Genomic DNA, 40,595 nt, shown 5'->3' with positions numbered 1-40,595 from the left:
ATCAGATCGGCGAAGAAGCGCTCGACCTGATTGATCCAGGAAGCGCCGGTGGGCGTGAAGTGGACCTGCCAGCGCGGGCGCTTGGCCAGCCAGTCGCGGACCGGCTTGGTCTTGTGGGTGGCGTAGTTGTCCATCACGAGGTGGACATCGAGGCCAGGAGGCAAGGCGGCCTCGACCTGATCGAGAAACCGGCGGAACTCGCTCGATCGATGCTTCGGGTAGCAGCGCCCGATAACGGCGCCGGTGGCGATGTCGAGGGCGGCGAACAGCGATGTCGTGCCGTGCCTGGTGTAGTCGTGGGTGCGGCGCTCGGCCTGGCCGGGCCGCATCGGCAGCAGCGGCTGGGTGCGGTCGAGCGCCTGGATCTGCGACTTCTCGTCCACACAGAGCACCAAGGCGCGGTCGGGCGGGCTCATGTAGAGACCGACGATGTCGCGTACCTTCTCGACGAAGAGCGGGTCCGACGAGAGCTTGAAGGTCTCGCTCCGGTGCGGCTGCAAGCCGAAGGCGCGCCAAATTCGATGAATGGTGGAGGGCGCGTAGCCGACCGCCTTCGCCATCGAGCGCAGCGACCAGTGGGTCGCGCCGGGCGGCGCTGTCTCCAGGGTCAGGCGGATCGTCTCGGCGATGTCGTCGTCGCCGATCTTGCGCGGCGTGCCGGGCCGCGGCTCGTCGAGCAGCCCATCGAGGCGGTGAGCAGCGAAGCGGCGCCGCCATTTCGAGACCGTGTTCGCGTCCGCTCCGACCTCGGCGCAGATCGCCTTGTTCTCCAGCCCGGCAGCGGCGGCCAGCACGGTGCGCGCCCGCCGCGCCATCGCCTGTCCGGTACGATGCGCACGGGCCAGCGACTGCAACTCCCGCCGCTCCGGCGCCGTCAGTTCGATCGCTACTGCCGCCTTGCCCATCGCCAGCCCCCACGACCAACATCAGAATCGTAGGGACTTCGCGATCAGGACAATAGATTCTCAAAGGAGGAAATCACGTGGCAGCGAAAGACGTTAGATTTGGCGCCAACGCCCGTGAGCGGATGATCCGAGGCATCGACATTCTGGCCGACGCGGTGAAGGTCACGCTAGGCCCGAAGGGCCGGAACGTGGTGCTCGACAAAAGCTACGGTGCGCCCCGAATCACCAAGGACGGCGTGACTGTCGCCAAGGAGATCGAGCTGGCCGACAAGTTCGAGAACATGGGCGCGCAGATGGTGCGCGAAGTGGCCTCGAAGACGAGCGATGTCGCCGGTGACGGCACCACTACTGCAACCGTGCTCGCCCAAGCCATCGTCCGGGAAGGCGCAAAGTCGGTAGCCGCTGGCATGAACCCGATGGATCTAAAGCGGGGCATAGATCGCGCGGTTGCAGCCGTTGTCGGCGAGCTGCAGAAGAACACGCGAAGGATCAACGCCTCTGCTGAAGTTGCCCAGGTCGGCTCTGTCTCGGCGAATGGTGACCACGAGATCGGCGAGATGATCGCCAAGGCGATGGAGAAGGTCGGCAACGAGGGCGTCATCACGGTCGAAGAGGCCAAGAGCGTCACGACCGAGCTCGACGTCGTCGAGGGCATGCAGTTCGATCGCGGCTACGTCTCCCCGTATTTCATCACGAACGCGGAGAAGATGACCGCGGAGATGGAAAACCCCTACATTCTCATCTTCGAGAAGAAGCTGTCGGGCCTGCAGCCCATACTTCCCCTTCTCGAAGCGGTGGTGCAGTCGGGCCGTCCGCTGGTGATCGTGGCCGAGGACGTCGAGGGCGAGGCGCTCGCGACCCTGGTCGTGAACAAGCTCCGCGGCGGCCTGAAGGTCGCGGCCGTGAAGGCGCCGGGCTTCGGCGATCGTCGCAAGGCGATGCTGGAAGATATTGCAGTTCTCACCGCAGGCGAGGTCATCAGCGAGGATCTTGGCATCAAGCTGGAGAGCGTCACTCTGGCCCAGCTCGGCCGCGCCAAGACGGTGCGGATTGAGAAGGAGAACACCACGATCATCGACGGCGCGGGCGATAAGGACGCCATCCAGGGTCGGATCGGACAGATCAAAGCGCAGATCGAGGAGACCACCTCGGACTACGACCGCGAGAAGCTGCAGGAGCGGCTGGCGAAGCTCGCCCGTGGCGTGGCGGTGATCCGCGTCGGCGGCTCCACCGAGGTCGAGGTGAAGGAGCGCAAGGATCGCGTTGATGACGCGCTGCATGCAACCCGTGCCGCAGTCGCCAAGGCATTGTTCCGGGTGGTGGGATCGCTCTGGCATGAGCCTCCAAGAGAATCGGTGACCTTAAGTGCGACAACCACGATCAGCAGGTCGGCATCGAGATCGTTCGCCGCGCACTCCAGGCTCCACTTCGGCAGATCGCCGAGAATGCCGGTCAGGATGGCGCAGTGGTTGCCGGGGAGGTCCTGCGCAATGACACCTACGAGTATGGGTATGACGCGCAAACGGGCGAGTACAAGGATCTCGTGGCAGCTGGCGTCATCGACCCGACCAAGGTCGTGCGCACCGCGCTGCAGGGTGCCGCCTCAGTCGCGGCGCTGCTGATAACGACTGAGGCAATGGTGGCCGAGCGTCCGAAGAAGCAGGCTCCAGTCAGCGGTCCTCCCGGCGGCGGCATGGGTGGGATGGGCGGCATGGGCGGCATGGATTTTTGAAGTCCGCCGCCCGGTGCTCGCTGCCCTGCGCGTGGCTGCGGTGCATTCCGCGTCTCCGGCGACGCGCCTCTACGCAGCCCCGAGACGTCACTCGCTCCGCCTCTTGACGGACATGACCGTTCGCCCGCGCGTCACCCGCTCGGCTACGCCGTCATCAACGGCGTTCGAGGGGCCATGGCATCATGCTCGAAAGCGGGCATGATCAGCACGGCGTCCCTCGCGCGTCCCCTACATCGGCTTGAGGTCCATTGCGCGGGTGTAGCCATCGAGCCGCGGCAGGTGACGGCGGTTGGCGCGATGCGCCCAGAGGTGCATCTGGTGGTGCAGCGGGATCAGCGCGACGTCGTCGCGGAAAGCAATTTCGGTCGCCCGCACCAGCAGCGCCTCCCGCCTGCCGTCATCGAGCTCGGTCAGGGCCTCGTCGAGAAGCGCGTCGAAGGTGGCCGAAGAGTAGCGTCCGCGATTGAACTGGCCGCGCCCCCGCACCTCGTCCACCGAGCCGAGCAGAGTGAGGAGCGGAGAGGTCGGCTCGCCTGTCTCGACGTTCCAGAGCCCGGTCCAAACGCTGAACTCCCGGTTCCGCCCGCGCGAGACATGGACGATGTGTGGCATCGCATCGACGCCGGTCCGTACGCCGATCCTCGTCAGCATCTGCGCCACCGCCTGGCAGATCTGCTCGTCGTTCACGAAGCGATTGTTCTGGCAGTGGACGGTCAGCTGAAACCCCTGGGGGTAGCCGGCCTCGGCCAGCAGGGCACGGGCGCGCTCGGGCTCGTAGGGCGTGGGCGAAAGCGACGCCGCGTAGCCATAGGTGCCTGGCGGCATGAACTGGCTGGCCAGCCTCGCCTGGCCACCCATCACGCGTTCCACGATGGCCTCTCGGTTGATGCCGAGACTGAGCGCCTGCCGTACGCGAAGATCCGTCAGCGGATTTCGGGCCAGGGGCTGGCCGTCGGCGCCGCGGATGCCCGGCGGCACGCGTTCCGTCATGTCGAGGTGGAAGCCGGCAACGGCGGGCGCGACCAGCGTCGAGACACGCAGCCGAGTATCCGCGCCGAGCCGGGGCAGGTCTTGCGGCGGCGCCGCGTCGATGAGATCGACGTCACCTGCGAGCAGCGCGGCGACGCGGCCGGCGGGCTGGGCGATGTTGCGGAGCGCGGCGCGCTGCCAGGGCTCGGCCGTGCCCCAATACGCGTCATTGCGAGTGAGCCGGATCACCTCGCCGCGCGACCACGAGACCAGGCGGTAGGGCCCGGTGCTGATAGCCGCTCGGCCGTCGTCACGGCTGGTCGCGCGGCAGAAACCACGGGCACTTGGCTCAGATAGACGGGCATCAGCGGGAAGGGAGTCTCGGTCCGCAGCAGCACGGTGCGCGGATCGGGCGTTTCCACCGCCGTGATCTGGCGGAGATAGACGGCGAAGGAGGATGGGCTGCCCGGGACGGCCGCAGCGCGTCTGAGCGTGAAGGCGACATCCTCTGCGGTCAGCGGCGCGCCGTCATGGAATCGCACACCTTCGCGGAGCGTCAAGCGCCAGGTCGTCGGCGTCTCCGCGGACCACTCAGTCGCAAGTGCGGCTGTCGGGCGTTCGCTGGCATCGAGGGCAACCAGCGGCTCGTAGAGATGCGCTGCGAAGCCCTTGTTGCCGCCGAAGTTGTGCCAATGCGGGTCGAGGCTGTTCGGAAAAAGCTCGAGGCCTATGCGTGCTTCCTGCGCCCCAGCCGGCGCAGCGAGCAGGGCAAGGGCGCAGGCAAGCGACGCAAGGCGCATGGCAGCAGGATCCAGTTGCGACGCCGGCAGCATGCAGGCGGAGGTGCCCCGGCGCAATCTCGACGCGGATCGATCCCGACTTCGCCAGAGCCCTTGTCAATCGCGGCAGTCTTGGGTGGACTTTAGACGTCAGTCGTCTTCGGACTCTTCGTCGCACTCCTCGTCCTCGTCGGCCTCGACCCAGACCCAGCCGTTGATCCAGTAGCCGCCGCCGTCTTCCTCATCGACCGGGGAGATGAACGGCCCCTCGATGTCGACATTGTCCCGGTGCTGCTCGTGCGCCGCCTCCATCTGCCCCTCAGTCGCTAGGTTGGAGGGATCGTTGAGCGCGTCGAGTTTCGCCGACAACGCCGCAACGTTCTCCGCCGAGGCATCCCTGACGACAACAAGGGCAGCCAGGATGGCCTCGCGCAGCGGTGTGCAGGTCATCATGACCCTTGCGTTCGTGCCATCCGTAGAATACTCGATCGGCTTGAAGGAAAGACGGAAGTCCTCCGCCGGGTCGACCTCGCTCACTCGTCGTCCTCCTCGTCGATCTCCGCATCCCAATCGATGTCATCATCCTCGCCCGATCCACCAACGCGCTCGGCGTCATCGTAGAACCCCACCGCATGCGGCGTGCCGGTCAGCGCGGGGATGCGGAAGATGTGGCGCGGCGTCATCCGCTTCATGTTGCGGTCCAAGCGGCTCCGGTCATTCGGAGCCTTCGTATCGGTAGTGCTCAAATATTCATTCCCAAAAGAAAAAGAGGCTGCCGGTCTCGAACTCAGACGACCTCTCTTGAGCACTCACCCGTCTCCTATCGGAGGTCGCCGGCGAGTTCACCTGAATTGGTCGATCGTCTGTTCAAGCGACGTCCTGATCCGCCGCATACGATAGGCCTAGAGTTGGTTGCAAGATCTTTGAGCGTTCGTCGATTTCTTGCTGAGCGGCACCAGCCCAATCCACGTCGCGAGCTCTCGCCCGGCTCGGAGCGTCGAGGCATCCGCGAGCGACAGCCCCGCCTTCTGCCTGGCAAACGAGACCGTGCAGAAGGGCAGGATGGACCGGACCGTCTTCCTCGCCCTCCGGGGATGGCCGGATCGAGTGCGTCCGTAGCTGATCAGGTAGGTCGACTGCATCCACAGCGCGGCGATTATAGGCATTCGGATACGAAACGGTGTGAGCGTTAAATCTGCAGGGGTCGCTTGCAGCGTGGATGCTGGCGCAAGCGACGCCGAACGACGTACACGAGCTTTCCACCACACCACATCAGGGTTGACGATATGGATGAAACCGACTTCGCGATGCTGGATGCCACGCATCGCTCCGCACCTTGGCGCAGCGCGCGACCGTGCACGGTGAGCAGTTCGACCGGCACGGCACGAGAGCCGACCGGAGCAGTCTGACATGGCCACCTATCACCACAAGATCGCAGCGCTCCTGCCGCTCCCGCGAAAGGCCGCCGACTTCATCCAGCAGATCGAGACCGCGCTTTGGCAAGTACTGTCGGACGAGCCCGACGTCACCTTCCCGAATGGCGTCACTGCCGAGGAGCGTGAACTGCTGGAGGGCACATCCCCGATGAGCTGTGAGATTGAATGGCACGCGGGTGATAAGTGGACACCCGCTGGCGTCTGGCTTGCCGGAGACGAAGGCGACGCGATGAGCCTTGCCCAGATCGCACAGGTCGCGATCAGGCATTTCGATCCCTCGCTCCTGTGGGGCTTCGAGTGGAGCTGCGACTGTTCGCGGCCGCGCCTCGATGCCTACGGCGGCGGCGCTGCTGTCGTTGGCGCCGACCGCATCTTGGCGTTTTACACCTCGGATTGGTTGGCGCTGTTCAGCGATGTGACGAGGGTGCGATGACGCGAGCGGAGTTCACTGCAGCCGCTTCCGCCATTTACGCCGAGGCGGTTCGGCTTGCCGCAATGCCGTACCCTGATGATGACGAGCACGACGGATCCGGATCTGCGTGCGAAGCGTATTGGGAACTGGCCGACGAGATCGAGGAGCTCGGCTTGAGTCTAGGCCTCTCGAATTTCGAGGTAGGCGCTCTGATCGACGCTGCCGAATGTGGATCCGGATACGGAACCATCATAATTCTCGCTTCAGAGCGCTTTCACACAACAGGATCGGCATAGCGGAGCCACTGCGGCGCATGCCGGCTAAAGCTCTATGTCACTGGTTACCTCTGGCGGAAGCCTAGCGACCGAGGCCGCCGATAGGGTCTGTCGGCCGTGCAGCGGATGCTCAGCAGTCGCAACATGGAGCGCACTGCTGATAGCGGCGGCATGGGCTCAAGGGTCTTACAACGACGACGTCGGAGGGCGGCGTCGGCGCGCCGCCCGTCAGGTCCCGCGAGGAACCACTCATTGTAGAGCCAACCGCTTATCGTCCGAAATCGCCAAGAAAGCTTGTCGAAAGGCCTTGTGCCTGCCCGCGCGTTGCGCCATGTTAATGACAGCATTTATTGGCGGAAGAGAGTTGGGTGGACATAGAGGAGCTAGCTCGTGAGGCGGATGAGACGCCGCGGCAAATCCGCTATCTCATCTCCCTCGGCGTCGTGCCGCCACCGGAGGGTGGCCGGCGCTTCGCCTCCTACGGGCCGACCCACCTCGCCGCCGTACGGCGCTATCAGGCGCTGCGGGCCCAGGGCTACGCGCCGGCCCAGATCACCGCGATTCTCGACGTCGCGCGCGCTGCGGCGGAGCGCGTCACCGTCGCCTTCCCCCTCGCCCCAGGCGTGATGCTGCTGGTCAATCCGACCGCGCTCGGGCCTGTGCCGCCGAATCCCGACGACGTCGGGCGCCTCGCCACATCCGACCTCACGCAGTTCCTCGCCGAGCGTGCCTCCAGGGAGACCGACGATGTCCCGTAGTGTTGCCATGCAATCCGCCGATCCGCTTGGGCGCTATCGGCATCTGGCAACCGACGGCGCGGGACGGCCGATCCCACTCGCAGCGACGCGCTTCTCGGTCCGCATCCTCGGTGGCCTGGCCTTCGTCACGGCCGAGCGCAGCTTCCGCAACGCCGAAGCCTCAAGCATCGAGGCGACAATGACCTTTCCGGTGCCGCTGCACGCCGCCCTGATCGGGCTGACAGCGGACATCGAGGGACGCAAGCTGACCGGTCGTGCGCGGAGCCGAATGGCGGCACGGGACCACTACGAAGCCGGCATTGCAAAGGGCAGGGCGGCCGTGCTGCACGAGGAGGTGCTGCGTGGCGTGCACATGATCTCGGTCGGCCAGATACGTCCGGGTGGCGAGGCGGCCGTGGCAGGCCTGTTCGTCGTGCCGCTGGCCGCGGCGTCGGGCGGCAACGCAAGCCTGCGTATCCCGACCACGGTGAGCGACATCTACGGCCGCAGCCCGCTGCCGGATAGCGACGACCTCGTGCACGGGCCTGTGCTGCACGAGGCGGAACTGGAGGTGTCCTGCCTCGATGGTGGCGCATCGGCAACGCTGCTCGGCGGACGGCTGGAGGGTGGGCGCGCCAGGGTACGGCTGGACGCTCCAATCGAAATCCTGATGACCGGTGCCGCGCTCGGCATCCCCTTGGTCGGCATGGCCGCCGACGGGCGTCCCGTCGAGCTGACGGTCGGGCCAGCGCCAATAGGCGATGACGAGCTGAACGCGACCTGGCTGCTCGATATCTCGGGCTCGATGGTATCGCCCGCGTTGCGCGAAGACGGCGCCCCAGGCCCGAGCAAGTATGAGGTTGCGCTGTGCGCCCTGGCCGACATCTCCAACAGGATCTCCGGGGCAGATCGCATCGCGCTCTGGGAATTCAGCGACACGTCACGCCGGATTGGCGAGGCAACGGGTCCGGCAGGGGTGCGCGAGCTCATACGCCACGTCTCCCCGCTGCAGGGCGGCACAGAGATCGGCGGCGCGATCGCCGCCTGCACGCGTGACCGCGCCACTAGCGACGTGCTGATCGTGACGGACGGCCAGACCTATGCACTGGACGTGCAGGTCGCGGCGCGTCTCGGCGCGCGGTTCACGGTGGTGCTGGTCGGCGAGGACGCGCTGGCCGCGAATGTCGGCCATCTCGCCGCTCTCACCGGCGGCCAGGTGTTCATCTCCTCGGGCCCGGACCTGCCAGGCGTGATTGAGATGGCTGTCGCCTCGATGCGGGCACCGCGCCGCGCTGCCGCCTACACGGAATCGGGGCGCCCCACCGAAGCCGCCGCAGCTTGTGCGGGTGGAATGCTGGTGGAGGCCCGCTGGTCGCCCCGTGTCGCGGAAGGCCTAGTGGCTGAGCCGACAGATCAGGCCCGAGCCGTCGGAGCCTATGCGGCGTGGCTGGCGCTGCCGAGCATGGCGGAAGCGGACGCTGCAGCGCTTGCTGAGGCCGAAGGGATCGTCAGCCATCTGACCTCCCTGGTGCTGGTGGACGACGCAGGCGAGGCGCAGGACGCCATCCCCGCCCAGCGCAAGGTCCTGCTGACGACGCCGCGCGTGGCGTGCGCGCCAATCGCGCGCGCGGTGGATTGTGCACCGGTTCTGCCAAGCCAAAGGGTGGCCAGTCCGGCGGTTGGGCCGGCGAGTGCTGGATCCATGAACAACCTCTTCCGGAGGGCGAGCGGCCTCATGCGCCGGGAGTTGTCCGAAAGCGCGCCACCGCGATCGCCACCGGCAGCAGCACGGATTGCGGCGGCGGAGGAAATGGGTATGGACATACCCACCTTCCTCCGCCGGCAGTCGAACGACCGCGCCAGCGCGTTCCGCGCGCCACCGCCCACCGCGCCGGCGCGGCGCTCGAGCAGCACGCCGTCAATCGTCGACCTCTCCGTCGCACGAGGGCGCATCGGCTGGGGTGCCGAGCCGGAGCGGCTGCGTGCCGGCGATCTCAGCGGCTTGCCGGCTGGCCTCGTCGCCGCCCTCCTCCGCGCGGCGGAGGTGGACAGCGTGAAGTCGGTCGCCGGCGCCCTGGGTGTGCCGCCCGTTGTCATCGTGCTGGCGCTTGTCGCCCGCATCCAGTCGCATTGGGACACGGCGGCTCGGCGGTTTGCGGATGCTGTGCTTGACCGCGCGGATCGGCACGCGGTCACTGCCTGCAGCGACGAGTTGGGACTGTGACATACCCAGGGGTGCAACCGCGCGTCGCCCGACGGCCGACCTGCCGAAGACCTGAACTGGATTGTGCCTTATAGGAACGCCAACGATGACCAGATTGGCGGCCAGCGACGACCTGCGCCGTGCGTCGGCACTGGTCACGCTCTGGAGGACATTGGCCGTGAAGCGTCGCGACCTCTTGAGATCGGGGCTGCCGTCCGGGGCCGCCATGCTCAGCGCGATCGGGCAGCCCGCGCGTGCGGCGGGACCGGCTGCTCCACCGTTGCTCGCTGGCCCATGGCTCAACAGCGCGGCGCCGCTCGATGCCGGGGCACTGCGCGGCAAGGTGAGCCTGGTGAACTTCTGGACCTACACCTGCATCTATGCCCTGAGGTCGATGACCTACATCAAGCGCTGGCACGAGGAGTACGGGCCTGCCGGCCTTCAGGTCGTCGGCATCCACACGCCGGAATTCGGCTTCGAGCATCTCCGTCCGAATGTCGAGTTGGCGCTGCGCGAGTACGGCATCCGCTTTCCCGTCGGCCAGGACAACGACTACCGAACCTGGCGCGCGTGGAGCAACCAGGCATGGCCGAGCTTCTACATCCTCGATCGGGAAGCGTGGATCGTCATGCTGCGCGAGGGCGAAGGTCACGCGATGGAAATGGAGCGGACCATTCGCGGGCTGCTCGGCCGATCGCCGGAGGTGCCGCGGCGCGACCCGCCAGACGATATGGATGTGTCCAGGATCGCTTCGCCTGAGATGTATTTCGGTGCAATCCACCCGACGCCGCAGGAGTCCGGACAGTCGCCTCGCCGAGGCCTGGCTACCTATGCGTTCAGCTCCGGCGGACCGCGCCTGAACCGCTACGAACTCGACGGAACCTGGCTCCGAGACGGCGAGCCGCTCGTGCTTCGCTCGGACGAGGGCAGGCTGCGGCTGCGTTACTCCGCCGCGAAAGTCCACCTCGTCATGGGCGCCCCTAACGGCGCGACAGTGGGAGTGAGGTCCGGAACGGAGGACTGGCGCAGCATTCGCGTCGGTTGGCCCGCTCTCTACACGGTTGTTGACGGCGCGCGTTACGGCGAGCAGGTCATAGAACTCGAGGCCATGTCGCCAGGCCTGGCCCTCTACAGTGCGACCTTCGGCTAGCGCGCTCGGTCCACCAGGAGGAGCTTCGCAGGATGGTAGACAGCTACGATGCGGTCGTGATCGGCAGCGGCCAGGCCGGTCCTTCGCTGGCCGTGCGGATGGCGAAGCAAGGCCTCCGGACCGTGCTGATCGAGCGCGAGCACCTCGGCGGCACCTGCGTGAATGATGGCTGCACCCCGACGAAGACGCTCGTGGCGAGCGCACGCGTCGCCCACCTCGCCCGCCGTGCTGCCGAATACGGCGTGTGTATACCCGGCGAGGTCACCGTCGACATGGCCGCCGTCAAAGCGCGAAAGGACCGCGTGGTCCAAGCCTCGGTCGACGGCCTCGGTACTTGGCTAAGGGGGACGAAGAACCTCGAGCTGGCCGTGGGCGCGGCTCGGTTCGTGGGGCCGCGCACGGTCGCGGTCGGTGCGCGCACGCTGAGCGCGCCGCGCATCTTCATCAATACCGGCGGACGTCCGCTGGTGCCGGACTGGCCCGGCCTTTCAGACATCCGCTTCCTCACGAACGTCTCTATGATGGAGATGGACCGCGCGCCGAAGCACCTGATCGTGGTGGGAGGCAGCTACATCGGTCTCGAATTTGCGCAGATGTACCGCCGCTTCGGGTCCGAGGTAACGGTTCTGGAATACGCCGACCGTCTGATTGCACGCGAGGATCCGGACGTCTCCTCCAGTATCCAGGAGATCTTGGAAGCCGAGGGCATTGCGATCCGCTGTGGCGTTCGTGATGCCAAGGTCGCGCCGCACGGATCCGGTGTGCGCGTGGACGCCACGGCAGCCAGCCAAGCCCTCTCGGTCGTTGGGAGCGATCTGCTGGTCGCGGTCGGGCGACGGCCGAATGTCGAAGATCTGAACCTCGACGCGGCCGGGGTGCGGCTCGATGCGCGCGGCTTCATCGCGGTGGACGACCAGCTTCGTACAAGCGCGGAAGGTATCTGGGCGCTTGGGGACGTGAACGGGAAGGGGGCGTTCACCCACACATCGTACAACGACTATGAGATCGTCGCTGCCAATCTGCTGGACAAGGGCGCGCGCCGCGTCTCGGACCGGATCACGGCCTATGCGCTGTTCACGGACCCGCCACTCGGCCGCGTCGGCATGACGGAGGCGGAGGTGCGTGCGGGCGGCCGCCCCGCACTGAAGGCACATATGCCGATGACCCGCGTCGCGCGCGCTCGCGAGCGGGGCGAGACACAGGGCTTCATGAAGGTGCTGGTCGACCGCGAGACAAAGCTCGTCCTGGGCGCCGCACTGCTTTGCATCGAAGCCGATGAGATCGTGCATTCGCTGCTCGACATCATGGCCGCGCAGGCGCCCTACACGGTGATCGAGCAGGCCATGCATATCCATCCCACCGTGAGCGAGCTGATCCCGACCATGCTCGGCGAGTTGAAGCCACTGACTTAACTGACTGTGTGGGAATGCTGATCAGGCGGCGATGCGACGGAGCATGAGCAACATAGCGCTTCGGCACCGAGCTGATCGTGCAGGTCGGCGGCGTGCACGTGGGCAAGCAGGACGAGGCCGGCGGCATCAACGAGGATGTGCCTCGTCCGTCCAGCGGTGCGCTCCGCGGCGTCGTAGCCGCGCGCAGGGCCGCCGACGCCGGTCGCCCGCACAGCCGGTCGCGCCAAGGACTACATCGCCAAGCCCTCCAGCGTGCCGAAGCTTCTGGCTGCCATTCGGGCACAGCTTCGGACTTTCGACCAGTCCACCGATGCGGTCTTCACTATCGGGCCCTACGCCTTCCGGCCGAGCGCGACGCTGCTCCTGCAGCCGGGCCGCAATCGCAAGACAGATAGTGGCTACAGGCTGAACCTCGCCATGGTGTAGTGCCGGGGTAGTGGTCGCGCCAATCCTGGCCGGCGGCCGGAACGCGGAGCTGACAGCGATGGACCGCCGATGGCTGCTAGGCTTCGCGGGCGTCGCAGTGGCGGCCACGACGCTTTCCCATGCGGCCAAGGCCACCAGCCGGCGCGGTGGTGTCGCGGACAGCGCGACCGCCACCCGTGCCCTTGCGAGAGCCCTCAACGTGCGCCTGCCAGAGCGGCTGCCGAACGCGGCAGAAGGCCCGAACGGGAAGGGCTTGAGCGGATGCGGCCGGCGGAGCGGACCGAGCTTCCGCCAGGCGAGCGGGCGCTGCGACGTCGGGTCGAGCTGACCGCGTCAGTTCTCGCGGGAGCGTCGCGTTATCTGGGCCCGCTCCAGCGATGCCGCCTTCCGCCGTTCCTCCCGCAGCACCTCGATCGTCGGTTGCCACCAGCCCCGCGCCAGATCGTCCGGGGAGGGCGGTGTCCGTGCTGGCCATGCCTTGAGCAGTTCGTCGCGGCTGGGCCTGCGCCAGGTCGCCCAGATCAGCGTTCCTGAACCTCCGGTGACGCCGGGGTAAAAGCGCTCCGCGATCGCCGTCTCCACGACCTCGCCGGTGATGCCCTTGAACACCAGGCAGCCGCGATGCGTCGTCAGCACCTTATCGAGCGGGGGTAGGGCGTCGTCCAGGATCGGGTAGCGCTTGCGACGGCGCTCGGCGGCCTCCGCTTTTCGCTTCTCGGTTTCGGCCGGCGCCTTCTCGTTCTCAGCCCGCCGGCGCCGCTCCTCGCGCTCGGCATAGCGGGCGGCTTCCTCGATGGCGGGCCAGCGCTTGCGGAGATCCTCGACGGACCGGAACGGCACGCGCCAGGCCTTTAGCGCTGGGTCCCAACTGGCCCATGGCACTTCCCGCAGTTCGGCGATCACCGTGCGCGAATACGGCGTACGGACGACGAAGGTGTCCGCGACCTCCAGGTAGCGGCTGGTGAAGGGATCGAAATCGAAGGCGTCGCGGCCGCGCTGGTCGGCATAGGCCAGCACGCCCGACCATTCCCGTCCCATCCACTGGGTGACACGACGCTCGGCCCGGATGCCTGGGACGAACCAGGCGCGAAGGTCATCCCGCCACCGCGCTTGCGGGAAAGCTTCGCGGAAGCGCTCCACGGTGAGGCGGTCATAGGGAAAGGAAGCGGTCGCGCCTGCTTCCTGCTGCCAGACGTTGAAGTCCGTGGTCCGGTCAGGCATGGCGTCGCTCAGCTCCGCGGACGGGCGCCAGGGCGACGCTGGCGGCCAGCGTATCCTCGGTCAGGGCGCGCGCCCAGTCGGTGGGCGTGCGAGTGGTGGCGCCGCGGGCGGCTCGGCCGATGAGGGTGCCGGCGATGGCGCCGACAAGGCCGGCGATCGCTCCGTCCCGCCGGGACGCCTCGCGGCCGGCCATCGCCGCGCCGCCGGCTGCTCCGATGGCCATGCGCACGAGGAAGGAGGGCGGAATGCGGCGGTCAGGCGCGAATGGCATCTTGTCGCCGGCCATCTCGCCCAGCGCCGCCAGTGTCGCGGCGCCTCTGGCTTCTGCGCTGGCCGGGATCCAATCCTCCCGAAGGCGCCCGCGCGAGGCGGCCCAGGTGAGGGCGGCGGCGGCTGACATGCTCCGCATTCCTGCCAGGAAGCCGACGCCGAAAGACGGCCAGAGCCCGGCCATGGCGTCGCCTCTTACCGTCTGGACCCCTTCCTGCCGCGTCGTCGTTGCCTCCTCCCGATCCGGGCAGAAGCGCTGTACGCGTGACTGGTTGCGATGTCTGGAAGCGGGGCTACCCCTCATGTCGCGAATGGGCGGCTACGCCGACCATCGCGAACGTATGCGGCGCAGCGCCAGCGCCCACCGCCGGCTGAAGGAACTCCGGCGCTCGCTGGTCACCTTGCGGCGCAACGCGATCCAGGTCGCAGCAATGCTGGCACGGGCGGATTGCACGAGGCGCCGGCCCAGCGCCCGGGCCGTGACCCAGGCCGGAATGTTCTCCAACGTGCGGTGCCCGAAATCCAGCAGCCAGACGACCTTGGCTTCCAGGCGCGAGAACCAGCGGACCTGGACCATCTTCGGGCGCGCGATCGCATAGACCCGCGTCGAGAACGCCGCGCCGACGATCTTGCCGCCAGCGATCGTCAAGGCTGCCCAGACATAGTGATGGTGCGCCAGCAGCCAAAGTTTTGCGACCTTCAGGATGGGAATGATCGGCACGAATGGCAGGATGAAGACCGCGATCACCGCAGGCGGACTGAGCCGATCGACCAGCTGCTCCAACGCCGCGAAGATCGGAAGGCGCGCCAGGAGCCTGCCTAGCGCAGAGACCCATTCCAGATCGTGGCTTCGAGCAAGACGAAAACAAGGGCGAGAACCACCAACAATGGCCGCAGCATTTGCCCTGCCGATCGGCGCATGGCCCTCATTGATTGAGCTCGCTGATCTGCTCGCCTCAATTCCTCAGTAATTCCTCAGTGACGAGTCTGGCCGACCTGAATTCAACGACATCCTGTGAAGCCGTGCCGAACCGCCGTAGCAGGTCGTCCCACGTCGTCGTCACGATCTGGTCCGCTGCCGCGTGCCGGAGCGACAGCTCAATCCATGCATACGCGTCCAGCGCGGCCGGCGAGGCAGACAGTTCTAGCACAACACGTCGGTCGAGCGGCACCGCGTTGTCAACCAAGCTGGAAAGGAACCTGGTGCTTAGCCGGACACCGGCGCGCCATCCGAGGTCGCCGACACGGCGTCGGCTCCGCGCGTCGAACACACTGACTTCAGCGCTGCCACCGTCTGACAACAAGATCCGCGCCGCCTGGAGACGCTGCCACTCATCGGCCAGATCGCGTGTTTTCGGATCAATGCCTATCGCAGCGGCAAGCAGCGTCTCATCCGTGCCAAGCTCGACGACCACGCTATTCGATCTGAAGGCTGCATCGCAGATTTGCATCATGCTCAAGCGCAAGATGCGCCCGCTCGGCACCATGTCGTCGCTGGCATTGGGTTCAATGCGAACGGCTCCAGCGTCGATCTCGCGCTGCCACGCGCCACGCGTGGCTCGCATCGGCAGCGCCATGCTGCAGAATAACGCATGCACCCAGACGACAGCGTCGGCCGGCTGCATGACAGCGGTAGCCGACGTCCGTGCGCGCGGAGGGCGATCCAAGCTCATACTCGCACAGACTCACTTAAGGACGAGAGGAAAGCGCGGGGTCCAGGGCGCACAGCGGTGACCTTCTGCCTGGGCCGCGACCGGCTCCCGGGCTCCTGCAGATAAGCCCTAGCGTCCGGCGAGCAAAGGCCAGCCCTGCACCAGGGGGTGCTGCGGTTCAGGGCGTGGCGCCGGCGTTGTCGAGGCATGATGCAGCCGGCGGCTGCGTCTAAACCTCACGAGCCTGCGGGATGCGAGCCGAGGGCCGGCGGCCAGCATAGCGCGGCGCGTCAGAAGCCAAAGCGCGGCTGAACAGTCCAACACGGTCCCGACATGTGCCGTTGCGTTTGCGACAATTCCGGTCCTTTGGCTTGGCCTCGGCGCTGTCGAGTCGCACCGGCATGCCTTCGACGATCGCGGCCCCAGGTTGCGAGCGGGTCATGGGCATATTCTTCGACAGAGCCATCTCTGGGAACCGGCCGCGTGCTGATGTCCCGAGTGCCGCCATTGCCGCACTGACCAACAGCGAGACGAGCAGCAGGAAGCCTGTGGTCGCGAAAAGGCCGACGCTGAGCAACCTGGCCCGAACGAGATAGGATGTGGAGGCTGTCGAGCCGCACGCTGTGCGTGACACCCGTCCAGCCAGGGAGTTGGCTGGTCGAGCGCTGGCGCCCGGCCCTCAGCGTCCCAATTGATGGCAGGGCACGGCGACGCGTCGAGGAGACCGACATGAGCGGACCATGGCACTATCAGATCCGAGTTTATCTTCCGGAGGAGCTGGCCGGCATCGCCAGGACCGAGCCAGGTGCTCCCGTGCTCCGGCCGCTGGTGCAGCTCCTCCAGGCGAACGACGCAACCCTCGTCAGCCAGTTGGATGCCTTCGAAGCCTACGTTGCGCAGGCTGAGAAGGAGAACGCGGATGATCCCCTCTGCAAGTGGACGAAGGCGACGCTTGCCGACCCCGCCAAGCGGCTGAAGCACATGAAGGCCTTCGCCGTTCGCATCGCCGGTCAGGAGGTCTACGCCGCGGAGCGCGCCAATGCGCTCGAGGCTGCGCTGCAGCCACTCGTCGGTGGTGGCCTGGTCGAGCGCCTGTCCAGGCACGACACCAACCCCGCCGTTAACCTCGCCATCCCAAACGAGTATCGTACCTGATTCCGCGTGGTCAGGGCTGCACGGCGCAGGCGTCACCGGCGCCGCGTGTGCGCTGCGGCAAGGGACGGGCGAAACCCGAACTCACACGAGCGCGCTGAACCTGCGCGGCCAGCGCGTCCCAGTCTCGACGCTAAAGTCTGGCATCACGAGGATCGCGTCGCCCGCGCGCGCGGGCGCTTCTCGGCGATGATCCGTGCCAGCGTCACCGGCCGGAAATCCCAGACATCGACGCCGACATCGACCTGCCGCGGCATCGGTGTCAGGCGGCCGTGGCTATGACCGTGCAGATTGAGCCAGCCGCGGCCCATGTTGCGCCAACTGCGGAAGGGACAGTGGCAGAGAACGAGGCCGAGGCCGTCCTGCTGGATCTCGGCATAGTGCTGGACGCTCGACCAGCCCGCGAGGGTCGTGGTCGCCGGGGGATCGTTGTTGCCGGTGACGAGGTGCTTGCGGCCGTGCAACCGGCTAAGCAGCCCCGCCATCGCCGCGTCCGCCAGGCCGAGGGCGAAGTCACCGAGGTGCCAGACCTCGTCATCGGGCGTCACGGTCGCGTTCCAGCGCTCCAGCATGGCCGCGTCCATCGCCGCCACCGATCCGAAGGGCCGCCGATAGAGACCTCGCGCCCCGCCATGCCCGAAGTGGGTATCGCTGGTGAAGAAGACCGCCATAGCACTCCGATCCAGTCAGTCGCCGCAGGCTGCGCGGACCTGAAGCAAGCCGGGTATCCGTGACGACCAGCTGTCGTCTCAGGCGGGCCGTCGTGCTTGGGAGGAACGCGCTGCCGACCGATACTACCACCAGCCTCGAGCGAAGCTCGACACCGAGCCAATGCCCCCTGTATAAATACCAGTACGATCCATATCGCGCAGGGCATATTGGTTCCGGTGACCCACCGGGCAAAGCGCAGCCGGAAGTATCCCAGACGTGGACCTCGAGCCACGCACCGACCGGCGGCAAACGGGCAGCGCGGCCCACCTCCCTTTCGTCACCTTCGCATCCTCACAAGGGCTCTGCTGGCAAAGGAGCGACGAGACGCCGGAGCGGGACGAGCGGACCCGAATAGGCACCTCAAGAGCGGAGCTATGCCTTGCTATTCGGCAACTCCGCGCATCAGCCGGTCCCTCGAACGGCCAGGCTGGTGAGATCGCGCCTCAGAAAGGCGCGTAACCGTTTCACAGACACGACACTGGGACCGCAAGGCTTGGTGGGTCATGCATTTGCAGTCCCACCATCCGCCCCGTCAGGTTCACTGCTAGGTGGTCGTCGTCGAGATGGGTGGCAGAGCAGGGTCACGGGAAACCACCTGCGCGGGTAGGACCGCAACGTCAGCGTTCGAGCACATCACACTCAGGGATGATGACGATCTTCTCCTCCGTTCCTCGATCCAGATTCAGCCGTCGAAGGAGGGGGGAGGAGATGCACGGCCAGCCTAGGGATAATGACGCGGGAAAGCTAATTAACGGATGTAGCATGCAGCGTGCCAGAAGCGCTGCGCGGCGAGCCGGAGCGGAGCGAGTGCAAGCGAGCGAGCGACGGCGAGGTGCAGCAGCAGCACGAACGCGCGGCGAAGCAAGCGTTCGGGCTCAGAGTATTTCGCGGAAGGCGCCGTCGATGTGGTGCCATGCAGTTCTCCACCCGATAAGCGCCTGCCTTTAAAGCGGGACTGTGCCCGCGAGTTGATGAGCGACTCAGCTTCGTAAATCGCGGCGTGTCGCCGTCCAAGTGATCGCTGTCTGGTGCCCACCCTGCGGCACGCGTCTCTGATAGTGCGCTGTCGCGGCTGGGGGTTCGCAGGCGGCGCCGCAATGGCGTCGATCGCTTCGGGCCTTGGCGACGCTGGCCTGAGGGTGTCCGCTTTTGACGACCTGACCGTGACAGCGGTGGGCCGCGACCGCGGCGAGGTAGCGACGGCCGTAGAAGCTATTGCGCCGACTGTGGTGCACCCGCGGCTCCCAGAGAACTTAGATGCAGCTCTTAAGTTAGGTCTTTGCCCGCCACCGCCAATCGCACGCGCTGTATTGGAAGGCCGGACGTCTGACCCGACGTCCGTCGCAGCCTTATGCGGCCGCCCGCGCAGGCTGATCCACCTTGGCCAAGCTGGCTGACAAGGTTTCTTTTTCGAAGTCGCCGCACATGATCGATTTCGCTGCAGATCGTGCACCATGCGCATTCGCCGATGGCTTCTCCTGCGCGAACCACCAGCGATAGTCCTCCCAAATGTGTGCCTCCGATATAGATGTCTGGAACGGCATCGAAGCGATGGGCGAAGCGCTGCTCGAAGGATTCTGCTAATCGTGGGCGTCTTCGCACTGGCGAGGCTCCTGACGACGATCGGGCCAGCTATCCTGCTTCTGCTTGCAAGGGCGTCCCTCTGGGCTGCTCTTCTGCTTCTGTTCAGCCGCGAAAAAATGCCTCTGCTGCTGGGCGGCGCGGTCTGCTGTGAGGACGCGCTACTCGTCGGCACTTTCGCGCCCGTCTGTGGTTTAGCTGGCCATGCATTGCCTGGCTGTGGTGACGCCGATAATACGTTTGGATTCTCGCTGCAACGGTCTCTACCTGGCGGCGCCTTCGGGCGTCGCTGGCGACAGATTGTGCAGGCGCATCAGGCGCTGCAGCGCGGGCAGGTCTGCCACGCGAATCAGCCTGACGATCTCGAAGTGATGCTCCGTCGCCTGCTGCAGCACGGCCAGCGTGTTGCGCTGTCGCGTGATGGCCACCGGCACGCGCCCCCGCAGGTCGAAGAGCAGCGCGACTAGTTCCCGGTTGGGGCAGGGGGCCAGCATTAGGCGGTGGAATTCCAGGTTGGTCGATTCGTGCTGCTCGACTGTGCCGTGCAGCAAGGCGTCGCGATTGCGCTCGGCCGCCTGTTTCAATGCGGCGAGGCTCGCCTCGTCATGGCGATCGATGACCATCCCCGCCGCCTCGACCTCCAACACAGCCCGGACTTCCATGACCTGCCGCAGGCGCTCCGCGTCGAAATCCTCCACGCGGTAGCCGCGGTTCGAGAGATGCTTGACTAATCCCTTCTCGGCCAGGCGATCCAGCGCTTGGCGGATCTCGATACGCGACGCGCCGTAGCGCCTTTCCAGGTCGATCTGCTTGAGCCAGGCCCCGGCGCCGAGGGCGCCGATGCCGATGTCGTGCTCGATGGCACGGGCGACTGCCCGCGACCGTTCGGAGCCCAAGGCCTGGCGCGGTGCGGTGCCGTTCATCCGATCCTCTGCGAGCCGGGTTGACCCCTGCGGCCCTGAATGGCACAAAAATTGGCGCCAATCCAGTTGGCAAGAGGACAGGCGATGCTTCGGAGCCCCGGCTGAGATGGATGCCAACGGGCCTGCCCTGCGCCTCGGCGTCGATACTGGCGGCACCTTCACCGATATCTGCCTTTACGACCCGCGCAGCGGCCGCCTGTCCGTGTGGAAGCTGTCGAGCACGGTGCGCGACCCCAGCGAGGCGATTGTCGCCGGCGCGGTGCAGGCGCTCGGCGCGGCGGGCGGGCAGGGGGCGCAGGTCGCCTATGTCGGCCATGGCACGACGGTCGCGACGAACGCGTTGATCCAGGGGCGGCTGGCGCGCACGGGCATGATCACCACTTCGGGGTTCCGCGACGTCATCGAGATCAGACGGCAGATGCGGCCGGCGCTCTACGACCTGCAGGTGAAGAAGCCGGCGCCGCCGGCGACGCGCGACCTGCGGATCGAAGTCAGGGAACGCCTGCGCTTCGACGGGAGCGTGGCGGTGCGGCTGGACGAGGATGCGGTGCGCGCGGCGGCGCGGCGGCTGCGCGAGGCCGGGGTGGACGCCGTTGCGATCTGCTTCCTGTTCGCCCATCTCGCCCCGGCGCACGAGGCTGCGGCGCAGCGCATCCTGGCCGAGGAGTTGCCGGACGCCTTCATCACGGCCTCGCACGAGGTCGCGCCGGAGTACCGGGAGTACGAGCGCTTCTCGACCACCGCGGTGAATGCCGCGCTCGGGCCCGTCATACGAGGCTATCTCGGCCGCCTGACGCCGCGGCTGCGGGAGGCCGGCATTGCCGCGCTCCCGCACCTCACGCAGAGCAATGGCGGCGTGATCTCGGCCGAGGCGGCGTCGCGCCAGCCCGTGCGCACCGTCCTGTCGGGGCCGGCGGCCGGCGTGATGGGCGCGATCGCGATCGGCGCGGCGGCGGGCATCGGCGACATCATCACCTTCGACATGGGTGGGACCTCCACCGATGTCGCGCTGATCGCCGGCGGCCGCGCGCAGATGGCGCGCGATACGGAGGTGCATGGCCACGCGCTGAAGGTGCCGATGCTCGACATCCACACCGTCGGCGCGGGTGGCGGGTCCATCGCCCGCGTCGATGCCGGCGGGCACCTGAAGGTCGGGCCGGCGAGCGCCGGCGCCGATCCCGGGCCGGTCTGCTACGGCCTCGGGAACGAGGAGCCGACGGTCACCGACGCCAATGTCGTGCTCGGCGTCCAGAACCCGACGCATCTGCTGGGCGGGCGGATGGCGATCGACCGCGCGAAGGCCGAAGCGGCGATCGCGAGGCTGGCGGCAAGGCTCGGCCTCGGCACGATGGAGACGGCACAGGGCATCCTGTCGGTCGTCACCGCCAACATGGCGAAGGCGATCCGCGTCATCAGCGTGGAGCGCGGGCTCGATCCCCGGGACTATTTGCTGATGGCGTTCGGCGGCGCGGGGCCCGTGCATGCGGCGCGGCTGGCGCGGGAACTCGAGATTCGGCGCGTGCTGGTGCCGCGCAGCCCGGGCATCCTTTGCGCGATGGGGCTGCTGCTGACGGATCTGCGTATCGACCTCGCGATCGGGCGCATGGCGCGGCTGGCCGAGGAGAGCCTGCCGACACTGGCCGACGGCTTCGCGGGGCTGGAAGCGCAGGCGACGTCCTGGTTCGAGGAGGAAGGGATCGCAGCGCCGGATCGCGGCCTCTCCCGCACCGTGGACATGCGATACGACGGCCAGGCGCATGAGCTGACCGCGGCCTGTCCGGCAGGCGAGGTGACGCCCGCGACCCTCGCCATGCTGCGCGCCCGCTTCGAGGAGGCGCATCGTCAGGTCTATGGCTACATCTCGCCGGAGGAGCCGATCCGCGTCGTCGCGCTGCGGCTGGAGGCGACGGGCCGCGTGCCCAAGGCTGAACTGCCGGCGCATCCGTCCGCGACGGCGCCCGCGGCGCCAATCGGCGAGCGCCAGGTCTGGCTGCCGGAGACCGGCGCGCATGTCGCCTGCCCGCTCTACGACCGCGAGCGCCTCGGCCCCGGCCATCGCATCGCCGGCCCCGCCATCGTAGAGCAGATGGACAGCACGACGCTGGTCCTGCCGGGCCAGGCCGCCACTGTCGATCCGTGGCTCAACCTGCTGATCGAGGAGGTCGCGTGATGCGCAGGCTCGATCCCATCACGGTGGAGGTCATCGGCTCCGCCCTCTCCACCATCGTGGAGCAGATGGGCAAGGCGATCATCCGCGCCGCGTATTCCGCCAACATCAAGGAACGCCGCGACTGCTCCGCCGCGGTTTTCGACACCGCGGGCCGCGTCGTCGCGCAGGCCGAGCAGATCCCCTTCCACCTGGGTTCGCTGCTCGGCATCACCGAGGAGACCCTGAAGCGCGTCGATGTTTCGACGGTCGCGGAGGGCGATGTCTTCATCGGCAACGACGCCCATACCGGCGGCGGGACGCATCTCAACGACATCGTCTTCCTGGAACCCGTCTTCGTGGATGGCGCGATCGTCGCCTGGGTCGCGAACCTCGCGCACCACTCGGATTTCGTGGATCGCGGGCACGCGCACATATTCCAGGAAGGCCTGCGCATCCCGCCCGTCAGGCTCTACCGCGCCGGCGTGCTACAGCAGGACGTCATGGACGTCGTGCTGCTGAACTGCCAGGTGCCGCATGAGCGCGTGAACGATTTCCGCGCGCAGATGGCCGCCAATCGCCTCGGCGTGCAGCGCGTGCAGGCGCTCTGCGCGCGATACGGCGTGGCGGTCGTGCAGACCGCCAGCGCCATGCTCATGGACTACGGCGAGCGCAAGGCCCGTGCCGGCATCGCCGCCATCCCCGACGGCCGCTACGAGTTCCGCCACGCCTTCGACACCAGCCTCTGGCCCGAACTGCTGGACCTCGTCGTCGCGGTCGAGGTGAAGGGCGAGGAGATCACCTTCGACTTCACGGGCTGCCCGCCGCAGAATCGCACCGGCATGAACATGGTGTTCACGGCGCTGCAGGCGATCGTCTACTATCTCGTCAAGACGCTGATCGACCTCGACACGCCTGCCAATGCCGGCGTCCACCGCGCGGTGCGGATCGTGGCGCCACCGGGCAGCGTGGTGAACGCGCTGCCGCCAGCCGCCGTCTACAGCCGGCACGAGGTCGCTCAGCGCCTGGCGGACATGATGCTCGCCGCGCTGGCCCAGGCGATCCCCGATCGCGTCATCGCTGCCTCCACCGGCATCACGGTGATGACGACCAGCGGGACGCATCCGCACACCGGCCGCTTCTATGTCTATAACGAGAGCATGGGCGGCGGCATGGGCGCGCGCGCGTCGCAGGACGGGCTGGACGGCGTGCACATGCACCTCACGAACTCCGCCAACATCCCGGTCGAGGCGCTGGAATCCGAGCATTCGCTGATGGTCGAGGCCTATGAACTCGTGCAGGATTCCGGCGGACCCGGCCGCTTCCGCGGCGGCATGGCGATCAGGCGCAAGGTCTCGGCGGTGGATCACCAGGCGACCGTCAATCTCGGCGGGCCGAACAACATCGTCCCGCCCTGGGGGCTCGATGGCGGGATGCCGGGTGGCCTCGCGCGGATCGAGCTAGCCGAAGGCGTGACGCTGGAACGCCGCAACGGCGTGATCGGGCCGGGGCAATGGGGCGCGTCGGTCACCGCGGGCGGCGGCGGCTACGGTGACCCGAAGCAACGCGACCGCGACCTCGTGCGCCGCGACCTGCGGGAAGGGCGGATCTCGCCGCGCGCGGCCAGCGAGATCTACGGGCTGGAGGAATAGGGGCGTGGCCCGCTTCCTGATCGGGCGGCTGGTGGACGGGCTGGTCGCCATCCTGGGCGTGGTGACGATCGTCTTCGTGGTCTCGCGCCTGCTCGGCGATCCCACGGTGCTGCTGCTGCCGGTGGGCGCAACCGAGGCGCAACTGCAGGAGCTGCGCGCGGCACTCGGCCTCGATCAGCCGATCTGGGTGCAGTACCTGGACTTTCTCGGCGGCGTGCTGCGCGGCGATTTCGGGCAGTCCTTCCAGTTCATGCGGCCGGCGCTGACGGTGGTGCTGGAACGCATGCCGGCGACGATGGCGCTGGCCTTCAGCGCGCTGGCGATCGGCCTGGTCGTCGGCGCGGTCGCGGGATCGCTCGCGGCGCTCTACCGCGGCACGGTGGTCGAGGGTGTCGTGATGGTCCTGGCGCTGTTGGGCCAGGCGACGCCTGTCTTCTGGCTGGGGCTGCTGCTGATCCTGCTCTTTGCCGTGGAGCTCGGCCTGCTGCCGACAGGCGGCTATGACGGGCCGGTCAGCCTGATCCTGCCGGCGCTGACGCTCGGCACCTTCACGACCGCGTCCATCGCGCGACTGCTGCGCTCCGGGATGCTGGACGTGATGCGCGATGACCATGTGCGCACGGCCCGCGCGAAGGGGCTGATGCCGGGCACCGTCTTCCTCTGGCACATCGCGCGCAACTCGCTGATCCCCGTTGTCACGATGACAGGCATCCTGGCAGGCGAGCTGCTCGGCGGCTCCGTCGTGACGGAGACTGTCTTCTCCTGGCCCGGCGTCGGGCGGCTGATCGTGCAGGCGATGGAGCAGAAGGACTTCCCGGTCGTGCAGGCCGGCGTGATGGTGATCGCGACGACCTTCGTCCTGATCAACTTCGTCGTGGACCTGCTCTATGGCGTGCTCGACCCCCGCATACGGCGGCACGGATGAAGGAGTTCCTGCGCGCCTTGACCCGAGGATCGGGCTGGCTGGGGCTGGCGGGGCTGCTGCTGATCACGATGCTGCTCGCGCTGGCGGCGATCGGGCCGCTGCTGGACCTGCCCGATCCCACGCGGACCAACCTTCGCGCACGCATGGTGGCGCCGACGATCTCCTGGGCGGGTCTCGGCGCCTTTCCGCTGGGGACGGACCAGCTGGGGCGCGACATCCTCTCGCGCATCGTGGCGGGCAGCCGGGTGACGCTGGCCGTCGCCGGCGCGGCGGTGGTCCTTGGCGGGATCGTGGGCACCCTGCTCGGGCTGATCGCAGGCTACTTCGGCGGCTGGACGGATCGCGTGCTGATGCGCCTTGCCGACATCCAGCTCGCCGTCCCGCTGATGCTGCTGGCGCTGATGGTCATCGCCGCGATGGGGCCCAGCCTGCAGAACCTGGTCATGGTTCTCGCCCTGGTGTCCTGGGTCCGCTACGCCCGCATCGTGCGCGGCCAGGTGCTGGCCGTGCGGGAACGCGAGTTCGTGCAGTCCGCGCGCGCCATCGGCGCGTCTGCCCGGCGCATCATCCTGCGCCACATCCTGCCGAACGTGCTGACGCCGGCCATCGTCGTCGCAACGCTGGAGCTCGCACGCGTCATCGTGCTGGAGGCCGGCCTGTCCTTCCTCGGACTCGGCGTGCAGCCGCCGAACCCGAGCTGGGGGCGGATGCTGGCGGAGGGCCGGACCTACATCTCCTCGGCCTGGTGGATCATCACCTTCCCGGGGCTCGCCCTGATGCTGACGGTGCTGTCGGTCAACCTGCTCGGCGACTGGCTGCGCGACTATCTCGATCCGCGGCTGAAGGTCTGATGTCGGCGCTGCTCGAGATCCGCGACCTGTCCGTCGGCTTCAGCCGGGAAGGCCGCTTCGCGCGCGTGATCCCGGGCCTGTCCTACAGCGTGCAGCGCGGCGAGACGCTCGGCATCGTCGGCGAGAGCGGCAGCGGCAAGTCCGTGCATGCGCTGGCGCTGCTCGGGCTGCTGCCGCAGCCGCCGGGAAAGGTGCTGGGCGGTAGCGCGGTCTTCGACGGCGAGGATCTGCTCGCCCTGCCGGAAGCGCGCCTGCGCGACCTGCGCGGCGGCCGCATCGGCGTGATCTTCCAGGATCCCATGACGGCACTGAACCCCGTGCTGACCATCGGCCGCCAGATCGCGGAGCCGCTGATCCGACATCGCGGCATGACCATGCGCCAGGCGCTGGACCGCGCGGCGGACCTGCTCGCGCTTGTCGGCATCCGTGACGCGTCGCGCCGGCTGTCGCAGTTCCCGCATGAATTCTCCGGCGGCATGCGCCAGCGCGTGATGATTGCAATCGCCATCGCCTGCGAGCCCGCCCTGCTGATCGCGGACGAGCCGACGACCGCGCTGGACGTCACGGTGCAGGGTCAGATCCTCGAACTGCTGGCCGGCCTGCGCGAGCGGCTCGGCATGACCATGGTCTGGATCACCCATGACATGGGCGTCGTCGCCGGCATCGCCGACACGGTGCAAGTCATGTATGCCGGTCGCATCATGGAACGGGGCCCGGTCGAGGCTGTCTTCGCCAACCCGCGCAGCGCCTATACCTGGGGTCTGCTGCAATCGCTGCCGCATGGCGAGCGCCCGCCCGGTGGGCGCCTGCTGCAGATACCAGGGCAACCGCCCGACATGTTCGCCCTGCCCCCGGGCGATCCCTTCGCGCCGCGCAACCGCTTCGCGACCGAGCGCTGCTTCATAGAAGCCCCGCCCCTGCGCGCGGTCGAGGGCTCAGCGCCCGGTCACGAGGTCGCGGCCTGGTACAACCTGCCGGCGCTGCTGGAGGCTGCGCGATGACGGCGCCGCTGCTCGTTGTGCAGGACTTGTGCCGCACCTATCGCAGCCGCGGCTGGATGGGCCGGGGCTTCGTCACACGCGCCGTGGATGGCGTCTCCTTCCAGGTCATGCCGGGGGAGACGCTTGGCCTCGTCGGAGAGAGCGGCAGCGGCAAGTCCACCACCGGCCGCCTGGTCATGGGCCTCGAGGAGCCCGATGCCGGCCGCGTCGTCTTCGCCGGCACCGACCTGACGGCGCTGTCGCCCGCGGCCCGCAAGCCGTTCCGCCGGCGCATGCAGATCGTCTTCCAGGATCCCTACGCCGCGCTGAATCCGCGCATGCGCGTCGGCGACTTCGTGGAGGAACCGCTGGTCGTCCATGGCCTGGGCGGCGGGGCGGCGCAGCGGCGGGAGGAAGTGGCCGGGCTGTTCCGAACCGTCGGCCTCGATCCCGCCTTCATGCGCCGCTTCCCGCACGAATTCAGCGGCGGCCAGCGCCAGCGTATCGGCATCGCGCGCGCCATCGCGCTGCAGCCGGAATTCCTGGTGGCGGATGAGCCGATCACGGCGCTCGACGTCTCGATCCAGGCGCAGATCGTGAACCTGTTCCAGGACTTGCAGGAACGCATGGGGCTCGCGCTGCTGTTCATCGCGCATGACCTTTCGATGGTGCGCTACCTCTGCAACCGCGTCGCCGTGATGCTGAAGGGCCGTATCGTGGAAGCCGGCCCGACCGAGGCCGTTTTCAACGACGCGCGCCATCCCTACACCCGCGCGCTGCTCTCCGCCGTGCCGATTCCGGATCCCCTGCGCGAGCGCGGCCGCAGGCGCATCGTCTTCGACGCCGGCGGCTACGCCTTCCCGCCCGACGCCGCGTTGCGCGAAGTCGGCGGCGGCCACCTGGTGCTTCAAGGAGCCTCGACATGAGCGACCTGGTCCGCGCGGCCCTGGCTGTCGAGGCGACGCCGCGCCCGCCCTATGCCTTCTGGACCCACTACCCCGAGACGGATCTCGACCCGGAGGCGATCGCGCGCGAGACCGTCGCCTTCGCGCGCGCGACGCGCCAGGATTTCGTGAAGTCCATGCCCAATGGCCTCTACGTCGTCGAGGATTGGGGCGTGCGGACCGACTTCTCCGAGATCGCGGCCGGCGGCGTCGCGAAGGTGACGGCGAGCCCTATCGAGGCGCACGAGGACTGGGCGAAGATCAGGCGATTCGATCCCACTTCCGGCACGCTGGGGCGCGAACTGCGCCACCTCAAGCTGCTGGTCGAGGCGCTGGGGCCCAGCGTGCCTGTGCTGGCGACCGTCTTTTCCTCCGTCACAATCGCGAAGAAGGTGAGCGGTGGCCTCTTTGCGCAGCACGCGAGGAGCCATCCCGCGCTGGTGCGCGCCGCGCTGGACGAAATCTCCGCGACCACCGCCGCCTTCTCCCGCAAGGCGATCGAGATCGGCTGCGCCGGTGTCTTCTTCGCCGTGCAGGACGCCACCGCGACGCTGGGCGAGGCCGCGTGGCGCGACATGGGCCTTGCCTACGACCTCGCCGCGTTGGAAGGCGCGCGGGCGGGTTGGTTCAATGCCGTCCACATGCATGGCGACGACATCGCCTTCGACCTGATCGCGACCTATCCCGTGCACGTCCTGAACTGGCATGTCGGGGAGACGCCGCCGACCATCGCGCAGTATCGCGAATCCGGTGGGCGCAAGCCCGTCCTCGGCGGGCTGCGCCGCACCCCGATCACGCAGCGTGACATGGCGGCCGTCGAGGCCGATATCGTCGCGGCCCTGTCCGCCGATGGCGGGCGCGGCATCCTGCTCTCGCCGGGCTGCGTGATCCGCCATCCCGTGAATCTCGACCTGCTCAAGCGCATCGCCGCGCGCATCCGGGGGGAAGCGTGATGAGGATCGCCGGCGCCGACCTGCACGTCGTCGACATTGGTACCGCGAAGCGCGGCACCATCATCCTGGTGCATGGCGGGCGCGGCATCGGCGACCACGCCGGTGAGCTCGAGGCCTATCGCCCTCTGTCGGACGAGTACCGCCTGGTCGCCTACGACCAGCGGGGCTGCGGCGAGTCCTCGGAAACGTCGCCCTTCACCTTCGACCGCCTGGCCGACGACCTCGAGGAGTTGCGCGCGACGCTCGTCGGCAAGCCGTGTGTCGTGCTCGGCGGGTCCTTCGGCGGCATGATCGCGCTGACCCATGCGATCCGCCATCACGGCAGCGCGTCGCACCTGATCCTGCGCGGCACCGCGCCGTCGCATCACCACGAGGCCGAGGCGATCGAGAACATTAAGGCCCGGCTGCACAAGGCGACCAGTGCCTCGGTCGAGATGGTCCACAAGATGTTCAGCGACCGCGTTGTGGACGACACGGAGCTCATGCTGATCTGGGCGGCGCTGCAGCCGCTGTATTTCGAGAAGTTCGATCCCGACGCCTCGCTGGAGCGCACAAGGACCATGCGGTTCCACGCGCTGACCCACAACGAGCTCTTTAGGGAGAAGGACTACGACCTCCGCCCGTTCCTCAAGGACATTGCCGTCCCGACGCTGGTCGTCTGCGGCGCGGCGGACTGGATCTGCCCGCCATCCCAGTCCAGGCTGATCGCCGAGGCCGTGCCGAAGGCCGAGCTCTTCATGGTTGAGAACGCCAACCATGCCGTGCATGTCGAGGCGCGCGACGCGGTGCTGGCCCGCGTGCGTACGTTCCTCGCTGCCAACGGAGCCTGAGGAGGGAAGGATGAGCATCACCCGCTTCACCCGGCGCGCGGCGCTGGCGCTGCTCTGCGCCGCCGGCATCGCGACCACGGCGCAGGCGCAGCAACGCGCGCTGACCATCGCGGTCGGGACCGGCGTCAACACGCTCGATCCCCACAACACCGCGACGATCCAGACCGATCTCTCGGTCATCAGCCATCTGCACATGGCGCTGCTGGTGCGCGGGCCGGATATGCAATTGCAGCCGCAACTCGCGACCGCCTGGACGGCGGTGGACGACAACACCTGGCGCTTCACGCTGCGTCCGGGCGTGACCTTCTCGAACGGCGAGGCGCTGGATGCCGAGGCCGTGAAGTGGAACTTCGACCGCGTCATGAACCCCGCGAACAATGCACGCGTGCGGCCCTGGTTCGCGCAGGTGAAGGAGGTCGTGGCGAACTCCCCGACCGAGCTCGAGGTCCGCACCAGCTCGCCCTATCCCGCGTTGCCGGCGCAGCTCTCGACCTTCTTCCTCCTGCCGCCGCGCTGGACGGCCGCGAACAACCCCGCCAATGCTGCGGTCGGCGCCGGCCCCTATGAGCTGCGCCAGTTCACGCCGGGCGATCGGGTGGTGATGACCGCGCGCCAAGGCTGGACCGGCGAGCGTCCGGCCTTTGAGACCGTGACCTTTCGCGTCATCCCCGAAGCCGGCGCGCGCATCGCGGCGCTGCTGGCGGGCGAGGTGGACTACGTCTCCGGCCTTCCGCCGTCGGAGTTCGAGCGCATCAACCGATCGGGCCGCGCACAGGCCACGGCGACGGACTCCATCCGCTCGGTTTTCGTGAAGTACAACCTCCTGACACCGCCCTTCCGCGACAATGTCCGGCTCCGCCAGGCGCTGAACTTTGCCGTGGACCGGGAGGCGATCCGAGACGCGATCTGGGGTGGGATCGGCAGCATCTCGAACTGCCAGGTCATGACGCCGGCCTATTTCGGCTACAACCCGGACCTGCGCGCACCGCCCTACGATCCCGCGCGCGCGCGGCGACTGCTGCAGGAAGCCGGGATCCGCCCGGGCCAGCTGACGATCGAGTTCGAGGTGCCGGTCGGCCCCTATCTCCTCGCGCAGGACATTGCCCAGGCCGTCGCCGCGCAGCTCGAGGAAGTCGGCGTGCGCACGCGCATCGTGGAGATGGAGTTCGGGGCCTGGATGAATAAATACCTCCGCGCCGCCAACATGGGTCAGATGGCGTATCTGGCGCAGGCCTGGCCGACGCTGGACGCGGACGGCATCCTGGCGCTGTTCGAGGCCGGAAACCAGTATGCCTATTGGGACGACCAGGTCTTCTCGGGCTTCCTGCGCGAGGCGCGGCAGACCACGGACGCCAACCGCCGCCAGGCGCTGTACCGCCAGGCAACGGAGCGCATGTGCGAACAGGCGCCGGTGCTGTTCCTCTACACCCAGCCCGTGACCTACGGCACGACCAACCGCGTGCGCTGGCTGGCGCGCGGCGACGACTGGGTGCGCGCAGTGGACTTCGTGCCGCGCTAAGTCAGTCCGCCTTCGCGCCGGAGACGCGCACGGCCTCGCCCCACTTGACCAGCTCGGCCTCCACGAAGGGGCCGAGATCGGCGGGACCGGCGACGTCAATCACGACGCCCTGGGAGGTCAGCGTCTCCTTCAGCGTCGCGTTGGACAGCGCGGCGCAGACGGATTCGTACAGGCGGGCGACGACCGGTTCGGGCATCCGCGCCGGCCACTTCGCTCGGCTCCATGGTCGGCTATGGCCGCGAATACCTGGCGCGCGTGCCTTGGGTGCTGCTCGCGCCGTCTGCGACCATCGTGCTGACGACGCTCTCGGTCTCGGTCCTCGGCGACTGGCTGCGCGACCGGCTGGATCCCACGCTCCGCTAGGAACATCGGCATGGCTCACCGCACGATCATCGCCTCCCACCGCGGCGGCTCGTATCTCTGGCCCGAGAACAGCCTAATGGCCTTCCGGGAGACGGCGAAGCTGCCGCTTGAGCAGGTAGAGTTCGATGTACAGCTCTCTGCCGACGACCAGTGCGTGGTGATCCATGACCCGCTGCTCGACCGCACCACCGACGCGCACGGCCCGGTGCGTCAGCGCACGCTCGCAGAACTCCGGCGTATCCGCCTACGGGGCGCTCACGGCGAATGCGTGCCGACGCTGGCTGAGCTCTGTGCCGTGTTCCGCGGCACGCCGGTGAAGCTACGGCTTGAGATCAAGGCCGATGCCGACCGCCGGCATTATCCCGGCATTGGGCCCCGCGTGCTGGACGTGTTGGAGGCCGAGCGCATGGTGGAGCACACAGCCGCCATCACCTCGTTTCAAGCGCCGATGGTTGCCGAGATGCGCGACCTGGGGCGCTTCAAGGGGCCGCTCATCTGGCTCTGCGCTCCGAATGTGTGGCTGGACATCGGGCGTGACATGGCCTTTGCCACCGCAATTTCCTGCGGCGCTGCGGGCATCGGCCTGCACCACACCATCGTCGATCCTGAGACGCTGGCCGCTGCGCGCGCTTCCGGCCTCTCGCCCGGGGCGTGGGGATTGAAGAATGAGGCAGACATCCGACGCGTGCTGGACCTCGGTGTGGATGTCTTCACCAGCGACGACCCGGTCGCGGCGATACGCCTTCGCGGCGCGTAGGCGCATCAGCGAGTGCGCTTCGTCGCCAGACACGACCGCTGGACCGGCACCCTGAGTCCGCCTTCACCGGCCAAGGAGGCAAAAGCCTGCAACCGATCCAGGGTCTGCGTTTCTCACGGGCGTCAACAATCGATTCGTTCAATGGTTTCGATCAGAGAAATGGGGTTTCATGGCTCGTATACGGGGCATAGGCTTTCTGGAAACAAGGGAGAGCCATCACCATGGACGCGAACCAACCGAGCGGCCCGCTGAACTGCCCCATGAAGAAGCCGGAGGCGCTCCGCTCCCTCCTCGGCCGCACCAACCGCGACTGGTGGCCGAACCAGCTCTCGCTGGACATGCTCCACCAGAAGGGTCTCACCGGGAACCCGATGGGGGACGATTTCGACTACCGGAAGGAGTTCCTCTCCCTCGACTTTGCGGCGGTGAAGCGCGACCTGCGCGCGCTGATGACCGACAGCCAGCCGTGGTGGCCGGCCGATTACGGGCATTACGGCCCCTTCCTCATCCGCATGGCCTGGCACAGCGCCGGCACCTACCGCACCGGCGACGGGCGCGGCGGCGCCTCCTCCGGCTCGCAGCGTTTCGCGCCGCTCAACAGCTGGCCGGATAACGCCAATCTCGACAAGGCGCGCCGCCTGCTCTGGCCGGTCAAGCAGAAGTATGGCCGCAAGCTCTCCTGGGCCGACCTGATGATCCTGGCCGGCAACGTCGCCATAGAGTCGATGGGCGGCCCGGTCTTCGGCTTCGGCGGGGGCCGCGAGGATGTCTACGAGCCCGAGAAGGACATCTACTGGGGCACCGAGGAGGAATGGCTCGGCGACACCCGCATCAGCGAAGAGAAGGTGCTTGAGAGCCCGCTCGCGGCGGTGCAGATGGGCCTGATCTACGTGAACCCGGAGGGTCCCGGCGGCGTGCCCGACCCGGCCCAGTCGGGCCGCGACATCCGCGAGACCTTCCACCGTATGGGCATGAACGACGAGGAGACCGTCGCGCTGACCGCGGGCGGCCACACCTTCGGCAAGTGCCACGGCGCGGGCGATGCCAAGAAGGTGGGCGCAGCGCCGGAGGGCACCGACATCGCGCAGCAGGGCCTCGGCTGGCAGAGCGGCCACGAGACCGGCATCGGCGACCACACCATCACCAGCGGCCTCGAGGGCCCCTGGACACCCACCCCCACGAAGTGGGACGGCAGCTACTTCCACATGCTGCTCGACTACGAGTACGAGCTGGTGGAGAGCCCCGCCGGCGCCAAGCAGTGGCAGCCCGTCGGCCAGAAGCCGGAGGACATGGCGTCCGGGGCGCACAGCCCCGAGCGCCGCGTGCCGACGATGATGACGACGGCCGACATGGCGATGAAGGTCGATCCGAAGTACCGCGCAATCTCCGAGCGATTTCGTGCGAACCCCGACCAGTTCGGCGACGCCTTCGCCCGCGCCTGGTTCAAGCTGTGCCATCGCGACATGGGGCCGAAGGTCCGCTACCTCGGCCCGGAGGTCCCGGCGGAGGACCTGCTCTGGCAGGATCCGATCCCGAAGGCGGACTACGCGCCGACCGACGCCGGCGACGTGGCGGAGCTCAAGCAGAAGATCCTCGCCTCCGGCCTCACCACAGCCGAGCTGGTGGCGACCGCCTGGGCCTCGGCCTCGACCTATCGCGGCTCGGACCACCGCGGCGGCGCCAATGGCGGCCGCATCCGGCTCGCGCCGCAGAAGGACTGGGACGTGAACGAGCCCGAGCGGCTCTCCAAGGTCCTGACGGTGTACGACGGCATCAAGGCCGAGTTTGACGGCAAGGCCCAGGGCGGGAAGAAGGTCTCGATTGCCGACCTGGTCGTGCTCGGCGGCACCGCCGCGGTCGAGCAGGCGGCGAAAGAGGCCGGCCACGAGGTCGCAGTGCCCTTCGCGCCGGGCCGCACCGACGCCTCGGCCGAGCAGACCGATGCGGAGGGCTTCGAGCCGCTCGAGCCGCGGGCCGACGGCTTCCGCAACTACCTGCAGGTGCCGTTCAACGTGCCGACCGAGGAGCTGCTGCTCGACCGCGCCCAGTTGCTCGGGCTGAGCGCGCCGGAGATGACCGTCCTCCTCGGCGGGCTGCGCGTGCTGGGCGCCAACCATCGCGGGCAGAAGGAGGGCGTGCTGACGGAGCGCCCGGGCCAGCTCACCAACGACTTCTTCGTCAACCTGCTCGACATGGGTACGGCGTGGAAGATGGTGGATGGCGACGCGGACGAGGTGTTCGTCGGCAGCTGCCGCCGGACGCACCAGGAGAAGTGGCGGGCGACGCGGACCGACCTGGTGTTCGGCTCCAACTCGCAGCTCCGGGCGCTCTCCGAGGTCTATGCCGCGGCCGATGCGGGCCGGAAGTTCGTGGAGGACTTCGTCGCGGCCTGGACAAAGGTGATGAACGCCGACCGCTTCGACCTCGTCCGGCACTGACCTCCCGGCGGCTTACCACGGGGTGAACCATTCTCCGCCGCGGCGCTTCGGCGCCGCAGCGGGCGGCCTGACCAGGGGCGCGGAGATCGTTCCGCCAGTGCGGCGATGATCACCTGCCTTCGGGACGTGCCTGCGGGGTGCGGATGGTCCGCGTCGGCGCCTTTCTGACGCGGGCTGATCCAGCGCTGGCGAAGGTGCTTGCGCGGGCGTTCCGGTATCAGCGGCTGTTGGACGAAGAGCGCGATGCCTCGATCAGCGAGACGGCTGCGGCCGAGAAGATCGAGCGCGGATGTCTCGGGTCGCTGCTGCGGCTGACGCTGCTGGCGCAGAAGATCGTCCAGTGCATCCTCGATGGGCGGCAGCTGGAGGGCGTGACGCTGCCGGCGGTGATGAAGCCGTTTCCAGTGGAATGGAGCGGCCAGTGTCTCCACACCTCCGGCTCGCTCACCGCCAGCCTGGCGCCGGCGCCTTCCGCACGCGCCGATTAAGCTCCGAGAACGAGGTAATCCGGCCTTCCCAAAACTCGTCGATGACGTCACGGTTGCTCATCACCCATGCCGAGACGCGCTCGAAGTCCTTCTCATTCAGGCCTCCACTCACTTGGATGACCATTGGCTCCACTGCCAAGACCGTCAGCCTTTCGGCCTCGAAGCGCGGAGTGGGAGTGACCCCGACCAACACGTTCTCTTCGCCGTGTCCACGCCGGAGCCATATCACCTGCGCCAAGCCGGTCAGATGGCCCGTTAGACTGATGCTGTCGCGCATGATCCGATCGTCCGCAGCAGTGGAGGCGACTCCTTGGTCGCCTCGCGGCATCTTCTGAGAAGCTAAATGCTGCCGGCGGAGCACGGGAGGCTTGGCGCCCTCGGGAGCCGGGGCGACTGGCGCCGTGGCTGGTAGGAATGCTAGCCGCTCGTTCTGTTTCTCGCCATCGACCTCGATAGTGTCGGTGCGCGGCTGCATCGGCGTCGTGGCTTCTGCAGCGCTCTCGTTCTCTGCCGGCTTCGCGCGGCGAACGCTAACGCCTTCATCATCGACAGCCAGGTCGACCGAGTCGTCAGCTTCGAAGACGAGGCGGAGTGCAGCGTTGAAGGTCAATCTGAATCCGGCGACATCCTGTGAAGCAGTGCCGAACCGCTTCAAAAGGTCGTTCCATGTCGTAGTCACAATCTGGTCCGCTGGCGCGTGCCGGAGCGACATCCTGATCCATGCATACGCGTCCAGCGCGGCCGGCGAGGCAGACAGTTCGCGCACGACACGTCGGTCGAGAGGCACCGCGTGGTCAACCAGGCTGGAAAGGAATTTGGTGCTTAGCCGGACAGCTGAGCGCCACCCGAGGTCGCCGACACGGCGTCGGCTCCGTGCGTCGAACACGCTGACTTCAGCGCTGCCGCCGTCCGACAACAGGATCCGCGCCGCCTGGAGACGCTGCCACTGATCAGCCAAATCGCTTGTCTTCGGATCAATGCCTAACGCGGCGGCAAGCAGCGTTTTATCCGTGCCCAGCTCGACGACGAGACTGTTCGAGCGGAAGGCTGCATCACAGATGTGCATCATGCTCAGACGAAAGATGGGTCCGCTTGGCACCATGTCGTCGCTCGCACTGGGTTCAACGCGAACGGATCCAGCGTCGATGTCACGCTGCCACGCTCCGCGCGTGGCTTGCATCGGCAATGCCATGCTGCAGAAAGCCGCGTGCAGCCAGATGAATGCGTCGGCCGGCTGCGTGACGGCGGTATCCGGCGTCCGTGCGCGCGGAGGGCGATCCAAGCTCATTCTTGCAGAGACTCACCTGAAGAGAAGAGGAAGGCGCGCGGTCCAGGGCGCACAGTGGCGACCGGGCGGCACCCGCTCTTGGGCTCCCGCACATAGGCCCCGGTGCCAGACGAGAAAAGGCCAGCGCTGCGCTAGCTGTGTGCTGCGGTTGACGCCTGGCGCTGGCCCTTGTCAAGGCGTGACGGAGCCAACCACCGGCAATTGCCGGAAGAAGCGGCAAGATACGCCGCTCGACGGTGGCGGTTCGCGTAGCTGCGTGCCACTACTTGCCCGAGACGACGCAAGGCGCTTTCGTCGGATGGGAAAGGAGACGATCACGTGGCCTCAGGTACGGTAAAGTGGTTCAACGCGACAAAGGGCTTCGGCTTCATCCAACCCGATGACGGCGGAAAAGACGTGTTCGTGCATATCACAGCGGTGCAGACCGCCGGATTGGACGGGCTCAAGGACGGCCAGAAGGTCACCTTCGAGGTTGTCCGGGAGCGAGGGAAGGAAGCCGCAAGCAATTTGAAACTCGGCTAAGCGGGCCCGGCGACCGGCGCCGCTGCCAGGATGCGCTTCAACGTGCCGCGTCGTCGGCTCTCTCGCGCTGGGAATACTGGGGATCGTGGCATTGCGCCGGGTGGTATCGGTCAGGGGTTATGTGGCCCTGGCGATGCCACGTGGCACTTGCGATGCTTCGATTGCTACGTTCGCATCGGATCCACGCGCAAGCTGCGGCTGATGCTGCTGACACCCGACATCATCGATGCAATCCTGGGTGAGCGGCAGCCGGAGGGATGAGCCTGCCACGGCTGCTAGAGCCGTTCCCGGCGGAATGGCTCGCGCAGCAGGCTGCCTGAACCACAGCACGGTGGGTTAACGCCTGAACAGCTTTCGCCACCAGGGCCGCGAGGCCTGGACCTTCGCGGCGGCCTCAGCGGCGGCTTGGCGTCGGCCCTCGTCGGCCCGGCGCTCAGCCTCTGCACGAAGGGCCTGCTGGCGCGTCTCCGCGATGACGGCGCGGCGTTCGGCGTCGGCGGCGCGCTGCACAGCTTCGGCAGCGCGCCTACCCTCCTCGAGGGCGCGAGCCTCCTCCGCAAGGGCACGCGCGTCGGCGTCGCGGCGCGTGAGCTCCGCTTGCTCGGCCGTCTGCTGTGCGACACGCAGAGCGGCCGCGGCTTCTTCTGCAGCGGCGCCGGCGCCATCGAGATCGGCTTGCAACCTTTCTCGCTCCACTTGCCGCGCTGATAGTGCTTCTCGCATTCTAACGCCTTCCGCGATCGCGGCGCCCAGCTCGCGCGTCAAACGCTCGGCTCTCGCGGAGGCCTCGTTAGCTGCGTCGCGTGCTTGTGCGGCGGCTGTTTCGGCTTCACCACGCGCACCGGACGCACTCCGCAGGACGCCTTCCGCGAGTGTCAGCATCCGCCGCAGCTCCGCCGCCGCAGCCTCAGCCTTATTCGCGCGCTCCCGCTGCTGGGCCAGCTCGGCTTCGAGGCCACGCGCTCGCGTCTCCGCCGCGCGGCGGCTCGCCAGAAGGCAGGCAATCGTCTCGGCCACGGTGAGTGCGCCGTCGCGCCCGAGCCGCGAGGCGGCGTGCTGTACCGGAGCACGCCGCAGCTTGTAGCGATCGATCACCTCGACGGGCACTGCGACGCGGTCACCCCCGTCATTACCGCGCATTCGCTCCCAGCCCTGGCGTGCGGCAAGGCGGCGGAAGCTCTTGACCTTGATGCCGAGCTCTTGTGCGCCCTCGGCATGGCTGAACCATCGCACGCCCTCCCGAATATCACCGCTATCCCGCATACCCCCTCTCCCCTCGCCTCCCTATTCTCGCCGCCACGCGGCAGGGCGCACCTAACGGATGTAGCGGGTAAACAGAGGGTCGGAACACGGCAGAAGGCAGCCTGCGGCCGCAACCTTCTGCTCGCCGGCGGGGTTCACGGCAGCCTGCAGCTCGATGTTCAGGGCGCGCGCGCCAACACCGCCGCGCTGCATCGGGCACAGCACCTGGACGTCGCGGATCGGGTCGAGCCCATACCGGCGAGGGATGCGCGTTCGCACCAGCTCGAGAATGCGCTCGACCGCTGTCTCGGGATCGTCGGCTGGCACGAAGTGGAAGTCGCTCTCCGGCGCCGCGCGCTCCAGGTCGGGCATCTGGCCGCTGTTGATCCTGTGGGCGCTGACCACGATCCGGCTCTCGGCCGCTTGACGGAACACTTCGGTCAGCCGCACTTCCGGCAGCGCGCCGGAGTCGATGAGGTCCGCCAGCACCTGCCCGGGCCCCACGGAGGGTAGTTGGTCGACGTCGCCCACTACGAGCAGCGCCGCGCTGTCAGGGATGGCCTTCAGCAGCGCATTGGCCAGCGGCACGTCGACCATCGAGGTCTCGTCCACCACGACCAGGTCGCAGTCGAGCGGGTTATCAGCGTCCCGCTTGAAGCCGCCCGCGGCAGGATCGGCCTCCAGCAGCCGATGTAGTGTCTTCGCCTCCAGCCCGGTCGCTTCGGTCATGCGCTTCGCGGCGCGTCCGGTGGGCGCTGCGAGCAGCATCTGCACTCCCTTGGCCGCTAGCACGCGCAGGATAGCGTTGACGATGGTGGTTTTGCCGACCCCGGGGCCGCCGGTGATCACGGTCACCTTCGAAGCTAGCGAGAGCCGGACCGCCTCTGCCTGGCTCGGCGCCAGCGTCAGGCCGATGCGCGCCGATACCCAGTTGATTGCCTTCTCCGCATCGATCGTCCCCCAGGGCGGCGGTCCCTCCCGCAGTCGCAGCAGCCGCTCGGCGATTGCCTGCTCCGCGCGGTGCAGCCCGGCGAGGAAGAAGCAGTCCATCTCGCCCACCCGATCAGCGACAACCGCGCCCTCAGCCAGCTCGAAATCGAGCGCCGTGCCGATCAGCTCGGCCGGCACCTCCAGCAACGTCTCGGCCAGAGGCACCAGCTCCGCTTTCGGCAAGCCGCAGTGCCCCTCGCTGGTGGCCTCGGACAGCGCGTAGGAGATGCCGGCACGCACGCGGATGATGGCGTCCTTCTCGATGCCGAGCCGCTGCGCGATCGCGTCGGCCGTCTTGAAGCCGATGCCGCGAATATCTCGTGCAAGGCGGTAGGGGTTGTCGGTCATGACCTGGATGGCGTTTGCGCCGTAGGTCTTGAAGATCCGCACAGCGCGCGAGGTGCCGACACCGTGCTGGTGCAGGAACACCATGATCTCCCGTACGGATTGCTGCTCGGCCCAGGCAGCGACTATGCGGCCCGCGCGAACGGGACCGATGCCGGGCACCTCGCGCAGGCGATCTGGGCTCGTCTCGATGACGTCGAACACCGCCTCGCCGAAGGCGCCCACCAGCTTGCCGGCATAGGCAGGACCAATCCCGCGGATCATCCCCGAGGCGAGGTACTTCTGGATCCCGTCCGCGGTTGTCGGCTCCGATGTCCGCAGGAACCTGGCGCGGAACTGCTGGCCATGGGTGCGGTCGTTGACCCATTCCCCCGTGGCGGTGATCCACTCTCCGGCGGAAATCGTCGCGGCGTGGCCCACCACGGTGACGAGGTCGCGGTGCCCGCGTGCCTTGGCGCGTAGCACACAGAAGCCGCTGTCTTCGTTGTGGAAGGTGACGCGCTCGACCAGGCCGGCCAGCACTTCCTGGGAGGATGCCTCGGGCTGCTGCCTCATCGCCCGATCGATCAGCCGGCCTGTCACTGAGTGTTGCCGGCCGCGGCTGCGAGCGACGACGCGCTCTCCCCGCCCGGCGTGTTCAGGCGCGATCGTAGATCCGGTCTTCTGGCACGCCGTGGCGGCGCGCGTTTCGACGGGGTGAAGCAGGAAGGCTCCATCGCCTACTGGTTCTACCGGCTCGACGATCGTGCTGCACGACCACATCATCGTCGGTGGGAAGGGGACGTTCAGCTTTCGACGACCCGGCCTGCTCTTGCGAGCGCCGTCCTCGACCCCTATGCGGCTACCGCGCTCGCCGCGATTAGCGATTTTCGACTCTGGGCCGCGATCACTGTGCCGAATGCAGCAACTTCGTGGACGGCAGCCGAGAGACCGCGGGCAGAGAAGGGTTTTGGCAAGAGCCGCTCCCGACTGGTGAACTCATGCAGGGCCAGACACTCCGGACTCCCCGTTGCGTGGACGACGCCCAGGCCGGGCAATCGTCGAAGCAACTCGTATGCGAGGTCTTCGCCAGTTGGCCCAGCGCCGAGATCGAAGTCGGTGACGAGGACATCTGGCTCCCAACCGTCATCCCGAGCGAGCAGCGCCATGGCGGCGGCTGCGCTCCCCGCCTCCTCGCAATCGACACCATCTTCGGTCAGGAAGTCGCACACACTCCGCCGGACGAACTCGTCGTCCTCGACCACGAGGGCGCGCATGTCTAATCCCTCCTTGCCCGCCGAAACTCCCCCGAGCTTCTGCTGCGGTACGTAGACAGTGCGCCGGTCGCCGAGCGTGCGCGCTCACCAGTCCGCGATTAGAGCCTCGTGCCGGAACTGTGAATCGGTGAGGGATTCCGGCGCGGAGTTGGTTTGTGAG

General features: G+C 67.6%; 36 protein-coding genes and 3 pseudogenes. 22 read left to right on the top strand and 17 right to left on the bottom strand.

Annotation, left to right across the window (positions count from 1 at the left end; all coding sequences use genetic code 11):
* The coding region (locus ACLF3M_RS32855) for an IS630 family transposase (RefSeq protein WP_430661237.1) at positions 1-905 on the bottom strand (905 nt) is incomplete at its 3' end.
* Positions 906-982: 77 nt separating this feature from the next.
* On the opposite strand from ACLF3M_RS32855, the pseudogene groL reads away from it, so the two are divergent.
* Positions 983-2,637: pseudogene (groL, locus tag ACLF3M_RS32850) on the top strand (chaperonin GroEL).
* A 228-nt stretch (positions 2,638-2,865) separates the two neighbouring features.
* Here the strand turns inward: groL and ACLF3M_RS32845 are convergent.
* From ACLF3M_RS32845 to ACLF3M_RS32825, 5 genes are all read right to left on the bottom strand, one after another.
* Positions 2,866-3,879, bottom strand: a complete 1,014-nt coding sequence (locus ACLF3M_RS32845; protein WP_430661239.1) for an ABC transporter substrate-binding protein — start codon at positions 3,877-3,879, stop codon at positions 2,866-2,868.
* Positions 3,852-4,439, bottom strand: a complete 588-nt coding sequence (locus tag ACLF3M_RS32840; RefSeq protein WP_430661236.1) for an ABC transporter substrate-binding protein — start codon at positions 4,437-4,439, stop codon at positions 3,852-3,854. The genes ACLF3M_RS32845 and ACLF3M_RS32840 overlap by 28 nt, the downstream gene beginning before the upstream one ends.
* Before the next feature lie 96 nt (positions 4,440-4,535).
* A complete protein-coding gene (locus ACLF3M_RS32835; RefSeq protein ID WP_430661235.1) occupies positions 4,536-4,922 on the bottom strand; it encodes a hypothetical protein in 387 nt (128 codons plus the stop codon).
* Positions 4,919-5,068, bottom strand: coding sequence for a hypothetical protein (locus ACLF3M_RS32830; protein WP_430661234.1), 150 nt, complete (start codon positions 5,066-5,068; stop codon positions 4,919-4,921). Before ACLF3M_RS32830 ends, ACLF3M_RS32835 begins: the two co-directional genes overlap by 4 nt.
* Before the next feature lie 219 nt (positions 5,069-5,287).
* Positions 5,288-5,710 carry a hypothetical protein gene (locus tag ACLF3M_RS32825; protein ID WP_430661233.1) on the bottom strand — a complete coding sequence of 141 codons (423 nt, stop codon included), beginning with the start codon at positions 5,708-5,710 and terminating at the stop codon, positions 5,288-5,290.
* An 85-nt stretch (positions 5,711-5,795) separates the two neighbouring features.
* Here ACLF3M_RS32825 and ACLF3M_RS32820 point away from each other — a divergent pair, with 85 nt between their 5' ends.
* The 6 genes and pseudogenes from ACLF3M_RS32820 to ACLF3M_RS32795 form a co-directional block, all read left to right on the top strand.
* On the top strand, positions 5,796-6,254 hold the full coding sequence (locus ACLF3M_RS32820) for a hypothetical protein (RefSeq protein ID WP_430661232.1): 459 nt from the start codon (positions 5,796-5,798) through the stop codon (positions 6,252-6,254).
* Between the two features lie 622 nt (positions 6,255-6,876).
* On the top strand, positions 6,877-7,266 hold the full coding sequence (locus tag ACLF3M_RS32815; protein WP_430661231.1) for a helix-turn-helix domain-containing protein: 390 nt from the start codon (positions 6,877-6,879) through the stop codon (positions 7,264-7,266).
* Positions 7,267-7,273: 7 nt separating this feature from the next.
* On the top strand, positions 7,274-9,469 hold the full coding sequence (locus tag ACLF3M_RS32810; protein ID WP_430661230.1) for a VIT domain-containing protein: 2,196 nt from the start codon (positions 7,274-7,276) through the stop codon (positions 9,467-9,469).
* A gap of 85 nt (positions 9,470-9,554) precedes the next feature.
* Positions 9,555-10,598 carry a redoxin domain-containing protein gene (locus ACLF3M_RS32805; RefSeq protein ID WP_430661229.1) on the top strand — a complete coding sequence of 348 codons (1,044 nt, stop codon included), beginning with the start codon at positions 9,555-9,557 and terminating at the stop codon, positions 10,596-10,598.
* 32 nt (positions 10,599-10,630) lie between these two features.
* Positions 10,631-12,010 (top strand): FAD-containing oxidoreductase, encoded by a 1,380-nt coding sequence (locus tag ACLF3M_RS32800; RefSeq protein WP_430661228.1) that lies wholly within the window; start codon positions 10,631-10,633, stop codon positions 12,008-12,010.
* 222 nt (positions 12,011-12,232) lie between these two features.
* Positions 12,233-12,397, top strand: a pseudogene (locus ACLF3M_RS32795) (DNA-binding response regulator); the annotation flags it as partial.
* A gap of 372 nt (positions 12,398-12,769) precedes the next feature.
* Here ACLF3M_RS32795 and ACLF3M_RS32790 read toward each other — a convergent pair.
* The 4 genes from ACLF3M_RS32790 to ACLF3M_RS32775 form a co-directional block, all read right to left on the bottom strand.
* On the bottom strand, positions 12,770-13,657 hold the full coding sequence (locus ACLF3M_RS32790) for a hypothetical protein (RefSeq protein WP_430661227.1): 888 nt from the start codon (positions 13,655-13,657) through the stop codon (positions 12,770-12,772).
* Positions 13,650-14,057 (bottom strand): hypothetical protein, encoded by a 408-nt coding sequence (locus tag ACLF3M_RS32785; protein WP_430661226.1) that lies wholly within the window; start codon positions 14,055-14,057, stop codon positions 13,650-13,652. Before ACLF3M_RS32785 ends, ACLF3M_RS32790 begins: the two co-directional genes overlap by 8 nt.
* A 189-nt stretch (positions 14,058-14,246) precedes the next feature.
* Entirely contained in the window at positions 14,247-14,711 is a 465-nt protein-coding gene (locus ACLF3M_RS32780; RefSeq protein WP_430661225.1) for a hypothetical protein, read from the bottom strand.
* A gap of 172 nt (positions 14,712-14,883) precedes the next feature.
* Positions 14,884-15,552 (bottom strand): replication protein RepA, encoded by a 669-nt coding sequence (locus ACLF3M_RS32775; RefSeq protein WP_430661224.1) that lies wholly within the window; start codon positions 15,550-15,552, stop codon positions 14,884-14,886.
* A gap of 756 nt (positions 15,553-16,308) precedes the next feature.
* Between ACLF3M_RS32775 and ACLF3M_RS32770 the strand changes: the two genes are divergently transcribed.
* Positions 16,309-16,734: a hypothetical protein gene (locus ACLF3M_RS32770; RefSeq protein WP_430661223.1), complete on the top strand. Its 426-nt coding sequence runs from the start codon at positions 16,309-16,311 to the stop codon at positions 16,732-16,734.
* 143 nt (positions 16,735-16,877) lie between these two features.
* On the opposite strand, the gene ACLF3M_RS32765 is transcribed toward ACLF3M_RS32770, so the two are convergent.
* Together ACLF3M_RS32765 and ACLF3M_RS32760 are read right to left on the bottom strand one after the other, a co-directional pair.
* Positions 16,878-17,402, bottom strand: coding sequence for a metallophosphoesterase (locus tag ACLF3M_RS32765; RefSeq protein ID WP_430661222.1), 525 nt, complete (start codon positions 17,400-17,402; stop codon positions 16,878-16,880).
* 1,884 nt (positions 17,403-19,286) lie between these two features.
* Entirely contained in the window at positions 19,287-19,946 is a 660-nt protein-coding gene (locus ACLF3M_RS32760; RefSeq protein WP_430661221.1) for a GntR family transcriptional regulator, read from the bottom strand.
* Between the two features lie 106 nt (positions 19,947-20,052).
* Between ACLF3M_RS32760 and ACLF3M_RS32755 the strand changes: the two genes are divergently transcribed.
* Genes ACLF3M_RS32755 through ACLF3M_RS32715 form a run of 9 tightly spaced genes read left to right on the top strand, consistent with a single transcriptional unit; the run spans position 20,053 to position 30,746 of the window.
* Positions 20,053-22,116: a hydantoinase/oxoprolinase family protein gene (locus ACLF3M_RS32755; RefSeq protein ID WP_430661220.1), complete on the top strand. Its 2,064-nt coding sequence runs from the start codon at positions 20,053-20,055 to the stop codon at positions 22,114-22,116.
* Positions 22,116-23,744, top strand: a complete 1,629-nt coding sequence (locus ACLF3M_RS32750) for a hydantoinase B/oxoprolinase family protein (protein WP_430661219.1) — start codon at positions 22,116-22,118, stop codon at positions 23,742-23,744. Before ACLF3M_RS32755 ends, ACLF3M_RS32750 begins: the two co-directional genes overlap by 1 nt.
* Before the next feature lie 4 nt (positions 23,745-23,748).
* Entirely contained in the window at positions 23,749-24,669 is a 921-nt protein-coding gene (locus ACLF3M_RS32745; RefSeq protein WP_430661218.1) for an ABC transporter permease, read from the top strand.
* Entirely contained in the window at positions 24,666-25,520 is an 855-nt protein-coding gene (locus ACLF3M_RS32740) for an ABC transporter permease (protein WP_430661217.1), read from the top strand. Before ACLF3M_RS32745 ends, ACLF3M_RS32740 begins: the two co-directional genes overlap by 4 nt.
* A complete protein-coding gene (locus ACLF3M_RS32735; protein WP_430661216.1) occupies positions 25,520-26,521 on the top strand; it encodes an ABC transporter ATP-binding protein in 1,002 nt (333 codons plus the stop codon). The genes ACLF3M_RS32740 and ACLF3M_RS32735 overlap by 1 nt, the downstream gene beginning before the upstream one ends.
* Positions 26,518-27,426, top strand: coding sequence for an ABC transporter ATP-binding protein (locus ACLF3M_RS32730; protein WP_430661215.1), 909 nt, complete (start codon positions 26,518-26,520; stop codon positions 27,424-27,426). Before ACLF3M_RS32735 ends, ACLF3M_RS32730 begins: the two co-directional genes overlap by 4 nt.
* A complete protein-coding gene (locus ACLF3M_RS32725) occupies positions 27,423-28,397 on the top strand; it encodes a uroporphyrinogen decarboxylase family protein (RefSeq protein WP_430661214.1) in 975 nt (324 codons plus the stop codon). Before ACLF3M_RS32730 ends, ACLF3M_RS32725 begins: the two co-directional genes overlap by 4 nt.
* Positions 28,397-29,227 (top strand): alpha/beta fold hydrolase, encoded by an 831-nt coding sequence (locus ACLF3M_RS32720; RefSeq protein ID WP_430661213.1) that lies wholly within the window; start codon positions 28,397-28,399, stop codon positions 29,225-29,227. The genes ACLF3M_RS32725 and ACLF3M_RS32720 overlap by 1 nt, the downstream gene beginning before the upstream one ends.
* 10 nt (positions 29,228-29,237) lie before the next feature.
* Positions 29,238-30,746 carry an ABC transporter substrate-binding protein gene (locus tag ACLF3M_RS32715; RefSeq protein ID WP_430661212.1) on the top strand — a complete coding sequence of 503 codons (1,509 nt, stop codon included), beginning with the start codon at positions 29,238-29,240 and terminating at the stop codon, positions 30,744-30,746.
* Between the two features lies 1 nt (position 30,747).
* Here ACLF3M_RS32715 and ACLF3M_RS32710 read toward each other — a convergent pair whose 3' ends face one another.
* Entirely contained in the window at positions 30,748-30,942 is a 195-nt protein-coding gene (locus ACLF3M_RS32710) for a hypothetical protein (protein ID WP_430661211.1), read from the bottom strand.
* A 26-nt stretch (positions 30,943-30,968) separates the two neighbouring features.
* Between ACLF3M_RS32710 and ACLF3M_RS32705 the strand changes: the two genes are divergently transcribed.
* The 4 genes from ACLF3M_RS32705 (at position 30,969) to ACLF3M_RS32690 (ending at position 34,792) form a co-directional block, all read left to right on the top strand.
* The gene (locus tag ACLF3M_RS32705; RefSeq protein WP_430661210.1) at positions 30,969-31,109 is read left to right on the top strand and encodes a hypothetical protein; all 141 of its coding nucleotides are present in this window, start codon (positions 30,969-30,971) and stop codon (positions 31,107-31,109) included.
* Positions 31,110-31,119: 10 nt separating this feature from the next.
* The gene (locus ACLF3M_RS32700) at positions 31,120-31,866 is read left to right on the top strand and encodes a glycerophosphodiester phosphodiesterase (RefSeq protein ID WP_430661209.1); all 747 of its coding nucleotides are present in this window, start codon (positions 31,120-31,122) and stop codon (positions 31,864-31,866) included.
* Positions 31,867-32,087: 221 nt separating this feature from the next.
* Positions 32,088-34,304, top strand: coding sequence for a catalase/peroxidase HPI (katG, locus tag ACLF3M_RS32695; RefSeq protein WP_430661208.1), 2,217 nt, complete (start codon positions 32,088-32,090; stop codon positions 34,302-34,304).
* 143 nt (positions 34,305-34,447) lie between these two features.
* Entirely contained in the window at positions 34,448-34,792 is a 345-nt protein-coding gene (locus ACLF3M_RS32690; RefSeq protein WP_430661238.1) for a hypothetical protein, read from the top strand.
* Here the strand turns inward: ACLF3M_RS32690 and ACLF3M_RS32685 are convergent.
* Positions 34,749-36,080, bottom strand: a complete 1,332-nt coding sequence (locus ACLF3M_RS32685) for a replication protein RepA (protein WP_430661207.1) — start codon at positions 36,078-36,080, stop codon at positions 34,749-34,751. The two genes, ACLF3M_RS32690 and ACLF3M_RS32685, sit on opposite strands and share 44 nt — an antisense overlap.
* Positions 36,081-36,398: 318 nt before the next feature.
* Here ACLF3M_RS32685 and ACLF3M_RS32680 point away from each other — a divergent pair, with 318 nt between their 5' ends.
* Positions 36,399-36,602, top strand: a complete 204-nt coding sequence (locus tag ACLF3M_RS32680) for a cold-shock protein (protein ID WP_430661206.1) — start codon at positions 36,399-36,401, stop codon at positions 36,600-36,602.
* A 336-nt stretch (positions 36,603-36,938) separates the two neighbouring features.
* Here ACLF3M_RS32680 and ACLF3M_RS32675 read toward each other — a convergent pair whose 3' ends face one another.
* The 3 genes and pseudogenes from ACLF3M_RS32675 to ACLF3M_RS32665 all read right to left on the bottom strand — a co-directional run bounded on the left by ACLF3M_RS32675 (position 36,939) and on the right by ACLF3M_RS32665 (position 40,435).
* Positions 36,939-37,835, bottom strand: a complete 897-nt coding sequence (locus ACLF3M_RS32675) for a hypothetical protein (RefSeq protein WP_430661205.1) — start codon at positions 37,833-37,835, stop codon at positions 36,939-36,941.
* Positions 37,836-37,964: 129 nt separating this feature from the next.
* Positions 37,965-39,734, bottom strand: a pseudogene (gene recD2, locus ACLF3M_RS32670) (SF1B family DNA helicase RecD2); the annotation flags it as partial.
* A gap of 278 nt (positions 39,735-40,012) precedes the next feature.
* Positions 40,013-40,435 (bottom strand): response regulator, encoded by a 423-nt coding sequence (locus ACLF3M_RS32665; RefSeq protein ID WP_430661204.1) that lies wholly within the window; start codon positions 40,433-40,435, stop codon positions 40,013-40,015.
* Positions 40,436-40,595: the final 160 nt, after the last annotated feature.

It is taken from the genome of Falsiroseomonas sp. HW251, assembly GCF_050563545.1.
Classification (GTDB): Bacteria; Pseudomonadota; Alphaproteobacteria; order Acetobacterales; family Acetobacteraceae; genus Falsiroseomonas.
The sequence above is the reverse complement of the archived record's forward strand: the minus strand, read 5'-3'. Positions and strand labels throughout refer to the sequence as shown.

Excerpts from the sequence above, each read along its gene's own strand:
- ACLF3M_RS32840 (WP_430661236.1), bottom strand. The coding sequence starts at position 4,439 with ATGCTGCCGGCGTCGCAACTGGATCCTGCTGCCATGCGCCTTGCGTCG.
- ACLF3M_RS32830 (WP_430661234.1), bottom strand. The coding sequence starts at position 5,068 with ATGACGCCGCGCCACATCTTCCGCATCCCCGCGCTGACCGGCACGCCG.
- ACLF3M_RS32825 (WP_430661233.1), bottom strand. The coding sequence starts at position 5,710 with ATGCGTGGCATCCAGCATCGCGAAGTCGGTTTCATCCATATCGTCAAC.
- ACLF3M_RS32820 (WP_430661232.1), top strand. The coding sequence starts at position 5,796 with ATGGCCACCTATCACCACAAGATCGCAGCGCTCCTGCCGCTCCCGCGA.
- ACLF3M_RS32810 (WP_430661230.1), top strand. The coding sequence starts at position 7,274 with ATGCAATCCGCCGATCCGCTTGGGCGCTATCGGCATCTGGCAACCGAC.
- ACLF3M_RS32805 (WP_430661229.1), top strand. The coding sequence starts at position 9,555 with ATGACCAGATTGGCGGCCAGCGACGACCTGCGCCGTGCGTCGGCACTG.
- ACLF3M_RS32800 (WP_430661228.1), top strand. The coding sequence starts at position 10,631 with ATGGTAGACAGCTACGATGCGGTCGTGATCGGCAGCGGCCAGGCCGGT.
- ACLF3M_RS32790 (WP_430661227.1), bottom strand. The coding sequence starts at position 13,657 with ATGCCTGACCGGACCACGGACTTCAACGTCTGGCAGCAGGAAGCAGGC.
- ACLF3M_RS32785 (WP_430661226.1), bottom strand. The coding sequence starts at position 14,057 with ATGTCAGCCGCCGCCGCCCTCACCTGGGCCGCCTCGCGCGGGCGCCTT.
- ACLF3M_RS32775 (WP_430661224.1), bottom strand. The coding sequence starts at position 15,552 with ATGCAGCCGGCCGACGCTGTCGTCTGGGTGCATGCGTTATTCTGCAGC.
- ACLF3M_RS32770 (WP_430661223.1), top strand. The coding sequence starts at position 16,309 with ATGAGCGGACCATGGCACTATCAGATCCGAGTTTATCTTCCGGAGGAG.
- ACLF3M_RS32765 (WP_430661222.1), bottom strand. The coding sequence starts at position 17,402 with ATGGCGGTCTTCTTCACCAGCGATACCCACTTCGGGCATGGCGGGGCG.
- ACLF3M_RS32760 (WP_430661221.1), bottom strand. The coding sequence starts at position 19,946 with ATGAACGGCACCGCACCGCGCCAGGCCTTGGGCTCCGAACGGTCGCGG.
- ACLF3M_RS32755 (WP_430661220.1), top strand. The coding sequence starts at position 20,053 with ATGGATGCCAACGGGCCTGCCCTGCGCCTCGGCGTCGATACTGGCGGC.
- ACLF3M_RS32750 (WP_430661219.1), top strand. The coding sequence starts at position 22,116 with ATGCGCAGGCTCGATCCCATCACGGTGGAGGTCATCGGCTCCGCCCTC.
- ACLF3M_RS32740 (WP_430661217.1), top strand. The coding sequence starts at position 24,666 with ATGAAGGAGTTCCTGCGCGCCTTGACCCGAGGATCGGGCTGGCTGGGG.
- ACLF3M_RS32735 (WP_430661216.1), top strand. The coding sequence starts at position 25,520 with ATGTCGGCGCTGCTCGAGATCCGCGACCTGTCCGTCGGCTTCAGCCGG.
- ACLF3M_RS32730 (WP_430661215.1), top strand. The coding sequence starts at position 26,518 with ATGACGGCGCCGCTGCTCGTTGTGCAGGACTTGTGCCGCACCTATCGC.
- ACLF3M_RS32725 (WP_430661214.1), top strand. The coding sequence starts at position 27,423 with ATGAGCGACCTGGTCCGCGCGGCCCTGGCTGTCGAGGCGACGCCGCGC.
- ACLF3M_RS32720 (WP_430661213.1), top strand. The coding sequence starts at position 28,397 with ATGAGGATCGCCGGCGCCGACCTGCACGTCGTCGACATTGGTACCGCG.
- ACLF3M_RS32715 (WP_430661212.1), top strand. The coding sequence starts at position 29,238 with ATGAGCATCACCCGCTTCACCCGGCGCGCGGCGCTGGCGCTGCTCTGC.
- ACLF3M_RS32710 (WP_430661211.1), bottom strand. The coding sequence starts at position 30,942 with ATGCCCGAACCGGTCGTCGCCCGCCTGTACGAATCCGTCTGCGCCGCG.
- ACLF3M_RS32705 (WP_430661210.1), top strand. The coding sequence starts at position 30,969 with ATGGTCGGCTATGGCCGCGAATACCTGGCGCGCGTGCCTTGGGTGCTG.
- ACLF3M_RS32700 (WP_430661209.1), top strand. The coding sequence starts at position 31,120 with ATGGCTCACCGCACGATCATCGCCTCCCACCGCGGCGGCTCGTATCTC.
- katG (WP_430661208.1), top strand. The coding sequence starts at position 32,088 with ATGGACGCGAACCAACCGAGCGGCCCGCTGAACTGCCCCATGAAGAAG.
- ACLF3M_RS32690 (WP_430661238.1), top strand. The coding sequence starts at position 34,448 with ATGGTCCGCGTCGGCGCCTTTCTGACGCGGGCTGATCCAGCGCTGGCG.
- ACLF3M_RS32685 (WP_430661207.1), bottom strand. The coding sequence starts at position 36,080 with ATGAGCTTGGATCGCCCTCCGCGCGCACGGACGCCGGATACCGCCGTC.
- ACLF3M_RS32665 (WP_430661204.1), bottom strand. The coding sequence starts at position 40,435 with ATGCGCGCCCTCGTGGTCGAGGACGACGAGTTCGTCCGGCGGAGTGTG.